The following is a 57,671-nucleotide window of genomic DNA, read 5'->3' on the forward strand; positions in this document are numbered from 1 at the left end:
GTGGTGCAGGGGTGCTGTGGGTGGGTGGAGACACGGGACGACCGCCGTTGCCGCGGGGGCGGCAGCGTGAGGTGGTCGGTGAGCGGCGGTCGGCTAGTCCGTCGAGCTCTCGTGCCAGTGCAGGACGCGGCGCTCGATCAGCGTGATGAGTGCGAGCAGAAGGACGCCCATGACGGCGAGGACGAAGATCGAGGAGTAGACGACGGCGAGCTGGTTCATCGACGATGCGACGCTGATGACCGTGCCGAGTCCGCCCGTCGAACCGGATGCGGAGAGCTCGGCCACGACGGCGCCGATGATCGAGAGCGGGAAGACGATGCGCAGCGCGGCGAAGATGTACGGCAGCGCGTTGGGCACCCGCAGGTGCACGAGCATCTCCAGCCGGGAGGCGTTCATCGTCTTGTACACCTGCATCACCTGCTGCGGCACGGACCGGAGGCCCACCGCCGTGTTGATCAGGATCGGGAAGAAACAGATCAGGGCCGTGATGATCAGTTTCGGCAGCGGCCCGAAGCCGAACGCGACGACCAGCGCGGGAGCGATGGCGACCAGCGGCGTGACGTTGAGCACGACGGCGATCGGCATGATGGCTCTCCGCGCCACCGGCAGCTCGCTGATGAGCACGGCGACCACGAAGGCGGCGACGAAGCCGATGGCCAGCCCGGCGGTCGCCTCCCCCAGCGTGATCAGCGCGTTGCCGAGGTAGTAGCCGAGGTTGCCCGCCAGCGAGTCGCCGATGGCCTGCAGCGGCGGCAGCAGGTACGGCATGGATGCTGCGCCCCACTGCCAGAGGACGGCGAGGACGGCGAGCATCACCACCAGCGGCAGCCAGACGGCCGGCCGGATCCACGCGATCCGCGACCGGGGATGCTTCAGGCTGAACCGCGAGAGCTCGGCAGGCGGCTCGGCCTCGACGTGCTGCGACACGGGGACCCGATTCGTTGCGACAGTCATCTCGATCTCCCTCACGCCGCATCCGTCGATCGCCACGCGGTGTGCAGGCGATCTCTGATCAGGTCTTCGTATTCGTGGAACCGGCGCTCTTCGAACAGTTTCTGGTTGCGCGGGCGGGGCAGGTCGATGTCGATCACGTCGACGATGCGTCCCGGTCGCGGCGCCATGACGACGACGGTGTCCGACATGCGCACGGCTTCGGAGACGGAGTGGGTCACGAACACCACGGTCGTCTTCAGCTCGTCCCACAGGTCGAGCAGCTGGTCCTGCAGGCTCTCGCGCGTGAACTCGTCGAGCGCGGAGAACGGCTCGTCCATCAGCAGCACATCCGGTTGCAGCCCGAACGCCCGCACGATGGCGACCCGCTGCTGCATCCCGCCGGAGAGCTGGGCGGGGAGCTTGTCGGCGGCCTCGGCGAGTCCGGCGCGGTCGAGCAGTTCGAGCATGTCGGGGGCGCCGCTGCCCTCCTGGCGGGTGGCCAGGTCGCCGATGCGCTCCCGCCGCTTGGCAGCGCCAGGGTTGATCTTCCGCGGCAGCGTCACGTTCTTGAGCACGGACAACCACGGCAGGAGTGCCGGGGTCTGCGGAACCAGCCCGATCAGTTTCGCCGCTCCGGCCTCCGCGGGCGTCACGTCGTGCACCCGCACGTCTCCGCGATCGGCGGTCTCGAGGCCGGCCACGATCCGGAGGAGCGTCGACTTGCCGCATCCACTCGGCCCGATCAGGCTGACGAACTTCCCCGGTTCGATGGACAGCTGAACGTCGTTCAGCGCGATCATCGCCGACGGGCCGTATCCGTAGACCTTGCCGACGGAACTCAGCTCTACCGCTGGTGTAACCATTCGCACCCTCCATACCGTGTACGGACACACATGCCCGTTCCCAGATGGCGGAGAGCGTGCGTAGCGAGTTCGATGTCTGCCACGCGGAGTCCGCTTGTTATGACCCCAACCTATTCAGGCCGTGTTTCGTGCAGCAGCACCGCAAGATTGCGCGCACGTTAACTCTGGCGGGGCAGCGAGGCCACCTCACTGCCGTCGAACACGTAGACCTCGACGCCGAGGTCGGCGGCAGCGACGGCCACCCAGCCGTTCAGCGCCTGGGCGGTCAGCGCGGTGACCACGAGCACGGCGCGCTCCACCTCGGGAACGCTCGACCGCAGCCAGAGGAGCTTGAACATGTCGGCCATCACCTTGTTGCGATACGACGGCTTGTACGCGCCCTGGTTCGCCACGAGCTGCACCACGACGGTGCCGGCCGGATCCATCCCCTCGACTTCGACCCTCGTGCCGCCCGCCAGGGTGAGCGAACGCGGGCGCAAGGCCACACCGACGCGGTGACTGAGTGCGACGAGCATCTCCCGCTCGATCGAACCGTCGGTGAATCGCCGCCACTCCCCAGACCCGCTCGTATTCGACGAGGACATGGCGCAAGCGTAGATGCGCGACGTTTCACGGGTGTTTCCGCCCGATCGCGGCCGCCGCGCTATCGTCGTACCGTGTCAGAGTCCGCTCCCGTCATCGTCGAGTTCACTCACGCCGGTGCGACACTGATCGCCGAAGAACGCGGCGACGGTCGCCCGGTCTTCCTGCTCATCCACGGGATCGGGATGGGCCGCAAAGTCTTCGACGGACTCGTCGACATCCTCGCCACCCACGGCCGCGTTGTCGCCATCGACCAGCCCGGATACGGGGACGCCCCTGAGCCTCCGCGCACCCTGACGATGGAGCGGACGGCCGACCTCCTCGCCGCCTACCTCCGCTCGCGCGACCACGGCCCCGTCGTGGCGATCGGCCATTCGATGGGCACGCAGATCGCCACGGAACTGACCGTGCGGCATCCCGCACTGGTCGAGCGACTGGTGCTGGTCGCGCCGACGGTGGACCCGAGCGCGCGCCGGCTGGCGCCTCAGCTCTGGCGGCTGCTCCGCGACCTCGCCCCGGAGAAGCCGCTCGTCCTCTACCGCGGCGGCCGCGAATACCTGCGCGCCGGCCCGAACCTCCGGCGCAAGCTGCACGCCATGCTGGTGCACCGTCCGGAATTCGCCTACCCACGGGTCGCGGTGCCGACGCTGGTGCTGCGCGGCGCCGACGACCGGGTCTGCCCGCGGCCCTGGTGCACGGAGGTGGCGGAGACCATCCCGGGCGCCCAGTACCTGGAGGTGCCCGGTCACCGGCACGAGACGATGATCCGAGAACCGCGCGAAGCCGCGGTGAGGATCCTGGCGTTCCTGGCGCGTGCGGCCGACGGTGCTGCGTGACTATCGGCGAACGCGCTCGGGCTCGGTGACGGCGACGCCTGCCTGGATGAGCTGACGACGGAGGCCGGCGACGCCCTCGAAGCGGTGGGTTCGTATAGAGAGAGCGTCGGCGCCCACCAGTTTCGAGGCGGAGTCGTCGGTGAAGAACACGTCCTCCGCCCAGACCCCGAGGGCGTCGAGGACGTGCCCGAAGGCACGGATGTCGGGCTTCACGTACCCGATATCGGCCGAGTTGAAGACGGCATCGAACCTGTTGCCGATACCCATCGCGGCGATCTCGGCGTGGATGGTGTCCGTCCCGTTCGTGAGCACGGCCGTCCTCAGCCCCACGGCGCGGATCTCGTCGGAAAGCTCCAGAAGTTCCTCATCGACGACCGGCGATTGAGAACCCCATTCCTCCGCGGCCGCCGCGCTGCCGACCAGGGCGCCGACCCGACGCATCCAGTCGGCTCTGCTGATTCGACCGGTTGTGACGTCGTCGATCAGTGGCTGCGCGAACGCGATGCCTTCGAGCGTTCCCGCCTCAAGCCCGTGTCTCTGTTCGATGTCTGCGGCGTGCGCCGGGTCGAAGTGCCGAATCACGCCGTCGAGGTCGAAGAGCACTACGCGGATCATCCAACGATCCTCTCGCAACCACCCGGATCGGCGAAACGGCTACTGACGATGGGCGCCGCGGCGACGAGACAGGACGAGCGTGAGGAGGGTGCCGAACACGACCAGGGCCGCACCGCCGATCCACCAGACACCGTCAGCGTTGGAGCCGGTGTTCGCGAGTTCGCCTGCGCCGGTTGTCGGGGTGGCAACATCCTGCGGGGTCACTGGGGTTACCGGCGTTCCTGGCGTTCCCGGGGTTCCCGGGGTTCCCACGACGGCCGCAGGGGTGATCGTCGTCGTGTAGATGGCCGACACGTCGGGCGCGACCCCGTTCGTCGCCGTGATCGTGTACGTGCTGCTGCCCGCCCCTGTCGGGGTGCCGGAGATCTCACCGGTCGCCGTGTTCAGCTGAAGCCCGGCCGGGAGGGTGCCTGCGGCCACGGCGAAGGTGGCTGCCGGCGTACCGGATGCGGTCACGTCGAACGAGTAGGGCGTTCCCACGACCCCGTCCGTCGGTGTGCCCGAGGTGATCGCCGGGCTGCCGGTGACGACGGGCGCGGCGGGAGCCGCGCATCCACTGGGCAGCGTGACCGTATTGTCGTCGAGGGTGACGGCCGCGGTCCGAGCGAGCAGGCGTCCGCTGACGGCGGCGCCGGTCGTCGCGGTGATCGACTGGTCGGCCATGATCGTTCCGACGAAGAGAGACGAGCTGCCGAGCGTTGCGGAGCTTCCCACCTTCCAGAACACGTTGCACGACGAGGCTCCGCCGGTGAGCGTGATCGTGCTCGCGGACCCGGTGATCAGGGTGCTCGCCGCCTGGAACACCCAGACCGAGTTCGCGCTCCCGGCGAGGGTGAGGTTGCCGGTGAGAGAGAGCGCGCCGCCCGAGTAGACGCCCGGTGTGAGCGACTTGCCCGTCAGATCGCCGAGCCCCGACGTGGTCGGCGTCAAACCGGCCGCCGAATTGAATGCTGTCGTCAGGTCTGCCTGTGCCTGACCCGCGAATGCGTCCGTCTGGTGCAGGGTGCCCGTGAAGCTGCCAGCGGGAGGCCCGGTGAAACCGGTGACCGATGTGCCGGGGCTGACGCCGACATCCGCGTTGATCACGGAGGGGCCGGTGTTGGTCACCGCGCTCCCGCCGAGAACGCCGAACGACGTGGCGTTCCCCAGATCGATGGGGCCATTGATTGTGGTCGCGGCCTGGGCCGCGCCTCCGGCGACGAGAGCCAGACAGCCGCCGGCCGCGATCGAGAGCACGATCAAACCGGAACGAATACGACGAGAACGATGCATAGTCACACGCAATCCCTCAGTTGGGAAAGGGTTATGAACAGAATGCGATACCGCCCGGTCTGCCTCTACTAACTGATGTCTATCATGTAACGCTCTGGTCGCCTAGCAAAGGAGAGCAACTCTCAGGAACCGTCCGACGACCGCCCGCGAGGATCAGAAGTCGAAGAGGCCCCCGAACGGTTCTTCGTCGTCGCCGGTGTCCCGCGGGTCGAACTGGACGGTCTCGATGGAGATCACGACTTGGCTCCGCGGGGTGATGGGCACGCTCACCGAAACCGGCCGCCGCGGTGAAGAAACCGGGCGGACATCCGTTATCTGATAGCGTGAGCGCGCTGTCGCTCCGCGTGATCGCGTGCCGCATCGGTGCGTCGTGGTCGGCGAGACGCGGCACGCCATGGGGAGCGGTTTCATACCGCCGCGAAGGAGACGTCCCGGTATGAGTATGTTCCGAGCCCTGAAGATCGGCCGCGTTCTCCCGGGAGTGGCGATCGTCGCGACTCTCGCCGTGGCGGCGCAGTTCGCGCTGCTGCCCAGCACGGCGTACGCGGCGGGAACGACGTACACCGTCACCACCACAGCGGACACCGCGGCATCCTCGGGTGCGTGCGGAAACACGGGCATCACGACCCCGCCCAGCCCGCTCAGCCTGCGGGAAGCCACCTGTCTCGCGAACAACGTCGGCGGCGCGGTCACCATCAACCTCCCGGCCGGGACATACAACCTGACGGCCGGCGAGCTCGCCCCCGGCATCGCATCCGGGAGCAACGTCGCTCTCGTCGGTGCCGGTCCGGCAAGCACCATCGTGAACGCGGGCGGCCTCAGCCGGGTCTTCAACCTGGACAAGAACATCGTCGGCGGCATTACCAACTCGTTCTCCGGAATCACCATCACCGGCGGGGCGGACTCCACCTTCGGCGGCGCCGGGATCATCGGCGGCTCGAACTACAGCGCCACGGGCGACTCCCTGACGCTGACGAACGTGGTCGTGACCGGCAACGTCGCCAACGGTGCGGCCCCGAACGTGACGAACAAGCCAGGCGGCGGCGTGCAGTTCTTCGGTGGACAGTTGACGATCACGAATTCCACCTTCAGCAACAACTCGTCCGGTTCGAGCTATGGCTCCGGGCTCGCGTACGGGGCGAACGGGTCCGCGTCGTCCGAGGGGCTGAGCATCACCAATGCAACGTTCAGCGGCAACAGCGTCACCAACTCGCACGGCGACACGGGAACCTCGACCGGTGGCGCCCTTGCGCTCTTCGGCACGACGGGCAGCAACTTCGTCGTGGCCGACAGCCGCTTCGTGAACAACACGGTCACCGCGACCTCCGGATCGGGCCCAGCCGTGGGCGCAGCGATCTGGCAGCAGAGCGGCAACCTGACCGTGACCGGCTCGACCTTCACCGGGAACAGCGTCAGCGGCGGTTCCTCCCTCGACGTCGGCGGGGCGATCGAGGCCACCAGCGGCACCACGACCCTGCACTACAACCGCTTCACCGGCAACAGTGCACCGTCAGGCAGCGCGCTGCACACGGGTGCCACGACCGACGCGGCCTACAACTGGTGGGGGTGCAACGCCGGACCCGGCAGCGCGGGATGCGACACGGTCAGCGGTGCAGCAGCCCTCAGCCCACGCCTGGTGCTGACGGCGACCGCAACACCCGCTACCGTGGTGGGGCCGAACGCCACCTCGACGATCAGCGCTTCCCTGCTCACGGACAGCGCCGGCGGAGCCGTGAGTGCTTCCAATCTGGGCGCCTTCGCCGGGCAACCCGTGACATTCTCCGACCCGCCGGGCGATGCGACCGTCACGACCGCGCCGGGTGCCCACTCCGCGGTGCTCAGCGCCGGAGTGGCGAGCATCGACTACCACTCGGGCGCGACGACCACCGGACCGGATCCGGTCACTGCGACCTTCGACAACGCCACGGTATCGACGACGGTGACGGTCAACCAGGCGCCCGCCATCACCAGCCCGAACAGTGCGAACTTCACGGTCGGCCAGGCAGTGTCCTTCACCGTGACGACCACCGGTTATCCGAAGCCGGCGACCACCGAGAGCGGGACGCTGCCTGCCGGTCTGACCTTCACCGACAACGGCGACGGGTCGGCGACGTTCGCGGGCACTCCGACCGGACCGGGCGGAACTTTCGCGGTCACTCTGACGGCGTCCAACGGCACCTCACCGAATGCGACGCAGGCGTTCACGATGACGGTCGGCCAGTCCCCAGTGTTCACGAGCTCGTCGACCGCGACCTTCCGGGCAGGCTCCGCGGGCAGCTTCACGGTCACGACGAGCGGGCTGCCGACGGTGACGACGATCACAGAGTCCGGATCCCTGCCGGCCGGACTCACCTTCACCGACAACGGGAATGGGACGGCCACCCTCGCGGGCACCCCTTCCGCCGGCACGGGCGGGACATACCCCGTCACACTCGGGGCCACCAACGGCGTCTCCCCGAACGGATCGCAAACCCTGACGATCCAGGTGAACCAGGCCCCGGCCATCACCGCCAATCCGGCCGACCAGACCGTGAACCCCGGCACATCGACGAGCTTCATCGCCGCCGCCAGCGGCGTGCCGGCTCCGACCGTTCAGTGGCAGCGTTCGACGAACGGCGGAGTGTCGTACGCGAACATCGCCGGAGCCACGAGCACCACATACACATTCACCGCTACCAGCACCGATGACGGCAACATGTACCGCGCCGTCTTCACCAACCTGGTCTCCTCCGCCACGACCACCGCCGCAACGCTGCTGGTCGGGACGGCCCCCGCCTTCACCAGCGCGAACACGACGACCTTCTCGGCCGGTGCCGCCGGAAACTTCGGGGTCACCACCAGCGGCAGCCCGACCGCCACGCTGTCGAGGTCGGGCGCGCAATTCCCCGCCTGGCTCACGCTGACCGACAACGGCGACGGGACCGGCTCACTCGCGGGCACTCCACCTGCCGGATCGGGCGGAACATACTCCTTCACGCTTCGAGCCGCGAACGGGTTCACCCCGAGCGCATCGCAGACCTTCACACTCACCGTGGACCAGTCTCCGACGATCACCAGCGCCGACCACGCGACGTTCTCGGTCGGCTCGGCAGGTGCGTTCACCGTGACCACGACCGGTGGCTTCCCGACGAGCACGGCACTCACCGAGACGGGCGCCCTGCCGTCAGGCGTCACGTTCGTCGACTCCGGGGACGGGACGGCCGCGCTGTCCGGCACACCCGCGGCCGGAACGGCCGGCACCTATGACGTGACGGTGCACGCGGCAGCGACGGGGGGAACGACCGCACCGGCGGTGCAGAGCTTCCGGCTGACCGTCACCGGGTCACCTCAGATCACCAGCACCGACCACGCGACATTCGCCACGGGTCAGGCCGGCTCGTTCACCATCACGACGTCCCCGGGCTTCCCCGTTGCGACGCAGCTGACGGAGCAGGGGTCCCTGCCGGCCGGTCTGACGTTCGCCGATCAGGGCGACGGCACCGCGACCATTGCCGGCACCCCTGCCTTCAACACCGGCGGCGTCTACACACTGACGCTCACGGCGGCCAACGGGGCGGCGGCGGATGCCACACAGACCTTCACCCTGACGGTCACGCAGCCGCCGACCATCACCAGCGCGGACCACGCGACCTTCAGCTCCGGGGCCGCGGCCGACTTCACGGTGACCACTGCTGCCGGGCAGCCGAGCGCGACGGTCATCACCACGACGGGCACCTTGCCCGCCGGCGTGACGTTCACCGACAACGGCGACGGCACCGCCGACGTGGCCGGGACGCCGACCGCCGACGGGGTCTTCCCGGTCACGATCACCGCGAGCAACGGGGTGGCGCCGGATTCGGTCCAGAGCTTCACCCTCACCGTGAACGCAGCGCCCGCCATCACCAGCGCCGACCACACCACATTCGCGGTCGGAGCTGCGGGAAGCTTCGCGGTCACCACCACCCCTGGCACGCCGACGGCCACCGCGATCGCCGCCGCCGGAGCGCTCCCCGGCGGAATCTCGTTCGTCGACAACGGCGACGGGACGGCGAGCGTCGCCGGCACACCCGCCACCGGCTCGGGCGGCAGCTACCCGCTGACCCTGACCGCATCGAACGGTCCGGTCTCCAGCACGACGCAATCGTTCACGTTGACGATCACCGAGCTTCCCGCGGTAACCACGCCGAGCACAGAGGCCTTCACGGTCGGCACCGCGAGGACGTTCACGATCGGCACGACAGCGGGCTTCCCGTCCGCCACCGCGCTGACCGAGACGGGGACGCTGCCGGCCGGAGTGGCCTTCGCCGACGCCGGTGACGGCTCGGCGACCCTCTCGGGCACACCCGCCGCCGGAACAGGTGGAACCTATCCGTTGACCATCACCGCGACGAACTCCGCCGGGCACACCGACCAGGCGTTCACGCTCGTGGTCAACGAGTCCGGCACCATCACGAGCGACGATCACGTGACATTCACTGCCGGCTCGGCCGGAAGCTTCACCGTCACGACGGCAGGCGGCCACCCGACGCCGCCGACCCTGACCGCGACCGGGTCGCTGCCGTCCGGCGTGACGTTCGTCGACAACGGCGATGGAACCGCCATCCTGTCCGGCACCCCCGACGCCCCGGGTACGTACTCGCTGACGATCACCGAGTCCAACGGTGCAGCGGCCGACACGGTGCAGAACCTCGTCCTGACCGTCGTCGGGCCGCCCAGAATCACCAGTGACCCGACGGCCGCTTTCACCGCAGGGGTTCGCGGCTCGTTCACGGTCACCACCGACGCCGGGCTCCCGTCCACTCCGACGATCCTGACCGTCGGCGGCGCTGTGCCCGGCGGCCTCACCTTCACCGACAACGGCGATGGGACCGGCACCCTGTCCGGGACGACGAGCGTCGCGCCCGGCACGTATCCGCTGACCGTCACGGCCTCCAACGGTGTGAATCCGGATGCGGTGCAGTCGCTCGCCGTGCAGGTCACGCCGCCGAGGGCCAGCATCCTCCCGCAGGTCCTCCCCACCAGCACCGGGACACTACACGGCGCCCCTGCCCGCGCAACGGCCGGACAGACCCTGCACCTCAGCGGGGGCGGCTTCGCCGCGGGCGCGCCGATCACCATCGGCATCTACTCGGTCCCCGTCGTCCTCGGACACGCGACCGCCGAAGCCGACGGAACGTTCGTCGCGACCATCCAGGTGCCGAAGCTTCTCGGCCATCACACCTTCGTCGCCGCCGGCATCAGAACCGACGGCACGACCGGCTACCTGGAAGCGGCGTCGACCATCGCGGCAGCACCTCAGCCGGGCGCCGGCGGAGGGGACGGCGCGGGCGGAGGCGCCGGGGGCGGCGCAGACGCAGGCGCAGCGCCCGGTGGCCCGCTCGCATCCACCGGCCAGGACGCCCCCAGCTGGCTCGCCGGACCGACCCTGGGCCTGATCCTCATCGGTCTGGCCCTGATCATGATCGCCCGCCGCCGGAAGGACGCGCGGAACTGAGCCCGGCGGGCGCTCTGGTGCCCCTCGCCACCGCTGCCTTCTGCCACGCTCCCGGTCTCTCCCCTGTCGCCTGACGGAAGAACACCGAGAAGTTCGACGCGTCCGTGAAGCCGAGCACGGCGGCGCACGCGGTCGCCGTCAGTTCCTCATGGGCGAGCAACCGCTTCGCCTCGAGCACGATCCGCTCGACCAGCCACGCCTTCGCTGTCGACCCCGTCGCCCGCGAAACAGCTCGCGAAAGGGTGCGAGGGGCGTACCCCAGGGCACGCGCGTAGTGCTCGGCGTCGTGGTGTTCCCGGAAGTCCGCCTCCACGCGCTCCCTGAACGCCACGAACAGCCGGTTCTCCACATCTGTGACCGCCAGGGTTGGTCGGAGCCGGGCGAGGAGCGCCGAGAGCAGGATCGCCGGCAGCTCCGCCGAAGCGCCCGGCGCTGGATTCTCCGTCTCCAGCACGAGGTGTTCGACTGCCGCAGCGACGAATCGTCGCTCTTCGGCCGGGATGCGCCATACGGGTTGAACGCTCGGAGTCGCGACGAGCGCGCGGGTCGCCTCCGTGACCGGCGCGGTCGGAATGAACAGGATCAGCCGGCCGGCGAGGTCGGCGACCTCGCCCCATCGGTGCACAGCGCCTGCTGTGACCCACACGACGGAACCCGGGGAAAGAGCGTGATCGGCGAAGTCCACCGTGATCGAGCCCGAACCTTCGTCGACCAGCGCAAGAACATGGAAGTCGGCACGCTGAGTGCCTCCGTCGTTCATCGAGCGCAGCCGGTCGAAGGTGAGGGTCTCGACCTGCTGGGCTACGAGGTTGGGGGTCCGATAACGCATCTGCGTGATCGACGGCATGAGTCCATTTTGCACCATGACACGTCCGGTCCTCCCGATGACCCTGCATCATGCTCGCGCTTGCATAGGAGAAGCCAATCGAACCCGACTGAGGAGAATCGTGACCGAAACGCACCACATCGATCGCCCGGCCTTCGACCACAGCAGCGGCACCGGCCCGACGCTCGTGTTCCTGCACTACTGGGGCGGCTCCGCCCGCACGTGGGATCGCGTACGGGATCGGCTCGACGGACGCGACACCATCGCTATCGACCAGCGGGGCTGGGGGCGCTCCGGCAGCCTCCCCGGCCCGTACACACTGCAACAGCTCGCTGACGATGCACTCGCGTCGACCTCCGTCGCCGGCATCGACGATTACGTGCTGGTCGGCCACTCCATGGGCGGCAAGGTGGCCCAGCTGGCCGCCGCCACGCGGCCGGATGGCCTGCGCGGGATCGTGCTCGTCGGCTCCGGGCCCGCAAAGCCTGCAGCGATGATCACTCCGGAGTACCAGGCGGGCCTCTCCCACGCCTACGACTCGGCGGAGTCCGTCGCCGGGGCACGCGACCACGTGCTGACCGCTACGACGCTGCCCACGACCTTGGCCGACCAGGTCATCGCGGACTCCCTGGCCAGCGGGAGCGACGATGCGCGCACCGAGTGGCCCCTGCACGGGATCGCGGAGGACATCAGCGACCGCACCCGCCGGATCGACGTGCCCGCCCTCGTGGTCGCGGGCGAGCACGACCAGGTCGAACCGGTCGAAGTCCTGCGCGACAATCTGGTGCCCTATCTCGCAGACGCGGAGTTCGCCGTGTTGCCGGGCACGGGCCACCTCATGCCGCTCGAGCTCCCGGAAGCGCTCAGCGACGCCATCACTCGATTCGTCGCAGCTCTCTAACGCCGCAGGTAGCCCCGGCGAGGTCGTCCTCCACGAACGCCGGCCTGGCCAGAGTGAGAGCGGGGATGGTTGCCAGGCGGGCCACGATGAGTCGGGATGGCCGCGCCGAACGTCACGGCGGAGGGCGTGGGATTCGAACTCTAGCGCGGTCCCAGCTCACCTCAGACACCTAGCGGACATCCGCGGAATATCGGGCAGGTGAGACGTTCCTCGCTATCACGCGATGCTCCTCGGTTTCACCCGAGTGTTGTCAAAATGTTGTCACGAACGCTGATCCGTGAGCTGCCAACGGCGAACGCACTCAAATGGTGGTGCAACACGCGCATGGGGCTCACGAGTCTCACTCCCCTGCCGATGAATCACATTCATCCAGCAGTCGTGCCTCAGACGCCGACGCTATGGTGGAAGGAACTAGTTCCGGCACGGGCTCAAGGACCTCGCGCCAGCGCCCGCGACATCAGTTCCGCTCTCGCCGACCCGTTCGAGAACTGGAGCCATTTCCGCACGCGAATCTGACGCCGCTTTCGTCCATGCCTCCCGCCCTTCCGCAACGGTCAAACCAGGAACGACGGTTGTCCGGTGAGATGGTTCTAAGCGGTCGGCCGACGTCTACACCTCGCGAGAAGCCACGAAGGGAGCCGGGATTAGGGCGACGTTGCCTTCATCGCCTAGTCGCCGGCCTGTATAGCGTCGACACCGCAGCACGAACCGTCTAGGCCCGTAGTTACGACGGGGAGACCGGCGCAATCGGGGCACGCTCGCAGCACCGAGCTCGACCTGCGACCGTCCACGACCTGCGCCGCGCAGCAGCCAGCGTCGACGTGAGCGCGGGAGCCGACGTCGGCCACCGGATCGACGTCTCTTGTTTGGCGCGGCGCGTGGGATTCGACGTCGAGGGCGGAGGCGCCGCCGCCTTCCGTGGATGCGGCGCGGCGCAGGTCGTGGATTGCGCCCCTGGACCATCTTCGCAATCGCGGAACAACGCGCGAAGTGGATCGAGGGGATGCGGGGCCAGGGTCTCCGGCAGCGGCCGTCGACCACAGCCTCGGCATCGAGAGCAGCGATGAACGGTACTCGATCGGACATCAGCTGATCGTGATGGCAACGAGGCCACCGATTCCGATGATGTAAAGCAATAGGACGATGAGGGAATCGAGACCCATCCCGGCGACATGTCTGCGGGGCCGGAACACCAGTCCGATCGCATAGACGACGGTCAGGAGCGCCGCGAGCGCTGTCAGGTAGATGTCGCTCGAGTGGGCTTGCGGAAGAACCGCTTTGCCACTGATGAGCGAGGCGACGAGAAAGAGGACGGGCAGGAACGCGTTCCCGCCGAAGATGTCGCTGATGGCGAGGTTGTCGTCGCCCTGTTTTACGGCTTGCAAACCCGTGGAGATCTCGGGAAGGCTCGTGGCCAGCGCGAGCCAAGTCGCCCCGAACAGCACACCAGAGAGACCGATTCTGCTCGCGGCTGCATCGCCGGCCTGTTCGAGCGCGACTCCGGCGATAAGGGTTGCGACGGCCGACACGCCGAAGATCACGGCCGCGCGTGCCGTGCTCATCTGTGTCGAGTTCTTCCTCGTTCGAGTGCGGTGTCCGCTCGGATGCGGCGTGGTCGTGTCCGGCGCGGCGCCGTTTTGGTGCCATGGCAGGCCCTTCCCTGCCCGGTGCACGAGGAACAGTCCGATGACCCAGATCGCCGCGATCAACAACACGTCAGGTGTGACGCGAGCAAAGAGCAGGCCGGGCGGAAGCTGACTACCCGCGATGACAACAGCGAGGACGGCGATCACTACGACCGCTTCCAGAACGAGGCCGAGCGAAGCCGCGCGATAGGTGATCGGTTTCACGTCTTTACCGCGCTTGCCGAAGGTGTCGAGGACGACGATCACCACCGTCTGGATCGCGATGCCGCCGAGGATGTTCCCCACCGCGACATCGATCGAGCCGGAGAGCGCGGCGCTGACCGTGATCGCGATTTCCGGAAGGTTCGTAGCGACCGCCAGCACGATCAAGCCACCGAGCGCGTCTCCGAGATGCAGCCGGGTGTCCAGTACGTCGGTGGTCTTGGACAGCTGAATCCCGGCGACCCAGATCACTGCTGCTCCACCGACGAAGATCAGGACAAGGAGCCACAGCGGAAGAGCTCCCATGCCTGCACCGTCCTCTCTGGCGCGCGAACCTATGCGCGCGTCTCACTCGTCGAGCATACCCGCGTAAGGGCAACTATTGCATTTGCGCAAGTATGTGGTTGCATGGATCGCAGTTCTGACGAAAGGTGTCGCAATGGATATGTACGAGAACTCCGCGGTAGTCCCCGGCGGCATCCTCCGTGGCGTCGCACGCGTCACGCATGGCAGTGCCGACCGGTGAATGGATCACGTATCGAGGACCACGCGATTATCGGCGACCTCCACACCGCCGCGCTGGTGGCCGCTGACGGCTCGATCGATTGGCTCTGCCTGCCGCGTTTCGACTCTCCGGCGTGTTTCGCAGCCCTGCTGGATGAGGAATCTGCTGGACGCTGGATCGTGACACCCGCTGGCTCATCTCGCTGCACGCGCCGTAGCTACCGCGGCGATACGCTCATTCTCGACACAGAATGGGAGACCAGCGATGGTCATGTGAGAGTAACCGATTTCATGCCCCTCCGAGGCGAGAGCGCTGAATTGGTGCGGATCGTCGAAGGCCTCTCCGGCTCCGTGCCGATGCAGCTGGAACTCGTACTGCGCTTCGACTACGGCCATGTGGTTCCTTGGGTGACGCGCACCGACCGGGGAATCCTCGCCGTCGCAGGACCTGACTCCGTCCAGATCACCTCCGACATTCCGCTCACCGGTCGCGATATGCGCACGGCAGCAGAATTCACCGTGAGCGCCGGCGACCGAGTACGCTTCTCGCTTACGTGGACTCCTAGCCACCTGCCTCGACCTCAACCCGCCGACCCTGACGCTGCGCTCGCAGCGACCGAGGGGTATTGGAGAACGTGGAGCGCGCAGAGCACCGCCTCCGGACCGAACAGAGACGCTATCCAACGGTCCCTCATCACCCTGAAAGCGCTCACGTATGCACCCACCGGCGGTATCGTCGCCGCGGCGACCACGTCATTGCCAGAACAACTCGGTGGGCCACGCAACTGGGACTACCGATTCTGCTGGTTGCGCGACGCCACATTCACTCTTCAGGCGCTGCTCACCGCCGGATACACGGACGAAGCCCGCTCCTGGCGAGATTGGCTTCTCCGGGCAGTTGCCGGGGACCCTGCGGAGTTGCAGATCATGTACGGGCTGGATGGTCGCCGCCGATTCCCGGAGGAGAGACTGGACTGGCTGACCGGTTTCGCCGATTCGGCGCCAGTACGCATCGGAAATGCGGCCGCCGATCAGTTCCAACTCGATGTCTGGGGAGAGGTACTGGGCGGCCTCGCGCTTGCTCGAACGTCGATCGGCGCGGACGAAAAGGACGCATGGGACCTTCAATGCGCGCTCCTCGAACACGTGGCGGGTACCTGGCGCGACCCGGACAACGGTCTGTGGGAGATGCGCGGTCCGCGGCAGCACTTCACATACTCGAAGGTCATGAGCTGGGTGGCCGCCGACAGGATGATCCACGGCGCCCGCCGATTCGATCTGCCTGGCCCTGTTCGACAGTGGGAGCAGATGCGAGCCGAGATTCGGCGTGACATTCTCGAGCACGGTTTCGACCGATCACGCAACACGTTCGTGCAGGCATACGGAAGCAATGAACTCGATGCATCCCTGTTACTCATCCCGCGGGTCGGGTTCCTGCCGGGCGACGACCCTCGGGTGGTCGGAACGATCGACGCTATTCGGAAAGACCTGACCGAAGACGGACTCGTCCTGCGATACCGCCCCGAACAAAGCGACGATGGGCTGCCCGGCACGGAGGGCGTCTTCATCGCGTGCTCATTCTGGCTTGTCGACGCTTTGAACGGCGCCGGTCGTTCTGCCGAGGCGGCCAAACTCTTCGGTCGTCTCCTCGAGCTTCGCAACGACGTCGGGCTATTGAGCGAGGAGTGGGACCCGCACTCGCACCGTCAACTGGGCAACACGCCGCAGGCGTACAGTCACACCGCTCTCGTGCGGAGCGCGTTCCATCTGTTGGCCGGCGGTGCGAGCACCACAGAGGATCGCATTCCCATCAACCGCGATGATGGGCGCGTTGGTCAGGCTGATCCGCGTCATCGCCGGGGTATGTGATCCGTTCCCCGTCGACGCGAGCGAAGGAGGTGAGCCCGTGCGGTTTCGCATTGGTTCTGGAGAAGATGTCGATGATGTCGAAGCGGCGGATGAGCAGCGCATCCGCGATCAGTGAGCGGTGACACCGCCAAGGAACCGCCTCGGCGCACATTATCGCGACGACTGTGTCGGCGGCGATGGAGATGAGTTCGTCCAGGCCTGCCGAGAAGGCAGGCGATTGCATGTAGTCGGCGTACGCCCGGAACGATGCGTTGCGCCACCCGCCGTTCAGGTCCGTGCGATTGCCATGGCGGAGACCACCGAGTTTCTCAATGAGATGGTATCCGAGGTCGGTCGCGGCGAGCTCCTGGGGCAGCACGCTGATTCCGTACTGTGGGTTGTGTCGCGATTTCGGGATGCTCCGCACATCAACGATCGTCTCCACGCCGTGCGCTCTCACCATCCCCACGAAATCCAGAAGCGGGTGCGTGGAGTGGCCGATCGTGAAGATCCGGGTGCCGCTCACTGCGCTCCCCCAGGCGTCGTCGCGGCTTCCGGGCCGTCCGACTCGACCGTGTCCACCTCGCCCGACCCGCGCGCCCCGAGCGACGCTCCGAGCTGAAAGTACTGCCGAAAGCTGAAGATGATCGGATTCCACTGCTGCGGGTCGATCCGATCGGTGCCGTCGACGAGAAGGCGCGGGTCGGCGTGAACGCGCACGACCTCCGCCTCGACGATGACGTAGCCGGGTTCGATACCGGTGGTCAGCCGCCGGGCCCGCGCTTCGAGCTGGAGAGCGCATTCGGCAACGCGCGGTGGCACGACGAGGTCCGAGGCTTCTGGATGCAGGCCGGCGAGAGCGAACTTGTCGCGCACATACCGGTAGCGGTCCGCTTTCGCATCGGGGACGACGTTGCGCCCTGTGACCTCAGCCAGCACCTCCACGGCAGACCAGAGTTCCGGTGATGCGAAATTGACGGTAAGGTCTGCGCGGCGCGTCAGGTTCTCGATCGTCTGACCGTCGCTCTCGATCCCGAGGACCATCATCTGACCGAGTGCCCAATAGGAGGATGCGGGCGCGAGATTGAACGTGCCCTCATCGTTCTCGGTCGCGACGAGGAATACGGGCGTACCCGTGTACAGCACCTTCGGTCGCACGGCCACATGCGTCACGCCGTTCGCCGGAGACAAGCGCTCCTCGGCCAGAGGCCGGACGGCCTTCATGCCGCTCCGTGGTTCCGTGGCGCGTCGACGTCCAGCAGTCCGACGACCCGATCGGGCGCAACTGCGCCTTCGGCGAGCTTGTAATTGGCGCCGACCACGGCGAGCTCGCCTGCGCCCACAGCAGCCTGGATCACGGTGGAACGTTCGATGATCTCGGTGACGGTGTCGCGGAGGTGCTCTCGTCCGACCTCGGCGGGATCGATGTCGACGGTCGACGCGGCGACCCTGCGCACAGCGCTGCCGATCGGAGCAATCAGCGTCCTGATGTGGTCAGGCAGAAGCGGCGGGTGGGCGGACTGGGCGTCGATAGCCGCAGCGACCGCTCCGCAGGAGTCGTGACCGAGGACGACGACGAGAGGGACGTGCAGGACTGCGACCGCGTATTCCAGCGAACCGAGAACCGATTCGGAGACGACCTGTCCTGCGTTGCGGATCACGAACGCGTCGCCGAGCCCGAGGTCGAAGATGATCTCTGCGGCGAGACGTGAATCCGAACACCCGAAGATCGCGACAATCGGCGCCTGCGATGCCGACAGGTGCGCACGCCGGTCGACGTCCTGATGCGGATGCAGTGGCGTACCGGCCACGAATCGGGCGTTGCCGACAAGCAGTTCTCGAAGGACGGTTGCAGATTGGGTCACAGTCTCTCCTCGGCGGGACGATTGGAAACAATTCGGCCTGAGCGGTGGCGGATCTCCCCTGGGTCCCGTGCACCCGAGCCTCTTCCACAGTAGCGCCAGAACGCGCAAGGTTTGCGTGTCCGCAACGATTGGAGCAATACTTAAAGCATGACGAGTTCGAGACCGGCGGCTATACGCGCCGTAGACGCAGCGCTGTCGGCAGCGAATGTCATGATGCGCGTTGCCGCGCGATCCGTCTTCGAGGTCGAGGACCGGGTCACGACGCCGCAGCTTCGCGTGCTGATGATGATCGCCGCAACGGGCCCGCAGAACCTCGGCGCCGTCGCATCCGAGTTGGGTGTCCATCCTTCGAATGCGACGCGAGCGTGCGAGAAATTGGTGCAAGCCGGATACATCACTCGCTCAGACCACCCGAGCGATCGCCGCTACATCCGGCTCGAATTGACCGACGCCGGCTCTGATCTGGTGAACCACGTTCTGGATCAGCGCCGCACTGCCATGACCCAGGTGCTGGAGAGCCTTCCAGATGAGGAACAGAAGCGAGTGGCCGCCGCGTTCGAAGTCTTCGCCAGTGCGGCGGGCGGCGAGCCTATCCACGACGGCCGTTTCGCCTTTTCGCTGCAATCGTAGGCGACGAGCGCCGGCCCTCTTCGTCGAGGGTCATGACCAGCTGGTCGACGAGATAAGGCTCGCTGTCTGACCTGCGCAGGGTGAGACCGTGGCCCGGCGAACTCGCGTCGGGTACGAGGTCTCCATCGGTCAACGCCGGACGCCCGTCGAAGAAGAGCGATTCGATGTGCGCGTGATCGTGAAAATACTCGACATGCACGACATTGGAGAGGGCAGCGCCGAGGGTTGCGTGAATGGACGGCGCCGTGTGCGCGCTGATCGGGACACCAGCGGCTTGCGCGATGGCAGCTGCTCGGGTGAATCCCGTGATTCCGCCGCACCGGGTTGCGTCGGCCTGGATCGTGTCGACGGCGCCGGCGTTGAGCATGCGAAGGAAGTAGGCCGGGGTGTACCCGTACTCCCCCGCAGCGATCTGCATTCCCGCGGGACCTCGGTCGCGGAGAAAACGGAGTCCCGCCAGATCGTCGCTGGACACGGGTTCTTCGAACCAGGTGACGTCCTGCTCGTGGAATCGTTCCGAGAACCCGAGCGCTTGTTTGCGATCGTATGCGCCGTTCGCGTCGACGAACAGGGCGACTCGCGTTCCGATCGCTGCCCGCGCCGCGGCCACGCGTTGCACATCGTCGGCCGGGGACGATCCGACCTTCATCTTCACGGCGCGAAAGCCGTGATCTGCCCAGGCGCTGAACTGCCCGTGAAGCTGAGCGGGAGAGTAACTGGTGAATCCGCCGCTTCCGTACGCCATGACCTTCGATCTGGCACGACCGAGGAGGCGGACCAGAGCGGTGTCGAGTCGCTTGGCTCGGAGGTCATGGATCGCGATGTCGACGGCGGAGATCGCGCTTGCGCACACTCCTTCCCAGCCGAGGTTGCGCATGGTTTCAGCCATCGACCAGAACGTCGATTCGATGTCCATCGTGTTCGAACCGAGCACGATCGGTGCGAGCTGATCTCGAACGACGCGGACCGCCGCCGAGGACGTGTATGCGTACCCCAGGCCGACCAACCCGTCCGACGCCGCCTCGACGACGAGCACGCCGGTCGAGTCCCACACGGCGGTGCCGTCCGATTCCTGTTGGGGGACGCCAGCCGTCGTCGTCGGCACGGTGTACGCGCTGACCGTGAGCTGGTCGATCCAGTCGGCCGAGCGCATCTATTCGCTCTTCTCGTCAGTTGTGTCACCGAGGTGCAGTCGGTCTTTGACACGCTCGACCCCTTCGGCGAACAGTGCCGCTGCGGAGTCGCGGATCACCGCCATATCGCTCGGGTCGCCTTTCAGCAACGCTGTCGCGGTATTCTTCGCGTATTCGGCAGTGATGTGCGGGGGCAGAGGTGGCACGTTCTTGCTGGTGTGTGCGTCGATGAGCGTCACACCCCGGTGGGCGAACGCGTCGTCCCAGGCTGCAACGACCTGGTCGTCATCGGTGACCGTGATGCTGCGGAATCCGAGCAGTTCCGCCCAGCCGGCGTAGTCGACGCTCTCGACCACCTGGGCGGTGTTCCACACGGGGTTCGCGTCTTCAGTCCGCATTTCCCAGGACACCTGGGTGAGGTCGTTGTTGTGCAGGACAAGGACGATTAGTTGCGGGTTGTCCCACCGGTCAATGTACTTCTTCACCGTGATGAGCTCGTTCATGCCGAGCATCTGGAACGCACCGTCACCGATGGTGCAGATGACAGTCCTGTCCGAGTATGCGAACTTTGCAGCGACCGCGTACGGCATCGCGGCGAGCATCGTCGCGAGCCGACCGGAGAGGTCGCCGAGCATCCCGCGACGCAGCCGGATGTGGTGTCCGTACCAGTCGGCTGTTGTCCCGGCGTCGGCGGTGACGATGGCCTGCGGCGGCAGGCGTTTGTTGAGCTCGTGATACACACGTCGCGGGTTCACACCGTCGTCATAGTGCAACAGCGCCTGCGCTTCCATCTCCGACTCCCACTCGACCATCTCGTCGGCGACCTTCTGTTGCCAGTCGAGGTCGGTCGTTTCGTCAAGGAGCGGGATGAGCTCTGCCAGCGTGGCCTTCACGTCACCCCAGAGGTTCAGCTCGGTGGGATAGCGCAAACCCAGCTGTTCAGGCTTGAGATCGACCTGAATGGCCCGCGCCTGCCCGGTAGCGGGCAGGAATTGACCGTACGGGTAGTCGGTGCCGAGCATCACCAGCGTGTCGCAGTCCTTGATCTGGTGCAGGCTGGGCAGCGACCCGAGCAGTCCGAGCTGCTGTGAGTGATAGGGAATCTCGGCCGGGATCACCTGCTTGCCGCGTAGAGCCGTGATGATTCCGGCGCCGGAGAGCCGTGCCGCTTCGAGGACCTCGTCGGTCGCCCCATTGGCGCCGTGCCCGACAAGGAAGGTGACTTTACGCCCGGCGTTGATGATCGCGGCCGCCTTCACGAGTTCGCTGCGCGGCGGGACGACAGAGGTGGACGGGGCGACAGCGCTCGACCGTGACACCCACATCTCAGGCGAGGGAGGCGTCATCTTCATCCCTTGAACGTCGTGAGGCAAGATGACGACCGCGGGTTGCAGACGCACCCGGGCGGTGCGGAACGCGGTGTCGATCACGGCCTGCGCCTGTTCGGGCGAGACGATGGTCTGCACGTAGCAGGCGACATCGGCGAACACCCGTTCGAGGTTGTTCTCCTGCTGATTGAAGGTTCCGAGGGAGTTCAAGCCCTGCTGGCCGACGATCGCGACGACGGGCTGGTTGTCCATCCTCGCGTCGTAGAGGCCGTTGATCAGGTGGAACGCTCCCGGGCTCGAGGTCGCGGTGCACACGCCGGTTTCGCCGGTGAATTTGGCGTGCGCTGTCGCCATCAGTGCGCAGACCTCTTCGTGGGTGGGTCGGATGTATTCGACGCCGACACCGTCCCGTTCGGCCTTCCCGAGTGCACCGTCGAACTCGCCGATGCCGTCGCCGGGGAACCCGAACACCCGAGTGACTCCCCACGCTTTAATACGCTCGATCACAAACTCGCTGACCGTTGTCATGTGATTCCTCTTTCGATTCTGTTCGGGTGTTTCAGCAGTCGGTCGGCTGCGCGGGCGGCGATCGCCATGATGGTCAGGGCCGGATTGGCGCTGCCCTGGGTCGGTAGGACACTGCCGTCGGTGATGAGCAGGTTGGGAACGGCGAAGCTGCGGCAGTCAGCGTCCACCACGCCGTCTTCCTCACGCGCGGCCATTCTGGCCCCGCCGACGAGGTGTGCGTAGCGTTGGATGGTGATGGTCTCGCGGGCGCCGGCTGCGGTGAGGATTCGCTCCATCACCTTTTGCGCCGCATGGGCCAGCGCTCGGTCGTTGTCGCATTGGGTGTAGGAGAAGTGGGCGATCGGCAGCCCGTACCGGTCCTTCTCCGCGCTGAGGGTGACCCGGTTATCGGGTTGGGGCAGGAACTCGCAGAGCGCTCCGAAGCAGGCCCAGTGCACGTAGTCGGACATGTAGTTGCGCAGGTCCGCTCCCCAGCGGCCTTCTGCCATGACGTGTTCCGCCCAGGTGATCGGTAGCGGGGAGACGGTCTGGATGGAGAAGCCGCGCTTGTACGGTTTGGTCGGGTCGGTTTCGTAGAACTGTTCGGTGCTGACTTCCGGTGGCGGTCCTTTCCACATTCGGATCTCTGCGTCGAATCGTCCGGCGGTTTGCGGTGCGCCCTGCACCATCAGGAAGCGGCCGACCTGGTCGAAGTCGTTGCAGAGCCCATTCGGGAAGCGGGCGGAGGTCGAGTTCAGCAGCAGGCGGGGTGTCTCGATGGAGTATCCGGCGATCGCGACCATTCGTGCGTGCTGGAACCGTGGCCGGCCGTCTTTCACGTAGTGCACGCCGTTTGCTAGCCCGGTGCGCTGGTCGATGCCGATGGAGGTCACCATGCTGTCCGCGCGTACTTCTGCGCCGTGCGCGAGCGCGTCCGGGATGTGGGTGATCAGCGGTGACGCCTTCGCGTTGACCTTGCAGCCCTGCAGGCAGAAGCCGCGGTAGATGCAGTGCGGCCGGTTGCCGAACCGGCCGTTCGCGATCGCGACCGGTCCTACCTTCGCCGTGATCCCGCACGCCAGGGCACCGCGTTGGAACACCTCCCCGTTCCCGGAGACGGGATGCGGGCGGTGCGGGTACGAGTGCGGGTCGCCCCACGGCCAGTCCTCCCCCGCCACCGGCAGTTCGCCCTCGATGGCGGAGTAATAGGGACGGAGGTCGTCGTAAGCGATCGGCCAGTCAGCGCCGACACCATCCGCCGTCCGGGTGTGGAAGTCACTGGGGTGGAACCGGGGGGTGTATCCGGCGTAGTGCACCATCGACCCGCCGACTCCGCGGCCGGAGTTGTTGGATCCGAGCGGGACGGGGTCGCCGCCGCCGATCTGGCGTGGTTCTGTCCAATACAGCTGATGGGAGCCGGCTTCGTCGCTGACCCAGTCGGTTTCGGGGTTCCAGAACGGGCCGGCGTCCAAGGCGACGACCGTCCAGCCGGATCGCGCAGCCCGTTGCAGGAGCGTCGATCCGCCTGCACCACACCCGACGATGACCAGGTCCACGTCGTCGTTGTCGTCGAAGCGGCGCATGTCGTCGCGGAGGCGGTGTTCTGGCGCGGCGCCGTTCGGCGTGAGCAGCCATGCGGACTCGTTGCGTTCCCGCACCTTATCGGGCATCGGATGTCCTGGTGGGGTCGTCGTCGGGGTTCGCGTCGGCGACTTCGAACGGTTCACGCCGGTCGATGCCGAGGTTCTTGTAGCCGCGCGGGTAGGCGGGGCCGGCGAAGCCGATCTCGTTCCACGCCGACGGGTGTGAATAGAACGCGGTGCACGCGTACCGGGTCCACAACCCCCACACGGCCGACGCTGGCATGCCATGCCAGTCGGCGGATCCGAGGCGCTGAATGTCGGCTAGTAGTGCATGCTGGTCGTTCCAGGCGCAGTCAGCAAACACGGCACCATACGTGGCGTTCGCGTCGTCGTCGAGGGCGGCCAACGAACGCCGCCAGGCGTCCGGGTCGGCCGGCATCGAGTCGTAGTGCCACCCGTCGGTCTCCTTCTCCGCCAGCCGGGAGTCCACCATCCGGGTGACGGGCACCCGGGGTTCATCGCGCTGATCGAGGAGCTGGTCGAAGAGTGCGGTGGCGCACGCTTCCTCGACGACGTCGAAGAATCGCATCTGCGGCAGCAGCCCGAGCCGTGACTCGACGACGGCCTCGGTGGCCGCATCCCAGTGCTCACGTTGGCTGAGGACATCGAAGCCGGGGAAACGGTCGCCGCCGTTGCTTGGCGAGAGCGGCAGGGTTGTCATTTCTCGCGCCTCAGGATCGCGGCGAGCAGTCCCATCCCGCCGACCATCGTCACCAACAGAGGCGCCAGGAGCGGGGGGCCCATTTCGAGGTTGTAGCGCAGGTTTTGCCACCCGCCAGGTTTCTGGGCGACGCCGCGGGCGTGCAGGTAGGTGCCCTGGAGCCCATTCGCGATGATCGTCGCCGACGCTACGGGCAAGACGGTTTTCGCCATTCGATGACTGAGCAGGCCAGCGATGCCGGCTGCCGCGCCGACCGGTCCGAGGACCACCGGCACCCACATCCATTTGTTGCCGAAACTGGCTTTGTCGTGCTCGAAGAAGATCTCGCCCGCGGTGACGAGCGCACCGACGGCTGTCAGCGTGGACAGGGATCGTTCGAAGCGTCCGGTTTCCACGTTCTTCACCATGCGATCGATGCCGCGCACCGCTGTGCGTGCGGATTTTCGGCTGGCACGACGTGTCATCGGTGGCCTTTCGTCGGGCGGGCGTCGGAAGTGGACCTCGTTGTCACTGGTACTCCGGTTGGCTGATGGGGTGAAGGGGGATGTACGCCATCGCAGAACGCACGGTCAGTGGGTGCGAGCGATGATCGCGTCGACGTGTCCGTGGCCGGGTGCGACGTGTTCGAGGATGCGTTGCCAGGCGCTGGCGATGAGGTCGCGGCCGCCGCGCTCGGACACGAAAGTCTGCGACAGCGGAAGTTGCTTGCTGAACCAGCGCCCGTCTACGGGGGTGGCGTAGTCGTCTCGTTTGCCGATCGCGATCAGAGTGTCGGCAGAGACCCGTTCGAGCGATGGCGGGTCGGCCTCAAAGCAGGCCACGTCGGTGTCGACGCCGACGCTGCCCTGCAGCCGAGCGTCGGCGAGCATCCGGTTCACACGCCGCTCGTACGAACTCGTGTCCCGTTCGGAGAACCGCGGGATCAGTCGGTTCGGATCGAACCATGATTCCGCGTCAGATTCGCGGGCGTCCGCCAGCGTCGGCCAAGCCGGGCAGCCGACCAGCGCCAAACGGTCGACGAGGTCTGGGTGACGGGCGGCGAGGGTCGCAGCGAACAGGCCGCCCTCTCGCCATCCGATGACGCCGATGCGCCCGAAATCGGTGTGCGCGACGGACGACGCGGTGGCTTCGGCCCGGGTGAAATAGTGGGCCACGTCATCTGCCCATGCCGCCGCGGACGGAGTTGTGCCGTCCGGATAGGGATCGGATGAGCCGTACCCCGGACGGTCGAAGGACACCAGATGCACACCCCAGGTGGAGGTCAGAACCGGGTCAGGATCGAATCCGGCCGCACCCGCGGTGGGATGGCACAGCAGGACCAACCGGTTCGCCATCGGATCGCCGAGGCCGGACATGCCGACCGTGCGATCGTTGAGGAACCGGAATTGGCGTCCTGCCACGTCAGTGCTCCGCCTTCGGGTAGTTGCCGTGACGCTTCTCCGTGCTCGTCACCTCTGGTGCTTCACCGTGGTGGGAGGCGCCGGTGTACTCTCCCTCGACGTGCGGGTCGGGTGCCTCCGCCTCGGTCTCGGTGTATTGACCGTGCACCGTGCGTGGCGCGGTGTCCCCGTGCTGGGTGTACTGCCCCTCTAGAGAATCCCGTTCGGTTGCGAACTCGTCTCTTGCTTTGTCCATCCTTCTCACCTCGATTAGTTGCTACAGCGCAATTATTGCACCAACGCCAGCCTTAGTGAAGATGCTGCTAACGATGAATTGCCCGGGAATCGACCCGAGCTCGTGGGCCCGCGACCGGAGAGTCCTACCACTTCCCTGATTGGATATCGAGGTCATTCGCAATGATTGCGGCATCGCAATTGCTTGCTTACAATTGCGGACAATCCATCCCGAGGGGAGAACGCATGCAATTAGATGGCAAGACCATCGTGGTCACCGGCGGTAACAGCGGCATCGGTGCCGCCATCGCGATCGCAGCAGCAGCGGAGGGTGCACGCGTCGTGATCGACTACGTCGCCCATCCCGACGACACCGCCGACCTCGTGCAACAGATCGTTTCCACCGGAGGCGAAGCAATCGGCGTCGAGGCAGATGTTTCCCAACCCGACGGCATCCAGAAGCTGATCCGAGCCGCGGTCGACGAGTTTGGACGGCTGGACGTGTTCGTGAACAACGCCGGAATCGAAAAACGCATGTCCCTGCTCGAGATCGACGAGGACACCTTCGACGAAGTTATCGCGGTGAACGTTCGCAGTGCGTTCTTCGGAACGAAACTCGCGGCCGAGCAATTCATCCAGCAAGGCCCCGAGGGAGGTGTGGTCGTGAACATGTCCTCGGTTCATGAGGACTGGCCGATGCCCGGCAATATCGCCTACTGCGTCTCCAAAGGTGCCATGCGGATGCTCACCCGAACGGCCGGGGTCGAGCTCGGCCCGCACGGGGTGCGCGTCGTCAACGTGGCCCCCGGAGCGGTGAACACTCCGATCAATGCGGCGACGATGACCGACCCGGACAGTCGCCGAAAACTCGAGCAAAGCATCCCGCTCCGAACGGTCGCCGATCCGTCGGCGATCGCCGACACGGTGATCTTCGTGGCGTCCAACCAGGGCCGTTACCTGACAGCGACCACCGTTTTCGTCGACGGTGGGATCATGCAGGGAAGCGTCGGGCTGTGACCGCGGCGCCGCACATCCTCATTCTCGGTGGCGGGTATGCAGGCTTCCACGCTGCTCGAGGACTTCGCCGCGCCGCACTGTCCGGACGCGTGCGCGTGACGGTGGTCGAACCGCGACCGTACATGACATACAAACCCCTGCTGCCCGAAGTCGCTGGGGGCCACACCCAACCTCGTGATGTCACCGTCGACCTTTCCCGGCCGCTCTCCTTCGCCACCGTCGTCGGCGGGACGATCGAATCCGTCGACTGCCGGTCGAAGACCGCCGTGATACGCACCCTCGACGGAACCGAACGAGCGACCCGATACGACCACGTTGTCTTCGCCCTCGGCGCCGTCACGAAAGCAGCGCCAATATCCGGTCTGGCCGAACATGCCGTCGGATTCGAATCACTTGAGGAGGCCGTGTTCCTCCGCAACCATGTCCTGGACCGCATCCAATCTGCGGCGAGCACGACAGACGCCGCCGTTCGCAACCGCGCCCTCTCCTTCGTCTTCGTCGGCGGCGGTTACACCGGGGTTGAAGCGATGGCCGAGCTCCAGGATCTCGCCAGCCGCGCCCATGCAAGCTACCCCACTTTGGACCAGGCAGCGCAGCACTGGATTCTTGTGGAAGCAGCTGGTCGGATCGCTACGGAGCTACCCCCTTCGCTCTCCGACTGGACCCTCCGCCTCCTCCGGCGGCGCGGGATCACCGTGAAAACGAACACGGAAATGCGCTCCTGCGAGAACGGTATCGTCCACCTCACGGACGGCACCCAGCTCGGCGCGGACACGATCGTGTGGGCGGCCGGCGTCACCCCCAACCCGGAGCTGGACCGGACGAACGCTCCCCGAGGTAGCAAAGGTCACGTTCAAGCCAACGCGCGCCTCCAAGTGATCGACAACGACGGCACACCACTACCTGGTGCGTGGGCGATCGGCGACAACGCCGAAATCCCCAACCTCACCGCGCCCTCACAACCCGCATTCTGCCCGCCAACTGCCCAACACGCTCTCCGACAAGCCCAACTCGTCGCAGACAACATCCTCCGCGTCCTGGATGGCACCGAACCGTTCGCGTACCGGCACACGTCGCTCGGCACCCTCGCGAGCTTCGGCGCACGGCGCGGCGCCGGCGTCGTCAAGGGCGTGCCGGTTCGAGGCCAGCTCGCCTGGGTCATCGACAAGGCCTACCACGGTGCAGCTCTTCCCAGCATGTCCAGACGGATACGACTCGCGGCGAACTGGGCCGCAAACGTCCTCGCAATCCGGGACCTGACATCCACGTCCGCCGTCCAACATCCGCGCAGGACTTTCGAGCGGGCGATCGCCGGGCAGACGGAGGAGAAGAATCACGCGCCGTAGTTCCACCGCCAGGCCCTACTTGTGCGGTTGACGAGCTGAGCCAGGCGGGGCGATCGTTCGGAAGCTCGTCTTCTCGTTCACGCGACGATGAGTACCGAGCAGAGCAGCAATACGGACACGCCTTGTATGACGGCGCGCAGCGTGATGATCGATTCCCATCGATCCTGCAGCTCCCGCGCATTTTCCGGCACCTCACCCGCCAATGCGGCGGCGCTGAGTCGCGCATTGATCGGCTTCGAGATTCGCGTGAAGAGAACCAGCCAGGTAAGCAGCAGCAGTAGTGCCGCTCCCGCGAGGAAACCGGGCGCTGGCATCCGCCCGATGAAGGCGATGATCGCCGTGGCCGCGGTGAACACGACGCCAAGGATGCCGGCGATCGGGAGGCGACGGTCTCCAAAATGGTGACCGCGCCCGACGGCCTGCACGAGCGTGCGCGCATCCACACCGGCGTAGACCGGGCGGAGTACGACCGCGGCGAGCACGTCGGCGCCGAAAATCACGGCTACTCCAAGGATGGCGACTGTGGTGGTGATCGAAACGATGACGTCCATGCGGGGTCCCTTCTAGGCTGGGTCTGTCTACGGCTGGGGCGTGAGTTGGGGATAGCCGAACTGCTTACGAGTCAGCGCGTCGAATGTGCGGTCCGGAAGGATGGTGGCGAGGGCGACGGCGATGTTTGCGCCAGGGCCGATCCGGTAGCGAGTTCGCGGCCGTCGGGTCAATGCCGCTTTAGCGATAATGGCCGCCACTGCATCGGGGCTTGAGAATTGCCTGGTGAGCGCTGGGTTGGCGAAATAGGTGCGCATCGCGGAGGCCATCGCCGAGTATGGTCCGCGCGCGGAAGCCCGCTCCACGCGTTCCATCGCGTTGTCGTGCCAGTCCGTTGCAACGTAGCTCGGCTGAACAACTGTGACGTCGATTCCGAACTGCGCGACTTCGCCGCGGAGCGAATCCGACAACGCCTCAAGTGCGAACTTGGAGGCGTGATACCAACCTCCCATTGGGGCAGCGAACTCCCCAGCCAGCGAGGACACGTTGACGATCCTTCCCCGACGTGCGGCTCGCATCCCTGGCAGGACGGCTTGTATCAGCCCGATCGCCCCTAGGACGTTGACCTCGAGTTGCCGGCGGGCGTCGGCGAGCAGCGTTTCTTCGACGCTGCCGAATTCTCCGTATCCGGCGCAGTTGATGAGCACATCCACACTGCCTGCGAGACGGTTTACCGTGTCCACCGCCGCCAGGATCGATTCCTCGTGGGTGAGGTCGAGAGCGACAGGGGTGACGCCTGGGATCTCGGCGATCGCCCCCGTCGTGCGGGCAGCGCCAAAGACTGTCGCTCCGCCCGAGGCGAGCAGGCGAGCTGTGCGAGCGCCGATGCCCGCGGACGCGCCAGTGATCAGAATCGTAGTCATGAACAGCTCCTATCTGTGAATGTGATTCACAGATAGGGACGCTACAGTGAACGCCATGCACAGTCAAGAGGATCGCGCGATTCGGCAACTCTGGGGTCTCGGCGCCCCTGCGGGTCGAGGCCCGAAGTCGCGGTGGAGTGCGGCCGAACTCGCGGGAGCGTCCGTCGATCTCGCGGACGAAGTCGGTCTTGGTGGCATCTCGCTCGGGAAAGTCGCCGAACGGCTCGGCATGACAACCACGGCCATCTACCGCTACGTCGACTCAAAGGCAGAGCTTGTCGAGTTGATGGTGGATGCCGCAATCGGCGACCCCCCTCCGATCCAGGGCGATGACTGGCAGCAACGGTGCCGGGCGTGGGCGTCGCAGCTCGCCGACCGCTACGCCGAACACACCTGGCTGTGCGAAGTCACGCCGACGAGGATGCCGACGCAGCCGCGCGCGTACGCCTGGATCGACGCCCTCGTCGGCGCGATCACAGATCAGACCGACGTCGACGCGCTGCGGCTAGCGCTTCTCTTGGACAGCCTCGTCCGCACCTACGCCTCACTCGAGATGAGCCTGCGTCGCGCAACCCCGACGCCGTGGCTCGCCGACATTGTCTCTGCCCGCTATCCGCGGCTGGCGATTGCAGCCGACCAGGACGTCTCGGACGCTCGCCTCGAGCTCGAATTTGCTGTGGATACCGTACTCCGCGGCGTGCGATGACGCGCATCTCGGTCGAGGGCTGCACGAGCGTGAACGGACTACGCGCCGACGGTCCCTTGCCTACTCTGGACGACAGTGCGGCGAAACGTCAGCCCTGCCCGGCAGCAGGGGCAGTGTTCTGCCTGGTTCCCCGTTCCTGCAGAGGAAGCGTGGCCAGCATCTGATAGTAGCGACTCATTGCTGGGACGTACTCCTCCCACCTCGGCAGAGCCGTCCGGTCGTGCACCGCGACGAGCCGGTCGAGGTAATAGTCCCAGCGTGCCCCTTCCGAACTGTCCGTCAGCACACCAAGGCGACGGCCGAACGTGAGCGTGGTGTGGCCACCGGATTGGACGACATGCCAGTAGACCCGCCACGAGTCTCCCGCGCGCCCAATGTCGGCAGCGAACCGATGTGGCGCCTCACACTCGAGTACTGACACATCCTCCCAGGCGGCGTCGTCCCCGTTCAGCCGGAAGCGGAGCGCCCCGGTTGCCGGCGACCCGGTGAATTCTCCCACCCAGCTGGCCAGTCGCGGGGACCGGCTCAGATAGGACCACACCTCTTCGATCGGGGCGTGGAAGATGCGGTCGAGGACGACATAGACACCGTCGTCTCTCCGAATCAGGCGACCAGTTGGCGCGGCCATGAAGACCTCCTCGCATCCAGGAGAGCACGAGTTCGTGCTCCTTCGCAACCGTTGCGATTTCGCAATCAATACTACTACGATGAGATGGGTTGGCGGTGGGGATACTGCCGCCGGCCCACCATCTTGACGACCATCGGGCTACGCGCCCAATCCCCCCGAAAGTAGACGCCCCCTTTGCTCCCCGCCGACTCCGGATTCACCGGGCCGTCCATCAACGACTTCTTCCCACCCGCCCTGTTGTTCGTTGGGACCCCGTTCGAAGTCAACAGGGTCACCATCATTCGCCTCATCGCCACGCTCGCGATCGTTCTCGTCTTCGGGCTGGGAACGAGACGACTGAAGGTCGTGCCGGGTCGCTGGCAGAGCGTTATCGAACTCGGCTTGGACTTCGTCCGCGTCAACATCGCTGAGGACCTGTTAGGAAAGCGGGACGGCAGACGGTTCCTGCCGCTCTTGACGACGATCTTCTTCATGGTGCTGTTCTTCAACCTCACCAGCATCATCCCCGGCCTGAACATGGCGGGATCTGCGGTAATCGGAGTGCCGTTAGTGCTCGCCATCGTCACCTACGGCACGTTCGTCTACGCTGGCATCCGACACTCACCGGGCGGCTTCTTCCGCAACGCGTTGTTCCCACCGGGCGTGCCGTGGCCGCTGTACATCATCGTCACCCCGATCGAGCTGATCTCGACGTTCCTGGTGCGACCGGTGACGCTCATTCTGCGGTTGATGATGAACATGGTCGTCGGACATCTGCTGCTGGTGCTGTTCTTCTCCGGGACCGAATGGTTCATCTTCGAAGCACCCGGGTTGTTCAAACTGTTCGGTGTCGGCACGCTGGTGTTCGCATTCGCGTTCACGCTGATGGAGATCCTCGTCGGGCTGCTGCAGGCATACATCTTCACCTTGCTGACGGGGGTTTACATCCAGCTCGCTGTCGCCGACACCCACTGAGCCACCGTTCAGCCGGGCGGTCGGTGTTGCGCGCGAAAGTAGTCCTCCAGGTGGTCGTCGCCGAAAGGGGAAGCAACCATGTTTTCCGTCAGCACCGCGCATAGAAACTGAGCAGGTCCGTACACCGGCTCTGGGGTGACGGCGGACGCCGCCGCGATTGCCGCTCGCGCGAGACGACGCGGAACGTGGACGATCCGCGGCCGCCGGTCGGCGACGTAGAACGCGAGCTTGGCCACATCCTCGTAGGAGTACACGTCCGGGCCGCCCACCGCCCGCTCGGCGACACCGACGGCGGCCGCTTCGAGACAGGCTGTGGCGAGGTCCGGGCCGGAGATGGGGTTGATGAAATTGCGGCCGTCACCGATCAGGAATGCCCGACCGTGTTGCGCCATGCGCGGGAACTCTCCCATGTCGAAGAAGAACCCGGCCGGGCGGATCACGGTCGGCCGTAGCGGCGACGCTGTCAGCTCGTCGACGAATCGTTCCTTCGCCGCGACCAGGCGAACGCGGCGGCGCAAGGTCTCCCCGTGCAGCACCGACACGTACACGAAGCGACTCGCCCCGGCCGCTTCCGCCTCCCGCAGCAGCGCGAGGTTCCCGGCGTAGTCGACCTGCTCATACCCGACACCGTCCCGCTGCCGGGTAACGCCGATTGTGGAGATGACCGTGTCGACATCGTCGGCTACATGGCGCAGCGAGCGTGGGTCAGTGACCTGCCCGACGAAGACGTCATCAGCGGACACGGTTGTCCGTTGCTCCTCCCGCCTAACGAGAGCCCGCGTGCACACCCGACCGCGGCGGAGTTCCGCCATGATGCAGCTGCCGAGGTGTCCGGTCGCACCAGCGACGAGGACCCGGCCGAGGGCTTCGCTTGTCATGTCAGCGTGCTGGTGCGAGAACCTGGGAGTGAACGTGTCCTCGCACCAGTCGCCGCCACTCGCCGCTCACATTCCACGAGTGTGCCTCTATCTGCCGCCCGTCTCCGGCGTGTCCGGTCCCGGAGGCCGTCCAGCGCGTGCCCCGTACCCATCAGCCTCCAATGTGTCGGGCCCGGGAGGCCGACCGTCTGTGGTCACGCGCTCCGCCCGGTGACCACCCCGGTCTACCGCGAGCCGCATCTTGCGGGCGTTCAGCACGTCACCGATGAACAGGTCGTAAACGAGGACGCCGACGATGCCGCCGATCAACGGACCCAAGGTCGGCACCCACATGTAGCCGCTGAACCAGTCGCCGTCCCCCGGCACGGCGAGGTTCCCCCATCCAGCCGCCCAGGCCAGCAGCCGCGGCCCAAGGTCACGGGCCGGGTTGATGGCGTACCCGGCGTTCGCGCCGAACGAGATCCCGATCGCCGCCACGGCGAAACCGATGATCAGCGGACCAAGATTCGACTGCACCGCCGTGTTCCGCAGATCGATCACCGCGACCACAATCAGCACCAGGAACATGGTGCCAACGATCTGATCGATCAGCGGCCACCACATGTTCCCGTGGAAATACGGCGCGGGGAAAGTGGCGAAGATCGAGAACGACGCCAACGTGTGCCCATTGACCTTCGTTCCCTTGCTCGCCGCGTCGAACGCATTGATCGCACTGATATACACGAGAAGCACCAGGGCGGCTCCGACGAACGCTCCCACTAGCTGGGACAGCATGTACGGGAGGACTTTCACCCAGGCGAATTTGCGTCTGATCGCGAACGCCAGCGTGATCGCCGGGTTGAGGTGCGCACCGCTGACCCCGCCGGCGATGTAGACGCCGAAGACGACAGCGAACGCCCAGCCCCAGGTGATGAGTAGCCAGTCGCCGGCACCGAGGAAGAACGTAGTCGGACCCTCCGTGCGCCCCGAGCCTGGCAGCGCAGCAACGGCCATCGCGACCACCCCGTCACCGAAGCTGATCAGCACGAACGTGCCAAGAAACTCGGCCAAGCACTCGCCCCAGAGGCCACCTCGTCGTTTCAGTCCGGAACCTCGGAACAGGACCGGGATCGATTCGTCAGTCATGCCGCACCTCCACCATCGAACAGGTACGGGCACGCACCACCAGCGTGTCCTTTGCAATCGAATGCTAGGACGCCCTTCAGAAAAATACAAGGTCCAGCGCAACCTTTGCGGAAACGCAAGAACAAGGTATCGTCATCCCATGACAGAAGCGCCCACCACACCCTCAAGAACAAGGAAGGCGACAACGTCGAACAACGCCCCCGGCGGGAACCCCACCAGGGCTGCCCCGGAACAGAGCGATCGGTCCACGGATCGCCCGGGAGCAGGAGGGAAGCGCCAACACCGAGGCGCTTCCCTCGCCGCCCCATTCGAAGAGTCAGTGGATGACGTCGGCGATCCGTCCTGCTGGTTGCATCGACTGTGCAACGAGTGCGGTGCAGTACTTGGCAATCGCGACACGCTATGCCCTCGATGCGGGACCCATCGTTCAGGAATCGCAGGCTGAACCGCGTCAGACGCGGAAATTAGCCTCTACGCCCTGACGACCACCCATCCGATAGAAGCACGTGGGTGAGACATGCCATGCGCCCACTCACTGTCCTCGTGCTACAGAAACGAGCGAATGGTGGTCACGCTCCCGCTGCTCAATCGCACAATCGGTCAACGGCTCCGAACCGCCCAACAACGGTCAGGCAGCCATCGCGAGAACTACTTGAACAAGTACATATGGAGACGTGCCCATCGCAACCACCCACGGGCTGAGATCGGGGCTTGTTTAGCAGAGCGGAGGGCGCGGGATCCGAACTCTAGCCGGACGTCAGTGACGGCAACGACGATGGGCGACATCCGCGGGAATTCAACGATTCTCGGCGTAGCCCGATAACGGCCACTGATCCTCGATTTCACTCAAATGTTGTCAAACGGTTGTCACGCAATAGCCATGCGGGCCAATCGCAGGCTAAACGGCAGTTGAGCAAAGGGCCGAGCACGTTCGCCCTCGCCGCGGTCCTGACTCGGCAACCATTGGTTGTAAGAGCAGGTGAACAAACCGTTTGGGCGAGGTCTACGCAGGCGGGACCTCCGTCCCGCGTCAGCGCCCGCAAAACCGACTTATGCCAAACCTAGGAGCGCGCACTCGTCACCTGGTTCCGCCGGGCACGTAGCGATTCGTTGCTGCCAGCCATGAGTCGAACGATCGAACGCTGGTCCGGTCGGCCGCCTTGGCGCTCGCATCCCGCCATGCACGAAGCGAGTCCACGACCACGTCAAAGTAATCCATGGCGTTCGTTGTCCATTCGCCGTTGTAATCAGCCAGGTCATCGGCGTCGTTCTGGGATCGTGGCCAGGAGTCCGTTAGCGACAGCGACGTGGCTTCGCCAATGGCAGATCGCACGCTTCGCTTGACATGACGAAAGCCATCCGGAAGTCGATATCGCGCGTCATCCAGTGCCTCATAAAGGCTCTCAATCGCATCTCGCCAGTCTGCGACGTCGCGGAATTGCTGCGCCTCCCTCAATAGTGCCCTGACGGCGAGCAGTCGATCGATGATCATGCTCGCGGTCGTGCGCCTCTGTTTTGCTTCGCCAGCCTGCGCACGTTGTCGACCTCCAAAGCGAGCGCTGAAGAATGCGCCGACTGATGCAGCTAACGTGCTGCCAATCAGTGTTAGAGCGGAATCCAAGAAGTCGGTGGCCACACATGGAGTATCGCGTGGAGGTCGGTGAACCTCCATCAACTCGGCCCAATATCACGCAAGTGATTCACGGGCCGGCTTCTCGGTGACGCGCGCAGCGCGCTGTCTCCTTGTGCCTCGCCGAATGGGGAAAATGGAGGCCGGAGGCATCGAGGCACTGCGTCGTGTCCCCGACGGCGATCGACGCCAGCAAGTCGAAGCTGAAACGGAGTGGGGGGCTGGATGAGTATGAGACAGCCGAGTCGCGTGCAACGGGGCGACATCGGAGAACGGGCTGCTGAAGTGTTCTTCTTGGAACTTCAGTGGGGCCCACTTCCAACCGGTGTACAAGATCTCGGCACCGACCTCTTCATCCAACTTCGCGACGAGTCCGGAGTCGACCTTCGGCTCATGTTGGGTGCCCAAGTCAAAACTGGAGACAGTTGGTTTGACAGTCCTGGCACATTAGACGGTAAGCCGGGGTGGTGGTACAAAGAGCCGGATAAGAGTCACGCAGAATATTGGGCCAACCACCACGTCCCACACATCCTTGTGTTGCAGTCCGAAGATCGGCGTAGGCGTGTCTGGGCAGTGCTCAGTAAGGACACCATCGTCGACACGGGTGCGGGCTTCAAGGTCTTCGTTCCCGCTGAACAGCGGCTTGATCCCTCCTGGCGTGAGACCTGGGTACGGTACGCATCGGAATCGAGAGTGGCCCCTCCGCTCGAAGGCAGCCGGTGGAACTTCTCCATCAACGAACTTCCTCGCGACGAGTGGGCACGATTTGCCCTATTGGCTCCTAGACTCGTCGCTCCACATCCCAACAAGGGCTATGGCACAGCCATCAACTGGGCGGAAGCGACCGCCATTTGCCTCCAGGCAGAAAGCGAGCGATGGGATGGCTTCGCCGCCAACCTGTCGGCCGTGCCTTCTTCGGAGGATGCCCAGTCCGCCGATGAGGCCGGCTGGCGCTTTGCCGCCGCGGTTCGGCAGTGGATTGACGAGGGTTCGATCGAACTCTTGGAAGCCTTTGATGCCGAGGCGAACGTCGCATTGCGAGTGGCAAAGAACGTTTGTCTTTCGGTCGCCTACTTTGACCGCCAAGAATTTGCGCTGGCCGCGACCACGATCGACGCTGAGATCACCGATGAGTTGTCCGTAGATCACGTATGGCTCGCCGTGCACCGTAGCCGGATTCTGGCGGAAACGGGTAATGCCGATGCCGCCCTCGAACAACTCGCTAAGGCCAACGTCGAGGTTGCGAGCGTTGCTGGTGATGTCACAGTATCCGCGCTTCGGTCGTCGATCTTGTGGAGCCTTTACGAACTAAGTGACCGCGAGTCGTTAGATCTGTCCGCCGTTGCACCCGGCATGGACACCACGACGTCCTGGTGGCGCACGCAGTCGGTTGCTTCCGGTCTGGAATCTTGGACGACGCGAGTCTTTCGGGGCTGGGGCCGCGACCGGGCGAAGCGTTTCGGGGGCTCAAATGCAGCCCACAACGAGCTGTTTTCTGCCGCACTGATCGCCCGACTCGCGGGCGACAGTTCGGGCTATCGATCGGCGACAACGTACATGGCGATGGTGGACCTTGCAGTGCCAGCCGAAGTCAATCCACCAGTGAGCGCGAGTCTCGATTCGCTCCGCGAATGCGGAAGCGAGGAAGAACTCAAGCTCGCGATCGGTCGCATCAAGGATGAAGGGCCCTTGGCGGATCTCCGCCGATCCGTCGCCGCAATCACGCCTCAAACGATCACCCACACGAGCTGGAGAGCTGACCTCGTGGCGCTCTCGGAGGCCGGGGGCTTTTACCCGCCCGAGTCAGCCGGTCCTCTAATCACGTTCTTGCTGACTGTGCTGAACGATCCGAAGCCGTTCGAAGACAGCTATGCCGTTCACGTTTCCGTGAATGGGCTCCTCCAAGCCATCGCGGGGCTCAGCCCGCACCTCGAAGAACAAGACAGCGAGCGGGTGGTTCGATACGCGTTAGGACTCGACGCAAACGCTTCTCAAATACAGGAGAATTCGCTTGCGGCGCTTCTCCGGACCCTTGACCAGTCAGTACTCGAGCGCCACGAATCTGAGTTTCGATTAAAGGCTGACGATGCTTCCCTTCCGGCCTGGCTACGGACAATTCATGCGGAATACGTCACCACGAGCCGCGATACGATACGCCCGCTTCTGTTGAATGGCGATGTCCGAGCTCTCAGTGCGGTTCGAGAATTCACAAACCTAAACGCCGACGAAGCTCAAGCAATGCTGAAGGTAGCGACGGAATCGCTATTGGGCCTGCGCTACGGGGCGACAGGATTTGGTATTGGCGGCCCGGACATGGCACAGCTTGCGTTGCAAATTGGCGTGTTCTGCTCATTGCCGGCCGGAATCCAGACTGCAATTTCCTTCGTGGCAGATCCAGACGCCCTGAGGACGCCCAAACGAAACGCATGCAAGTGGCTCGCCAGGCAGCCTGATCTCATTGATGAGCAATGGCGAGCAACGTTGCGGGAGTGCCTTCCCGGGGTCATCGCCGAATCGCGTTCCGACCCCCTTGCAAGCTGGTTGGATGAATTCGGTGGCGCTGCCCACCTTCTGCTGCTGGCACTATTACCGGAAGACGATGGGGCGCGCGCCGAACTCGAAGCTGAGTTGGTCACCGGGGACGAACAGATGAGGTTCGACGCATGCGACTATTTCGCACGGATCTCAGGATCGGAGCCACTGCTCTTAGCCCTAGCCCGCGACTCGAACTACCGCGTTAGTCATCGGGCGATTCTGGCGCTTAGCCATCTGGTTGCGAACTCTCCTAGTCCTCAGCCAGCGTACCTTCGCGCTCTCGCGAGCTTCGCCACTGCCGACGGGGAAGCCAATGCGCTCTTCATTCTCGGAGGTCTCGAGTCCAGTCCGCTATCGCGGCCCGTCCGAGACATAGTGCAATCGCTAACCGAGCACCAAAGCGCGGAAGTGAGATCTCGCGCGGCAAAGACTCTTCACGACGCCAAGGCAATCACCTAGAAACTAAAGAACGGAGATATCCACTCTGCAGAAATTCCCGATCAGTTGACCACAGGTCAGCAACCTGAGCCACAGCCGTTCGCCGGGTCGCGCCCTGCGTACCACCGAGCCTTCTGTTCGGATGGAGCAACGATTGAACCGTCCGCTGCCGTCACTGATACGAAGAAGTTCGGCAATTCCAAGGCTCAGCGCGCATACACCGTACTGTCGAACGATGACATGCCTACGCGTCGCACGTGAGCCGATCGAGAATCCGCCATGCGCTCAGTCGGAGTCCGTCGGGAATCGCCGGCCCTCAGCTGGCAGATGGGTATCGAGTCGCCAGAGCAGACCTTGACTAGTCGCTAGCTCAAGCCCGTGAGCGTCGCCTTCTAGCCGGGCAAGCACCCAGGCCGCGAGGCAGCAAGACGTCGCCAGCGTGTGGAACACGTCAATGTCATGGACATCGGACGGGGCACTCGCAACGGCAACAATGCCGTCGTCTTCAACGAAGTAGTCAGTCACCACTTGATCCGTGACATGGCCAGCCCTCGACAGTATGGTGTACGCGCGCTGTAGGTAGCCCGTGGCATCAAGCGCCTTGAGGACGCTGTCCTTCCCGGTGAACTTCGGCATGCCGCGGCGTGTCGAACCATTGACGCTTCGTGGAACCTGCGCCTCCAAACGGACGATCAGCTCGTCCCACTCCGGGTCGTCGACGTCGCGCGATCCCTTCGCGTAGTCCACGCGTGCCTGGAGCATCCGGACTTCTAGCCGGTCGACTCCGTCTGGAGTCAGGAACGCCCACTGCGCCGTAACCGCATGTTCGAGCGCGCTGCGGACCAGGGGCCGCGCTTCGGCCTCAAAACCCCGCTTTTCGAGTAGGAGATATGCTCGAGCCGCCCGCCGGACTCGTTCGATCAATCCCCCGAGGATACGAAAGTCCCAGCCGTATTCATCCAAAACACGGATGCCGTCGGCGTGCTCTCTGTCCTGAATGAACCGCAGCATCCAGGGGAGTAGATCCTCTCTGCTAGGCGGCACAAGCCCCAGAATAGCTTCGACACGAGCTGCACTTCTGGCATGGACCGTCTCGCGCGTTACCCGCAAGGCCCCTGAGCCCTAGTTCTCCTCAGACGGAATCGGGAGCGGCGCTCTGCCTGCTGGGTTGTCCGTCTGCCTGGCCGTCGATCGTAGTTCGCTCCCGCGGGCTGCGTGCCGGGCTTTCGCGGCATATCCTCACTCGCTGCGCTCACTCCGGTATTCCACGACCCGGCACTCCGCTCGCTCCCTCTCACCCTCGATCCCCTTGCCAGACAGGCGAACAAGAACAGTTGAAGGGAAACAGCGAAATGAGCGACACCACCCCGGTTGCGGGCACTATCGAACACCTCGACCCCCACACCCTGATCATCGAAACCAACGTCCGACCCAGCGCACCCATCACTCCGGCCTTCGTGCAGAGCATCAAGGAGAACGGGGTTCTCACCCCTGTCCTCGCCCACCGAGGCGACGACGGCCAGGTGATCGTCCGTGCTGGACAACGCAGGGTGTTCGCTTCCCGTGAAGCCGGTCTCGCCACCATCCCCGTCTACCTGGTGGAGGCAGACGAGGTGACGGCGGAGCGGATCGTCCAGCAGATGGTTGAAAACGACCAGCGGGAGGCCCTCAGCGACGGCGACCGTGCCGCCGCGTTCCAGCAACTCGCGTTCGAAGGGCTCAGCGTCACCGCAATCGCTCGACGAACCGGTATGAAGCCGAAGGAGGTCAAGACCGCGTTGACCGTCGTCGAGAACCAGGCTGCGGCGAGCGCAATCCAGGAGCACCAGCTGACCCTGGATCAGGCGGCGGTGTTGATCGAGTTCGACGGCGACGACGAGATACGCGCTGACCTCATCCAGGTCGCGACCACCGACCCCACCCAGTTCGCGCACGCGGCCCAGCGGGCACGAGACGAGAAAGCCCGAGCCACGACCAAGACGGACACCGAAGCCGACCTGGCCGGTCGCGGCTACATGATCCTCGACACCGACCCCGGCTACTACGACACCGAGTACACCCGCATCAGCGAGCTCCTCACCGCCGACGACCAACGGGTCACCGTCGAACACATCGAGAACATTGACGGACGCGCCGCCCACGTCCGCGTCTATGCCGACGGTGACGCCAACATCAGCTACTTCATCCAGGACGCGAAGGCCGCCGGGTTCCACCGCTACGGCGGCGGAACGTCCAAGTCCGGCCCGATGACGGATGAAGAAAAGGCCGAGCGGCGCATCCTGATCGCCAACAACAGGGCGTGGGCATCCGCCGAAGTCGTCCGCCGCGAATGGCTCACCACCCTCCTCTCCCGCAAGACCCTCCCCAAGGATGCGGCGGTCGCGATCGCCAGGGGACTCACCGTTCACAGGCAGGCGATCAGCACCGCCACCCGCGAGGGGAACGAGCTCGCCCACCACCTGCTCGGGATGGAGCCGTCCGGCTACTTCGAGAGCGACAAGCTCGCAGCGCTCATCGCACAGACTCCGGCCAAGGCTCAGCATGTGGCTCTCGCGGTCGTGCTCGGAGCGTGCGAATCCGTCACCAGCAAGCAGACCTGGCGCTACCCGTCGCCCACCGACACCGACTACTTCTCGCTTCTCGCCAGCTGGGGATACAGCCTCAGCGACGTCGAACAGGTCGTGATCGCCAACGGGTCCACAGAGGATGAAGGAGAGGCTACGTCGGTCACTACGGAGCCTGACTCAGGAGAGTGATCCTGATCGGCAGGAGCGGGCCCGTACACGGGGCCCGCTCCTCATTTGCGCGTTCAGGAAAGTTCCCGGCTCGTGGCCCCGATCATCGTCGGCCCGACGACCGGACCTCCTCGCTGGGCTACTCGATTGAAGGCCACGAACGGCACACACGCCGTTTCCGCCGTCAGCGCCGCCAGCCGGCCGATCGGCGTGCGCGGATCAGCGGCGACCGCCCACCCATCGACGGCGTACCGACTCACCGTCTCGACACACTCCCGCTTCTCCTCCGCAGACGGGCTCGTCGAGCCGACTACCCCGATCAGTCCGCCTCGCAGTTCCGGACCCATGTTTCTCGTATCGATTACGAATACCCGCATCCTGATCACTCCCCTGGTTGATCGTTTTGTTTGCCTTTCCGGCGGGGAGATCAGTGGCGAGTGGGAGGTGCGGAGTGCCGGGACCGTGGAATACCGGAGGGAGCGCAGCGAGTGAGGATATGCCGCGAAAGCCCGGCACGGAAGTACCGGGAACGAGCTACGATCGGGCGGCGGAAAGACACACAAACCGCAAGGACAGCGCCGCCAACGGCGGCTCGAATCAGGTGTTCATGCTGACGCACCTGAGCAGATCCTGCCGATCTCCGACGCCCGGGACCGACTTATCTGCCACGAGATCGGCTGGCCGGAGCGAACCGCCAGGCTGCAATCGGGCTTCGCAACGGCATTGCACGTGAGCGCCGGCATTCGTCATGGTTCCCGCGCGCGTCGCAAGCGGTGCAGGTCCAAGGGAGCCGACAAGGGATCTTGTTCTTAACTCAGTTGTGCGCGAGCGTGTCCCCAAGAGCGGTCTGCGACTGCGCGTGCGTCCCGAGTCCGTGCGCGGCCAAAAAGTGCTCGGCATCGAGCGCTGCCGCGCATCCCGTTCCGGCCGCGGTGATCGCTTGCCGGTAGCGACGGTCGACGAGGTCACCGCAGGCGAACACGCCGGGCAGGTTCGTCTCGGTCGTCGGGTGCTTGACCTTCACATAGCCGTCCGGGTCGAGGTCGATCTGCCCGGCGACCAACGCGCTGCGCGGATCGTGACCGATGGCGACGAACAAGCCAGTCGCGTCCAACGTGCCCGGTTCACCCGTGACCGTGTCGCGGAGGCTCAGCCCTCTCAACTTCTCGTCTCCGTGGGCTTCGGCGATTTGCGTGTTCCAGCGCAAATTGATTTTGGGGTTCTCCCGCGCCCTGTCCTGCATGATCTTCGACGCGCGGAGCTCGTCACGGCGGTGGATGAGCGTGACGGAGTTGGCGAACCGGGTGAGGAACATCGCCTCTTCTAGGGCCGAGTCGCCGCCCCCCGCCACTGCGATGTCCTGGTTCTTGAAGAATGCACCGTCGCAGGTGGCGCACCACGAGATGCCGTAACCGGATAAGCGATCCTCGCCCTCGATTCCCAGCTTGCGATGGGCGGACCCCATCGCCAGGACGACGACGTGTGTCAGATACTCGGCACCGCTTCCCGTGGTGATCGTCTTCACGTCGCCGGTGAGGTCGACGGCGGTGGCGTCGTCATAGACGAGGCGCGCGCCGAAGCGTTCGGCCTGTTGGCGCAGGTTCTCCATCAGGTCGGGGCCTTGGATGCCGTCGATGAAGCCAGGGAAGTTCTCGACCTCCGTGGTGTTCATCAGGGCGCCGCCGATCTCGACGGAACTGGTCAGCACGATCGGGTCCAGACCGGCCCGGGCCAGGTAGATGGCGGCGGTGTATCCGGCAGGGCCGGAGCCGATGACGACGACGTTCTCGACGCTCACGCGGGCGTCACCTCCAGACTCTTCAGCAGCTCGCGCACGTGCTGCTCCACCTCGGCACGGATCTCCCGCACCGTTTCGATCGGCTGCCTCTGCGGATCGCGCAGCTCCCAGTCCTGATATCGCTTGCCTGGGTAGATCGGGCATGCGTCGCCGCACCCCATCGTGACGACCACGTCCGCCGCCTGCACGACGTCGTCGGTCAGCGGCTTCGGAAACTCGCGGCTCATGTCCAGCCCGATCTCGGTCATCACCTCGACGACAGCCGGGTTCAACTCATTGGCTGGCATCGACCCGGCGGAGCGGACGTGGACGCGGCCGCCGGAGAGAGCCTCAGTAAGGACGGCGGCCATCTGGGAGCGGCCAGAGTTCTGCTCGCAGACAAACAGCACCTCGGGCCAGATCACCGGCAGCGCACCCTTGGCCTGGGCAAGCGCGGTCAGCCGTTCGGTCGCGAAGTGGATGGTGCGGGTCGCCAGGTGCGCCTTCACGGTCGCGGTGCGCAGCAGGGCGGTGTAGGACTCCAACACATAGCGTTCAATCGTTTCCCGGTTGAAGATGCCCTCGAACTTGACCGCCAGCTCGTCCGACAGCCGCCGCAGATACTGCTCTGGATACGCGAGTTCCGGTTGTGCTCGGCGCCCCGTTGCGTCGATGGTCATGAGTCTCACACCGCCGCGGGGAGAAGCTCGGCGAGAAGGTTCGCCACGCGCTGCTTGATGTCGTCGCGGATCGGACGGACCTCGTCCACCGGACGGCCGGCCGGGTCGGTGAGCTCCCAGTCCTCGTAGCGCTTGCCCGGGAAGATCGGGCAGGTGTCGCCGCAGCCCATCGTGATCACCACGTCGGACTCCTTCACAGCCTCGGTGGTGAGAATCTTCGGCTGCTCGTTCGCGATGTCGATGCCCTCTTCGGCCATCACCTGCACGGCGACCGGGTTGATCTGATCCTTCGGCTCGGACCCGGCGGAGAGGACCTCGACGCGGCCCCCGGAGAGGTCGCGCATGAAGCCAGCGGCCATCTGAGAGCGGCCGGCGTTATGGATGCAGACGAACAGGACAGTGGGCTTCTCGGACATGGTTCTCCTCGGTTCTCGACGACTACGTCAAGCATAGATATAGATCAATGCTTTTTCCAGTCGCAGACTCTTAGTTCTCGACTCGTTCACCTTCGAGCTGTTCGAGCAAGCCACGAACCCGCCTCTCGATGTCATCCCGGATCTCTCGCACGCGTACCACCGGCTGTCCAACCGGGTCAGGGACGTCCCAGTCCAGGTACTCCCGACCAGGAAAGACCGGGCACGCGTCGCCGCAGCCCATCGTGATCACATAGTCCGCCGCCCGCACCGCCTCGTCCGTCAGTGGCTTGGGGAACTCGCCGCCGAGGGGCATGCCGATCTCATCGAGCACGGTCACGATCGTCGACCGGACCGCGTCGGCCGGCTCAGAGCCAGCGGTCCGGACGATGACTCGATCACCGGCGAGCTGGCGGAGGATCGCCGACGCGAGCTGAGAGCGGCCCGCGTTCTGCACACACACGAAGAGCACCTCCGGGACGGCGTGCGAGGATTCGCTGGCGCGGAGAATCGCGTCGAGACGGTCGATCGTGAAGCTGCTGGTCTGCGATGCACGATTGGGATGTGACCCGTCGCGTTCCCCGAGGATCTGATAGCTGTCCTCGACAAACTCACGGACCGTCTCCGGCGCGAGTACGCCACGATACCGAGTCGTCAGGTCGGCGACGATCCGCTGCAACGCGGCTGTGTCGTCGGTCGCCTGGCCATCGCTGACCAGGTCGGAGACCCGGTCGAGCTGAGAAGGCGTGATCGAATACCAGGCAGTCCGTCCAGCCTGTTCCCGCTCGACCAGACCTTCGTTCTTCAGCATCCGCAGATGGTGAGACACGGTCGGCTGCGTGAGACCCAGGGCCTCTGCCATGCGAGTCACTGATCCCCTGCCCTCCTCGGAATCCAGAATGATCCGGAGGAGGGCAGCGCGGGTGGGATCGCTGATTCGCTTGAGGCTCTGCAGTCCCGGGGCGTTCGCGACACTCATAGACGCGAGTCTATGCTCCCCGCGAGAAGTCAGGAGCAGCAGGACCCGGAACTTCCTCCCGTGGAGCAGACTCCGGTCGCCGGCAGTACGAGCTGCACGTTACGCGCGGCCGCGATATCGCCGGCGAGGTATGCGGTGATCGAGCGGACCTGCTCGTAGCCGGTGGCGAGCAGGAAGGTCGGTGCGCGGCCGTAGGACTTCATGCCCGCCAGGAAGAAGTTCGGCTCCGGCTGCTGCAACTCGGCGAACCCGTGCGGCTCGACCGTGCCGCACGAGTGGATGTTCGGATCGATCAGCGGCGCCAGTCGGACAGGTGCCTCCACGATCTCGTCCAGGTCAAGGCGGATCTCACGCAGCATGTCGAGGTTGGGCCGGAACCCGGTCGCATTGACCACGACATCGGTGTCATGCTCGACGAGTTCACCGGCGCGCTGGCCGATCAGCTTGACACCGTCCGCTGTCGGAGCGAGCCGGAGGATCTCGAACCGGTCGAGCTGCTCGATGGCACCGGTGTCGATGAGGCGGTCAACGCGCTTGCCGATTGCTGCGCGCTCGATCAGCTGGTCATCATCCGACGTTGAGACACGGACAGCGCTGACGTTACGGATCAGCCAGGTAATCTGCGTGTCCGGGACCTCGCGCTTGAGCGCCGCGAGGTTGAGAAGCGTGTTGGCGGCCGAGTGCCCGGCACCGACGACCGTCACGCGCTTACCAGCGAAACGGGCGCGTTCCCTCCCGACCACATCGGGGAGGGCGTGTGAGACGTACTCCGCAACCGCCGGCAGACCGAGCGGGTCGAGGCCAGACGAGGCGAGGCTGTTCGGGGTGAGGTAGGTTCCCGACGCGTCGATGACAGCGCGTGCAGTGACCTCCCGCACCTCGCCGGCATCGTGGATACGGAGCAGGAACGGGGTGTCAGCGCGGCCAGTGCTGCGGGTGCGGTCCATGCCTTCGCGGCTGACGTCGCTCACCGTCACGCCGTAGTGAATGTGCGGGCGGATCGAATCGAGCGCCGCGAGCGGTGCCAGATACTCGTCGAGGAACTTACCGCCGGTGGGAAGTACCTTCTCGTCCGGCGCCGCCCATCCAGTATCCGCCAGGAGACGGGCGGCCGCCCGATCGATGAGCATCTTCCACGGCGAGAAGAATCGGATGTGCGCCCACTGGGCAACGCTGTGGCCCGACGCATCTCCGGTCTCGTAAATCTCGAACGGGATGCTCCGTTCGACCAGATGCGCTGCCGCGGCGAGCCCGATCGGGCCGGCGCCGATGATCGCCACCGGGAGCCCGTCCAGGCGACTGCTGCGTACCACGGGGGCAGTGAGGTCAACGAGAGTCATCCGTCATTCTCCATTCATCGAAGGTTTTCGATTTACAGTGTGCCCGCTTCATCGAAGTCTGTCAATGTACGGGTACACTAACAGCATGGCCGTCCTCGAAGCACTCCCGATCACCCCCGTGAATGCCTGCTGCACCCCGGTGACCAGCGAGATACTGTCACTCGACGAGGCCGAGTCGATGGCAACGGCCTTCAAGGCACTCGGGGACCCGACCAGGCTGCGCCTGCTCTCGATCGTGGCTAACTCCGAAGGCCAGGAGGCCTGCGTCTGCGATCTGACGGAGCCGGTCGGACTCAGTCAGCCGACCGTGTCCCACCACCTCAAACTCCTGATGGACGCGGGCTATATCACCCGGTCGAAGCGCGGCACCTGGTCGTACTACAAGCTGGTCCCGGGAAGTCTCGAGCGAGTCTCGAAGGTCCTCACCACGGCGCTGTGACCGAGGTCACCGAATCGGCGATCCCAACCAGACAGCCATCGCGCTGGAGCCTCGCCGCGCTATCGGCCGGCCAGATCCTGAACTGGGGAATCCTTTACTACGCACCGATCGTGGCCGCGCCCGCGATCAGCGCGGACACCGGCTGGCCCCTCACAGCCATCACCGGCGTACTCGCCGCGGGGCTGGTGGTCTCCGCCCTCACTGGCCTGCTCGTAGGGCGCCTACTCGATGCGTGGAGCCCCAGGATCGTCCTGACAGCCGGAACGATCGTCGGCGCCATAGGCATCGCCGCTGCATCGACGGCGACCAGCCCCGGCCTGTTCTTGCTGTGCTGGATCCTGGTCGGCGCGGCGCAAGCCGCCGTGCTGTATCAGGCAGCTTTCGCCATCATCACGCGCCGCTATGGCGGGCATCGACAGGGTGCACTTACCATCCTCACGCTCGCCGGCGGTCTGGCCTCCACCGTCTTCGCTCCCATCACTGCCGTCCTGCTCGGAGCCTCGAATTGGAGGACCGCCCTCCTGCTGCTTGCCGGACTACTGCTCGTCATCGGGGTTCCACTGCACTGGTTGTCAGTGGAGAAGCGATGGGCGCCGCAGGCCCCTCCGTCCGGCGAGCATCGGGTGGCGACTGTAATTCGAACCCGAAGGTTCTGGGTACTGGTGGGCACGATGTCATTGATTACCGCGAGCCTGTATGCGGTGACCTTGGCGATCATTCCGCTCTTCACGGAGAAGGGCGTGAGCTACGGGGTCGCCGCGCTGGCCCTGGGGTTTGTCGGCGCCGGTCAGGTGGTCGGCCGTTTGCTCTTCTACATCACACCCCGACGCTCGAAGCCGTGGCTACCGATCGCGATCATCGCATTGGGCTCGACAGTGGGGCTGCTCGCGCTGGCTCTGATTCCCGGCCCGGTGTGGCTCCTGATTCTCGTCGCGATCCTGGTCGGAGCGATACGTGGCGCTCATACGCTGGTGCAGGCGTCCGCCGCCGCCGACCGTTGGGGAGTCCGCAACTACGGGTCGATCAATGGTGCGTTCGCTGCACCGATCACCGTGCTGACGGCGCTCGCACCGGCGCTCGGGCCTCTCATCGCCAACAGCGTCGGCAGCTACGCAGGGATGGCTACGCTCATGGCCGGTGTGGCCTTGGCCGCGCTGGCTCTCGCACGGGCGACTTAGGTCGGCGTCAGGTGGGCGGCGAGGGAGTCGACCCTGCGTGCGATCTCCGCGAAGGCCGACTCGAATGCGCGAGCGCTGCCATCGGGCACCGGGTCGGGAATCGACCAGTGTGCGGCCGCCACCCCCAGCTCCTCGTGTGCGCGGTCACAGACGGTCACCACATAATCGCCTGTGGCGATGACGTCCGTGTAGAGCTTCGGTCGACCCATCAACGTCACGCCGTGCTGCGCCGCCACCTGAACGGCACCCTCTGCGACCCGTGCCGCCGGATGCGTGCCTGCGGAGACGGCCGGGACCGTGCTCGTACGCTCCCAGAGTGCTTCCGCCAGTTGCGAGCGTGCCGAGTTCGCACTGCAGACGAAGACGACGCGTTGCGCTGCTGCGTCGGCCGAGGGCCCAAGTGCCGAAAGCGCGGCCGGCCGCAGCCGCACGTACGTCCTCCGGCGATCTCCCTCGGAGCGCCCTCGCACGATGATCCCTTCACGCTCCAGGACACCGAGGTGGTGTGCGAGCAAATTCGTCGACACCCCGAGCTCTGCGACGAGCTCTCCCGGCGTCAAGTCGCCGAGAACGAGGAGGTCCAGGATTCGTAGGCGCAACGGATCGGCAAGCGCCGCGTGCACTGCAGCCCGCTCCTCCAAGGGATTTCGCCTACTGTTCATTACCTCAATCTTGACTGAGGTAATTCGCACCGGTCAAGATGTACGCGATGAATACGCGCCTCCTCCCCCGACTGCTCGCTGAATTCCTGGGAACCGGACTCCTGGTCACGGTCGTCGTCGGCTCCGGCATCGCCGCCAGCCGCCTTTCCCACGACACTGGCCTGCAGCTGCTCGAGAACAGCATCGCCACCGCCTTCGGCCTCGCCGTGCTGATCGTCCTGTTCGGCTCCGTCTCCGGAGCCCACTTCAACCCGGTCGTCTCACTCGTCGACTGGATCGTCGGCCGATCCGCCCGCAACGGACTGACCCTGACGGAAGCAGCGTCGTACATCCTCGCCCAGGTCTTCGGCGCCATCGGCGGAGCACTGCTCGCGAACGCGATGTTCGAGCTGCCCACCCGCGTCGCCACCACGGAGCGGGTCACCGCCGGGACGCTACTCGGCGAAGTCGTCGCCACGGCAGGACTCATCATGCTGATCCTGGCCCTGGCTCGAACGGGACGCAGCGCAGCAGCCGCCCCCGCGATCGGCGCGTACATCGGTGCCGCCTACTGGTTCACCAGCTCCACCTCTTTCGCGAACCCCGCCGTCACCATCGGCCAGATCTTCTCCGACTCCTTCGCTGGGATCGCCCCCGCGTCCGTTCTGCCCTTCATCGCCGCACAACTCGTCGGCGCCGCGATCGGCGTCGCACTCACCTTGGCATTGTTCCGCTCCGAAAAGGTGTTGGCCCAGGCCGCGGCGGACGTCGTCATCCCCCAGACCACCGATCGCTGAACGGAAACAGACCCATGCATCTCGTCGCCATCGGCGGCAGCGACGCCGGCATCTCCGCCGCGCTGCGCGCCCGCGAACTCGACCCGGCGACCGACGTCACTGTCGTCGTTTCCGACGAATACCCGAACTTCTCAATCTGCGGGATCCCCTACTACTTCTCGGGCGACGTGCGCCCGTGGCAGTCTCTTGCCCACCGGACCCACGCGGATCTTGAAGCAACCGGAATGTCTCTGCGGCTGAACACACTCGCCACAAGCATCGACGTTGCGGGCCAGCAACTGAGTATTCGGTCGTCCGACGGAAACGAGTCCGTGATCGCCTACGACGAACTGGTCGTCGGAACCGGTGCCCTTCCCGCTCACGCCGGCATCGCGGGGCTTGACCAGCTCACCCCCTCAGACGGACTGCACGTCATCCACTCGATGGGCGACACTTTCGCCTTGGACCGGTACCTCGAAGCCCGCGACCCGCGCACCGCGATCATCATCGGCGCCGGCTACGTCGGACTCGAGATGGCTGAAGGATTCACCGCACGCGGAATCGACGTCACCGTCCTGCAACGAGGGCCGGAAGTCCTTTCCACCCTCGACCCTGAACTCGGATCCTCCGTTCGTGAGGAACTGACCAACCACGGGGTTCGCGTGCGCACCAGTACCGTCGTTCGCGCGGTGGAGAAGGACACCGAAGGTCTTGTCGTGCACGCAGACAGCCATGGCGAGCCCGTACGTCTCAGAGCCGACGTCGTGCTCGCCGTCGTCGGAGTCCGCCCGAACACACAGCTTCTTGAATCCGCCGGGGCCACCCTCGGCGCCGGACGCGCGGTCGTCGTCGACGAACTCATGTGCACCGGACTCCCTCACATTTACGCCGCCGGCGACGGCGTCGTCACTCACCACCGGTTGCTCGGCGTCACTTACCTCCCGCTCGGGACGACCGCCCACAAGCAGGGACGCGTCGCGGGTGAGAACGCTGTCGGCGGCGAAGCCCGTTTCGCCGGCTCCGTCGGAACACAAGTCGTGAAAGTGTTCGACCTTGTTGCCGCCCGAACGGGCCTGCGTGACCGCGAGGCACACGCCGCCGGCTTCCAAACCGTCACCACCCAAACCGCTGCCGACGATCACAAGCGCTACTACCCGGGCGCTCAGCCCATCAGCATCCGAATCACCGGAGACTCCGAAGACGGACGTCTCCTCGGCGCGCAACTCATCGGCCGCCTTGGCACGGAAACCGCGAAACGCGTCGACACCTACGCCACCGCTCTCTTCGCTGGCCTTTCCGTCCAGCAGGTCAGCGACCTCGACCTCTCCTACACGCCACCACTCGGCTCGCCGTGGGATGCCGTCCAAGCAGCGACTCAGGCCTGGACCCGAGCCACCATCGAAACCATGGTCACCGCATGAATACCGCCCCCGTCGTCCTCTTCCTCTGCACCCACAACGCCGGACGGTCCCAACTCGGATCCCACCTCTTCCGCCACGTCGCCGGCGATCGCGCCCGCGCCACTAGTGCCGGCACGTCCCCCGCCGATGCGCCCAGCGAGCCCGTTGTGCTGGCCCTGGCCGAACTCGGCATCGACAGCTCCAATGCGCAGCCCCGAGCCGTGACGGTCGACGACTTGGTGACCGCCGATGTCGTCGTCGCCATGAAGCCAGGGCTTGAGCTCCCCGGCCCCGTTGCAGGACGGTTCGTCCAGTGGGAGTTCCCCGACCCCGTGAATTGGGACCTCGACGGCGTGCGTGAACTCCGGGACTCGATCCTGCTGCAGGTCGAGGAGCTGGTGGAGTGGGTGGCGCCCGCACAAGGATGATCCAATGACCATTCCGGAAAGCCCGTGTGCCGAATGATCATCCGCGCGCTTATACTCGCGGATTGGCCCGAAGTCGAAAGAATCTACGCCGAGGGGATCGCGACCGGCAACGCCACGTTCGAGTCCGCGCCTCCATCGTGGGAGAACTTCAACGCGAGCAGACTGCCGGTCGGGCGGCTGGTTGCGGTCGACGAGGCCGGAGTCGCGGGTTGGGCAGCTGTATCGCCGGTTTCCTCACGCAGCGTGTACCGAGGCGTGGTGGAGCACTCCATCTACGTCGCCGACCGCACCCGCGGTAATGGGCTCGGTCGGCAACTGCTCGACGAACTGATCAGCGCCTGCGACAACGCAGACATCTGGACCATCCAGTCGAGCATCTTCCGCGAGAACACTGCCAGCCTCCGATTGCACCAGCGGGCCGGCTTTCGAGTGGTAGGCCACCGCGAACGCATCGCCCTGATGACCTACGGTCCCTGGGCCGGGCAGTGGCGGGACACCATCCTCATCGAGCGGCGACGGGAAAGCAATCTGTAACTCCATCGTGCCCGCCAGTGCCATCGAGGGCTAGCTCAGAGATCAAAGCCACCTGGAGCCGACTACGTCGGCGCAGCCCTATTGGTCTTCTCACCGCTCCGGCCTCCGATCGTAACGGCCTCCGGCTGCTCCGTTCCCGACCCTCGCTATTTGCAGACTCCGTCGCTGCGCTCCTCCACTTAGCAACCGCTTCTGCCGGTCGCTGCTCCGCCTCCGCCCGTTCTTGATCTTCGTGCCGGGACGGCGAGAAAGACGAGTGGACAAAGGAGCAAACAAATCATGGGAAACACGACCATCACCCGAAGCGCGGAGGACCGACAAGCAGAGGCGGAGGCACTGCACGCGTCGATCGTGGAGCAAGTCCAACAGCTCGCCGACAGCGGCCAGTGGCGGGCGTTCCTGGAGTTCGCCCGCTCCTTCCACAGCTACAGCCTGAACAACCTTCTGTTGATCCTCGCGCAGAACCCGACTGCGACTATGGTCGCCGGGTTTCGACAGTGGCAGACAAAGGGTCGGCAGGTGCGTAAAGGCGAGAAGTCAATCAAGATCTTCGGGTATCGAGAGAAGAAGACTGAGACCGCCGCCGACACCGATGACGCGGCCGAGGACGCAGCTCGCGTGATCCGATACTTCCCGACTCTGTCCGTCTTCGACATCGCACAGACCGACCCGATCGAGGGAGCCGACCCGCTCCCGCGGGATCCCACCCAACGACTCATCGGCGACGACGACCACGGCGTCATCGCTCCACTGACCACCCACCTCGAGTCCCAGGGATGGAAGATCAGCAACGAACCTCTCACCCATGCCAGCGGTTACACCGACCCCCAGACGCAGCGCGTGGTCCTCGCGGAATGCCTCAGCGTCGAGCAGTCAGCGAAGACCCTGCTTCACGAGACCGCGCACATCGAGCTCCACCACATCGACAGCGTCGAGGAGTATCGGCAGCATCGCGGACGCATGGAAGTGGAAGCCGAATCGGTCGCCTACGTGGTCGGCGGCCTGTGCGGATTCGACACCAGCGCGTACAGCATCGGCTACATCGCCGGATGGAGCGACGAAGATGTCGCCGTGATTCGCGACTCGGCTACCCGCGTCCTCGCCGCGGCACACAACATCGTCGGGATGCTTGACAAGTAATCACCGATCTCACGTAAGAACCCCGACCCGCCTACCTGGGTCGGGGTTCTTTTCTGCTCCACAGCCCTTATTCAGAAGGGTCAGAGCACGGGTGGCAAATGCTGAGCGCAGGAGACACGCGCGACAAGAGAAGGACACGAAAAGAGGGAGGAGAACCAACAAAGGAAGCGACAGAGAGAAAACACCAACGGGAGAACAAGAGCAGGAGCCAGAGATCGAAGAAGGAGGACGGACTGACGACAAAGAGCGAATGCACGTAGGCACTCTTTGAGATGAGCTTGCGATTTGCGCGCCAAAAGGAGCGCGCAACCGGAACGTGTAAGTGTGAGAGGTGGAGTGGCGCGCTGGAAACGCGGGCAAGCGGCCCAAGGGGTCAAGCAAGCGGTGCACTACGCCTTCGGCGGCGTTTGCGACGCGACCCTGACGGCTAAGACTGCCGACGGTGCGTTAGCTGCGGCCGGGTACGCGGATGCGGTGATGACCCGGTACATCGTGGAGAACGGCGCCACCCGCGACGATCTCCTCACCCGCACCCAGCTGAGGGATTGGGTCGACGGCATTGACCCGCTTACCGGTGAACGCCGTGGCCGAGACCTGGAGTCGCCGGTCGCTGATCTGATTCTGGATGCGACGATCAACGCACCGAAGTCGTTCTCGATCGCGGCGATGCTGGACACGGAGTTGGCGGCCGCGTACGAGGATCTGCAGGACCGCCTGCGGGACCGAATCATCAAGCTGTGGCAGACCGAACTGAACGCCCGCCGCGGGAAGCAAGGAGCCATCCGAGAGGATCTCACTCGGATCGAGGTCGTCGAGTTGCGGCACGAACGATCGCGTTCGTTGGACCCGCACAAGCACCGCCACCTGTGGCTGAACGTCAAGGTCCAGGGCGTCGACGGGAAGTGGTCGAATGTCGACACCCGGGTCGCGTTGCGGTTCCAGAACGTCGTCAACGCGGAGGGCGATCTCGCTTCCCGGACCGACCCTGCGTGGATCGCCACGCTGGCGGAGAAGGGCTTCACGCTTGACGCGGGTGGGGAGATAGCGCAGCTGGAGCATCTTGTGCGGCCCCTGTCGAAGCGGTCTGCGCAGATCGAAGCGAACAAGGCAGCCCACCTCCACGCCTGGAAAGAGCAACACCCGAACGAGGAGCCCTCATCCACCGTACTGACTCAGATCGATCAGTGGGCGTGGGCGGCCGGCCGGCCGAACAAGCCCGGGTGGCTGAACGAGAAGGATTGGGCATCCATCGTGATGTCAGAACTCCTGCATGCCGATCCAGAACTCGTCGAGCCGCGGAGTGCGACGGTAGCGCGGTCGGTCGCCATCGAGGACCTGGACGTCGAACTCCTCGCGGCGAAGGCGATCGTCGATGCGGACGCCCGGTCAACCGGGACGGGAGGCCGATTCAGCGACATGGATGTCCGAGCGGGAGCCATCCGAGCGATCGCCGCGTCTGGCGTGGTCGCAGATCGCACTTTACTTGCCGAGATCGTGGATGAAGTGACTTCCCACGCGACTCGGACGCACACGGTGACGCTCTTGTCGGAGCCGGACATTCCTGCACACATCAAGCGGCGTATGGCGACTTCGACCGCAACCCTCAAGACAACCCTCGCACAGCGGACCGACTCGCTCACCGCCCCGGGCGAGGTGCTGCCGTCTGGCGAGATTGCCGCTGTTGCGAATGCGATCGACCCGGAACGAAGGCTGGACCAGGGGCAAGCTCGCGGCGCCTCGTCGATTGCGGGATCGGACCGGATTGTCGCGGTATCGGGCGCCGCCGGGACTGGCAAGACGACGATGCTAAAAGTGGCTGGCGTTGCTCTCCGCAGGCGAGGTCGGAACATGATCATCGTGGCTCCGACGAAGAAGGCATCCGCCGTCGCGGGCCGCGAAGCAGAGAGCGCGTCATCGTCTCTCCACCAGTTGCTCCACGACTACGGATGGCGATGGACCAGCAACCGAGCCGGCGCTACTGAGTGGTCGCGCTTGCGCTCTGGCGATATAGACCCGGCAACCGGGGTCCAGTATGCGGGGCCCCGGATTGGTATCAGTGCGGGCGATCGCATCGTCGTGGACGAAGCCGGCATGCTCGACCTCGAAGCCGCGAACGCGCTTCTCGACATCATCGGTCGAACAGGAGCAGGTGTCGCCCTAGTCGGCGACCAGCATCAAGCTCTCCCCGTCGGCCATTCGGGCGCGATGGCGCTCTTCTGGCGTCGCGCAACTCGCCAGGTCGAACTCGACACGATTCACCGTTTCACGGATCCCGCCTGGGCAGAATTGAGCCTCAGGTTCCGCAACCCGGACAGCCGCGAGGCTGCTGAAGTTGCGGACGAACTTATTCGAACCGGCCACGTCGTCCTCGTGGACAACGAGGTCGAAGCGCGCAGCGCGATGATCGCGGCATGGTTCGAGGCAACCCGGGCGCGGCAGAGCATTGCCCTTGTGACTGCGACGCACGCTGAGGCGCAATCGGTTAGTGAGGACATCCAAGCTCGCCGAATTGCTGACGGGTCAGTCGATACGAAGACTGGTACATCGGGGCAAGCGGGGCAGGCCATATTCGTCGGAGACGTCGTCCAGACGCGGCGGAATGACAGCACGACTGACGTGCAAAATCGTCAGAACTGGGTCGTCAAGCGTGTCGCAGCCGACCATGTGATGCTCGCGTCCGACCGGGACTCGACCGATCTGCGAAAGATCACCCACGAGTACGCAGCGTCGCATCTCCACCTGGCATATGCGACGACTGTTTACGGCGTTCAGGGCGAGACAACAGACCTCTCGTTTGTCGGCCCAGGCGTCGACGCTGCGGGACTCTATGTCGGACTCACGCGAGGCAAGCAGAACAACATCGCAGCGGTCGTCGCTGCAAACCGGGCATCGGCCGCTTCTGAGCTCGTTGAGACGATGCAACGGCGCCCCGTCGAAGAGACTGTCGAAATGTCGCGAGCAGCGGCACGGACAGAGCTTCATCGCGCTGCACAGCCTCAAAGCGATCCCATTCACGTGGCCGGGTCGGACCAAACCGCATATCCGGCGTTGCGCTGAACCGCGCCGTTAGTTGACGGCTAACCCGCTCACTCGTAGTTGTCGGCCAACGCGGTTCGCACCATCGAGGTTGCCTCCCTGCGCATCGAACCGGAGAAGCGCCAAGCCGACAGCGTCTGCCCGGTCTTGAGCCTCCGGGAGCACACCGCCAGACAAGAAGACTAATGGGCACCGCCCGTCGCCGGCAGCGATGGCCGCGGCCCTTTCAACCACGTCAAGGCCAAGGTTCGCGCGCCGATTATCCACCCAAGCCAGGAATCGACTGCTGTAGAGGTCGCAAACTTGTGCAGCGGGCTCAGAGGCTGCAACAACGTCTAACGCGCCGAGGTAGACCATCCACTCTCGGCATAGGTCAACGGCCTCCTCGTCTGAGGCTCGCCACGCCAGCGGTTTCGGCTGCTCGACTTGCATACGAACAGTTTCCACCCCACCTCCGAGCGTTCAGTCAAGAAGTGATCGGAGATCTTCTTGACTGAGTCGATCCGGACGGCCGTCAGTCCGGCAGAAGCACAGCCCAGGCGATTATTAGTGCCGTCGGCTGATCCTGAGGCCGTGACCCTCCGTCCTCCATGAGCTAACAGTTCCGAGACCCCTTAGTCGCTCCAAGAGTTCCACCAATCCTGGCGTCTCCGGCAACCATGGCTTGTCGCGCCCTCTTTCGGCCAGCATCGACCACCTGGTCGGCAGGTTACGCAAGACCTCTAGAAGCGCTTGGTCAGAGAGCGAGTAAATCGAGAGCAACCGAGCCATAATTGCGGCCGAGCACTTTCCTTCAGCGAGCTCGGCCAGGAAGCCCGCCGGGAGGTTCGGTCGCCGAAGCGTGAGGTCGCGTGCTATTGCGTCAGCAGATCCGGCCGACATCTCGACGCTACCGTCGGATATGCCCGCAATGAGAGCGTTCTTGATACTCGCCGGAATTGTGGTCTCCCCGAAGATTCGGGCTAATTCGCCGATCGGATAGTCGATCTGTGCCGCGTAACTTGCGAACGAACGTGAGCTTCGCATGTATGCGAGTCTTGCCGCCCATCCCTTTTGTCGAACAGCTTCAAAGACCGTCGGTGAATCGCTGATCAGTCGCGCGCGAAGAAGGTAACCAAAGATGTCACCCTCGACCTTCGGCAGACTTGCTACATCCAACGCCGGGCTCAACTTCAATCGGCCGACGAATCGGACACGTTTAGTCGGTGCGATGCTGCGCGCAGCCAAGACTGCATGAGCGACCTCCAGTCGCAAAGGCTGGTCAAGGTCGTCCACCTTCGTGACCTCTTGTTTGCGCGAAATCCTCGCAGCAAGCACATCGTCGATGCCGTGCGCCTTTATGTACTCGAACACGGTCTTGGCCGATTCTGTCATTGTGCGGTTTGCGAGGAAGGCTGGCCAAAGGATTGACGCGACGCCTTCAAGATTCATGTCACGAATCGATTTTGTTGCCCGCGCCAAGAGCGGGTGCATTGCCGACTCGTTCTCTGGGCCGAGCGCATGTAGCAGGTAGTTGAGGACCGGTGCAGCCTGTGACGGATTAGAGAACGGGTGTTGCCCCGTTGGCAGCGCGTTCAAATACGCCGGTATGTCATCGACAACTCGGAGGAGCGTGGCTTTTCCGAA

Annotated in this window: 51 protein-coding genes (1 of these 51 running past the window's edge); 19 read left to right on the plus strand and 32 right to left on the minus strand. The window is 65.1% G+C overall.

Translation table 11 applies throughout. The annotated features are described in order from the left end of the window. Nucleotides 1–93: 93 nt before the first annotated feature. From B7438_RS10710 to B7438_RS10720, 3 genes are all read right to left on the minus strand, one after another. Complete coding sequence (locus tag B7438_RS10710) at nt 94–954, minus strand: ABC transporter permease (RefSeq protein ID WP_085369706.1); 861 nt, start codon at nt 952–954, stop codon at nt 94–96. Nucleotides 955–965: 11 nt separating this feature from the next. Beyond that, a complete protein-coding gene (locus B7438_RS10715; RefSeq protein WP_085369546.1) occupies nt 966–1,796 on the minus strand; it encodes an ABC transporter ATP-binding protein in 831 nt (276 codons plus the stop codon). A gap of 158 nt (nt 1,797–1,954) precedes the next feature. Continuing rightward, nucleotides 1,955–2,380, minus strand: a complete 426-nt coding sequence (locus tag B7438_RS10720) for a hypothetical protein (RefSeq protein WP_085369547.1) — start codon at nt 2,378–2,380, stop codon at nt 1,955–1,957. 72 nt (nt 2,381–2,452) lie between these two features. On the opposite strand from B7438_RS10720, the gene B7438_RS10725 reads away from it, so the two are divergent. Beyond that, on the plus strand, nt 2,453–3,214 hold the full coding sequence (locus B7438_RS10725) for an alpha/beta fold hydrolase (protein WP_085369548.1): 762 nt from the start codon (nt 2,453–2,455) through the stop codon (nt 3,212–3,214). Here the strand turns inward: B7438_RS10725 and B7438_RS10730 are convergent, their stop codons facing one another. Then, nucleotides 3,215–3,829 carry an HAD family hydrolase gene (locus B7438_RS10730; protein ID WP_085369549.1) on the minus strand — a complete coding sequence of 205 codons (615 nt, stop codon included), beginning with the start codon at nt 3,827–3,829 and terminating at the stop codon, nt 3,215–3,217. A 39-nt stretch (nt 3,830–3,868) separates the two neighbouring features. Continuing rightward, entirely contained in the window at nt 3,869–5,065 is a 1,197-nt protein-coding gene (locus B7438_RS10735) for an ice-binding family protein (RefSeq protein ID WP_179150788.1), read from the minus strand. Nucleotides 5,066–5,537: 472 nt separating this feature from the next. On the opposite strand from B7438_RS10735, the gene B7438_RS10740 reads away from it, so the two are divergent. After that, on the plus strand, nt 5,538–10,574 hold the full coding sequence (locus B7438_RS10740; RefSeq protein WP_143465791.1) for a putative Ig domain-containing protein: 5,037 nt from the start codon (nt 5,538–5,540) through the stop codon (nt 10,572–10,574). Here the strand turns inward: B7438_RS10740 and B7438_RS10745 are convergent. Next, the gene (locus B7438_RS10745; RefSeq protein WP_085369552.1) at nt 10,537–11,421 is read right to left on the minus strand and encodes an AraC family transcriptional regulator; all 885 of its coding nucleotides are present in this window, start codon (nt 11,419–11,421) and stop codon (nt 10,537–10,539) included. The genes B7438_RS10740 and B7438_RS10745 overlap by 38 nt on opposite strands. Before the next feature lie 100 nt (nt 11,422–11,521). Here B7438_RS10745 and B7438_RS10750 point away from each other — a divergent pair, with 100 nt between their 5' ends. Further along, on the plus strand, nt 11,522–12,301 hold the full coding sequence (locus B7438_RS10750) for an alpha/beta fold hydrolase (protein WP_218775160.1): 780 nt from the start codon (nt 11,522–11,524) through the stop codon (nt 12,299–12,301). Between the two features lie 1,085 nt (nt 12,302–13,386). Here B7438_RS10750 and B7438_RS10755 read toward each other — a convergent pair. After that, on the minus strand, nt 13,387–14,454 hold the full coding sequence (locus B7438_RS10755) for a sodium:calcium antiporter (protein WP_085369554.1): 1,068 nt from the start codon (nt 14,452–14,454) through the stop codon (nt 13,387–13,389). A gap of 216 nt (nt 14,455–14,670) precedes the next feature. Between B7438_RS10755 and B7438_RS10760 the strand changes: the two genes are divergently transcribed. Continuing rightward, complete coding sequence (locus tag B7438_RS10760) at nt 14,671–16,521, plus strand: glycoside hydrolase family 15 protein (RefSeq protein WP_256921978.1); 1,851 nt, start codon at nt 14,671–14,673, stop codon at nt 16,519–16,521. On the opposite strand, the gene B7438_RS10765 is transcribed toward B7438_RS10760, so the two are convergent. Genes B7438_RS10765 through B7438_RS10775 form a run of 3 tightly spaced genes read right to left on the minus strand, consistent with a single transcriptional unit; the run spans nt 16,463 to nt 18,365 of the window. Further along, nucleotides 16,463–17,026, minus strand: coding sequence for a DUF488 family protein (locus tag B7438_RS10765; RefSeq protein ID WP_247597300.1), 564 nt, complete (start codon nt 17,024–17,026; stop codon nt 16,463–16,465). The genes B7438_RS10760 and B7438_RS10765 overlap by 59 nt on opposite strands. Beyond that, nucleotides 17,023–17,724 carry a flavin reductase family protein gene (locus B7438_RS10770; protein ID WP_085369556.1) on the minus strand — a complete coding sequence of 234 codons (702 nt, stop codon included), beginning with the start codon at nt 17,722–17,724 and terminating at the stop codon, nt 17,023–17,025. The genes B7438_RS10765 and B7438_RS10770 overlap by 4 nt, the downstream gene beginning before the upstream one ends. Continuing rightward, nucleotides 17,721–18,365 carry a carbonic anhydrase gene (locus B7438_RS10775; protein ID WP_085369557.1) on the minus strand — a complete coding sequence of 215 codons (645 nt, stop codon included), beginning with the start codon at nt 18,363–18,365 and terminating at the stop codon, nt 17,721–17,723. The genes B7438_RS10770 and B7438_RS10775 overlap by 4 nt, the downstream gene beginning before the upstream one ends. Nucleotides 18,366–18,512: 147 nt before the next feature. Here B7438_RS10775 and B7438_RS10780 point away from each other — a divergent pair, with 147 nt between their 5' ends. Continuing rightward, nucleotides 18,513–18,995, plus strand: coding sequence for a MarR family winged helix-turn-helix transcriptional regulator (locus B7438_RS10780; RefSeq protein WP_085369558.1), 483 nt, complete (start codon nt 18,513–18,515; stop codon nt 18,993–18,995). Here B7438_RS10780 and B7438_RS10785 read toward each other — a convergent pair. The 7 genes from B7438_RS10785 to B7438_RS10815 all read right to left on the minus strand — a co-directional run bounded on the left by B7438_RS10785 (nt 18,955) and on the right by B7438_RS10815 (nt 25,902). Then, on the minus strand, nt 18,955–20,148 hold the full coding sequence (locus B7438_RS10785; protein ID WP_085369559.1) for an enolase C-terminal domain-like protein: 1,194 nt from the start codon (nt 20,146–20,148) through the stop codon (nt 18,955–18,957). The genes B7438_RS10780 and B7438_RS10785 overlap by 41 nt on opposite strands. Continuing rightward, nucleotides 20,149–21,984 carry a thiamine pyrophosphate-requiring protein gene (locus tag B7438_RS10790; RefSeq protein WP_085369560.1) on the minus strand — a complete coding sequence of 612 codons (1,836 nt, stop codon included), beginning with the start codon at nt 21,982–21,984 and terminating at the stop codon, nt 20,149–20,151. Continuing rightward, entirely contained in the window at nt 21,981–23,633 is a 1,653-nt protein-coding gene (locus tag B7438_RS10795) for a GMC family oxidoreductase (protein WP_085369561.1), read from the minus strand. Before B7438_RS10795 ends, B7438_RS10790 begins: the two co-directional genes overlap by 4 nt. Beyond that, nucleotides 23,623–24,267, minus strand: a complete 645-nt coding sequence (locus B7438_RS10800) for a gluconate 2-dehydrogenase subunit 3 family protein (RefSeq protein ID WP_085369562.1) — start codon at nt 24,265–24,267, stop codon at nt 23,623–23,625. Before B7438_RS10800 ends, B7438_RS10795 begins: the two co-directional genes overlap by 11 nt. Then, nucleotides 24,264–24,731, minus strand: a complete 468-nt coding sequence (locus tag B7438_RS10805) for a hypothetical protein (RefSeq protein ID WP_085369563.1) — start codon at nt 24,729–24,731, stop codon at nt 24,264–24,266. The genes B7438_RS10800 and B7438_RS10805 overlap by 4 nt, the downstream gene beginning before the upstream one ends. A gap of 105 nt (nt 24,732–24,836) precedes the next feature. Continuing rightward, nucleotides 24,837–25,622, minus strand: a complete 786-nt coding sequence (locus B7438_RS10810) for an alpha/beta fold hydrolase (RefSeq protein ID WP_143465795.1) — start codon at nt 25,620–25,622, stop codon at nt 24,837–24,839. Between the two features lie 46 nt (nt 25,623–25,668). Continuing rightward, entirely contained in the window at nt 25,669–25,902 is a 234-nt protein-coding gene (locus B7438_RS10815) for a hypothetical protein (protein ID WP_085369565.1), read from the minus strand. Nucleotides 25,903–26,063: 161 nt separating this feature from the next. Between B7438_RS10815 and B7438_RS10820 the strand changes: the two genes are divergently transcribed. Together B7438_RS10820 and B7438_RS10825 are read left to right on the plus strand one after the other, a co-directional pair. After that, on the plus strand, nt 26,064–26,897 hold the full coding sequence (locus B7438_RS10820) for a glucose 1-dehydrogenase (RefSeq protein ID WP_256921979.1): 834 nt from the start codon (nt 26,064–26,066) through the stop codon (nt 26,895–26,897). Further along, nucleotides 26,894–28,243 (plus strand): NAD(P)/FAD-dependent oxidoreductase, encoded by a 1,350-nt coding sequence (locus B7438_RS10825; RefSeq protein ID WP_085369567.1) that lies wholly within the window; start codon nt 26,894–26,896, stop codon nt 28,241–28,243. Before B7438_RS10820 ends, B7438_RS10825 begins: the two co-directional genes overlap by 4 nt. Nucleotides 28,244–28,320: 77 nt before the next feature. Here the strand turns inward: B7438_RS10825 and B7438_RS10830 are convergent, their stop codons facing one another. Beyond that, complete coding sequence (locus B7438_RS10830) at nt 28,321–28,794, minus strand: DUF1772 domain-containing protein (protein ID WP_085369568.1); 474 nt, start codon at nt 28,792–28,794, stop codon at nt 28,321–28,323. A gap of 27 nt (nt 28,795–28,821) precedes the next feature. Next, nucleotides 28,822–29,655: an oxidoreductase gene (locus tag B7438_RS10835; RefSeq protein ID WP_085369569.1), complete on the minus strand. Its 834-nt coding sequence runs from the start codon at nt 29,653–29,655 to the stop codon at nt 28,822–28,824. A gap of 55 nt (nt 29,656–29,710) precedes the next feature. Here B7438_RS10835 and B7438_RS10840 point away from each other — a divergent pair, with 55 nt between their 5' ends. Next, on the plus strand, nt 29,711–30,361 hold the full coding sequence (locus tag B7438_RS10840) for a TetR/AcrR family transcriptional regulator (protein ID WP_085369570.1): 651 nt from the start codon (nt 29,711–29,713) through the stop codon (nt 30,359–30,361). Between the two features lie 88 nt (nt 30,362–30,449). Here the strand turns inward: B7438_RS10840 and B7438_RS10845 are convergent, their stop codons facing one another. After that, nucleotides 30,450–30,989 carry an SRPBCC domain-containing protein gene (locus tag B7438_RS10845; protein WP_085369571.1) on the minus strand — a complete coding sequence of 180 codons (540 nt, stop codon included), beginning with the start codon at nt 30,987–30,989 and terminating at the stop codon, nt 30,450–30,452. 174 nt (nt 30,990–31,163) lie between these two features. Between B7438_RS10845 and atpB the strand changes: the two genes are divergently transcribed. Then, complete coding sequence (gene atpB, locus B7438_RS10850; protein ID WP_256921980.1) at nt 31,164–31,943, plus strand: F0F1 ATP synthase subunit A; 780 nt, start codon at nt 31,164–31,166, stop codon at nt 31,941–31,943. 8 nt (nt 31,944–31,951) lie between these two features. Here the strand turns inward: atpB and B7438_RS10855 are convergent, their stop codons facing one another. From B7438_RS10855 to B7438_RS20255, 3 genes are all read right to left on the minus strand, one after another. Beyond that, nucleotides 31,952–32,821: an NAD(P)H-binding protein gene (locus tag B7438_RS10855; RefSeq protein WP_085369572.1), complete on the minus strand. Its 870-nt coding sequence runs from the start codon at nt 32,819–32,821 to the stop codon at nt 31,952–31,954. Between the two features lie 87 nt (nt 32,822–32,908). Beyond that, nucleotides 32,909–33,946, minus strand: coding sequence for an MIP/aquaporin family protein (locus B7438_RS10860; protein ID WP_085369573.1), 1,038 nt, complete (start codon nt 33,944–33,946; stop codon nt 32,909–32,911). A gap of 1,078 nt (nt 33,947–35,024) precedes the next feature. Beyond that, nucleotides 35,025–35,582, minus strand: a complete 558-nt coding sequence (locus B7438_RS20255) for a hypothetical protein (RefSeq protein ID WP_143465799.1) — start codon at nt 35,580–35,582, stop codon at nt 35,025–35,027. A gap of 225 nt (nt 35,583–35,807) precedes the next feature. Between B7438_RS20255 and B7438_RS10865 the strand changes: the two genes are divergently transcribed. After that, nucleotides 35,808–38,570, plus strand: coding sequence for a DUF4365 domain-containing protein (locus tag B7438_RS10865; protein WP_256921990.1), 2,763 nt, complete (start codon nt 35,808–35,810; stop codon nt 38,568–38,570). Nucleotides 38,571–38,834: 264 nt separating this feature from the next. Here B7438_RS10865 and B7438_RS10870 read toward each other — a convergent pair whose 3' ends face one another. Then, a complete protein-coding gene (locus B7438_RS10870; RefSeq protein WP_085369575.1) occupies nt 38,835–39,560 on the minus strand; it encodes a DUF5677 domain-containing protein in 726 nt (241 codons plus the stop codon). A 341-nt stretch (nt 39,561–39,901) separates the two neighbouring features. On the opposite strand from B7438_RS10870, the gene B7438_RS10875 reads away from it, so the two are divergent. Then, on the plus strand, nt 39,902–41,305 hold the full coding sequence (locus B7438_RS10875) for a ParB/RepB/Spo0J family partition protein (RefSeq protein WP_085369576.1): 1,404 nt from the start codon (nt 39,902–39,904) through the stop codon (nt 41,303–41,305). A 53-nt stretch (nt 41,306–41,358) separates the two neighbouring features. On the opposite strand, the gene B7438_RS10880 is transcribed toward B7438_RS10875, so the two are convergent. From B7438_RS10880 to B7438_RS10905, 6 genes are all read right to left on the minus strand, one after another. Further along, nucleotides 41,359–41,631: a hypothetical protein gene (locus tag B7438_RS10880; protein WP_143465801.1), complete on the minus strand. Its 273-nt coding sequence runs from the start codon at nt 41,629–41,631 to the stop codon at nt 41,359–41,361. A 467-nt stretch (nt 41,632–42,098) separates the two neighbouring features. Continuing rightward, complete coding sequence (gene trxB, locus B7438_RS10885) at nt 42,099–43,082, minus strand: thioredoxin-disulfide reductase (RefSeq protein WP_256921981.1); 984 nt, start codon at nt 43,080–43,082, stop codon at nt 42,099–42,101. Then, nucleotides 43,079–43,741, minus strand: a complete 663-nt coding sequence (locus B7438_RS10890; RefSeq protein ID WP_085369579.1) for a phosphatase — start codon at nt 43,739–43,741, stop codon at nt 43,079–43,081. Before B7438_RS10890 ends, trxB begins: the two co-directional genes overlap by 4 nt. Before the next feature lie 5 nt (nt 43,742–43,746). Beyond that, a complete protein-coding gene (locus B7438_RS10895; RefSeq protein ID WP_085369580.1) occupies nt 43,747–44,157 on the minus strand; it encodes an arsenate reductase ArsC in 411 nt (136 codons plus the stop codon). A gap of 70 nt (nt 44,158–44,227) precedes the next feature. After that, complete coding sequence (locus B7438_RS10900) at nt 44,228–45,133, minus strand: metalloregulator ArsR/SmtB family transcription factor (RefSeq protein ID WP_085369581.1); 906 nt, start codon at nt 45,131–45,133, stop codon at nt 44,228–44,230. Nucleotides 45,134–45,162: 29 nt separating this feature from the next. After that, entirely contained in the window at nt 45,163–46,413 is a 1,251-nt protein-coding gene (locus B7438_RS10905) for an NAD(P)-binding domain-containing protein (protein ID WP_256921982.1), read from the minus strand. A gap of 145 nt (nt 46,414–46,558) precedes the next feature. Here B7438_RS10905 and B7438_RS10910 point away from each other — a divergent pair, with 145 nt between their 5' ends. Beyond that, on the plus strand, nt 46,559–46,912 hold the full coding sequence (locus B7438_RS10910) for a helix-turn-helix transcriptional regulator (protein ID WP_085369583.1): 354 nt from the start codon (nt 46,559–46,561) through the stop codon (nt 46,910–46,912). Continuing rightward, the gene (locus B7438_RS10915) at nt 46,909–48,090 is read left to right on the plus strand and encodes an MFS transporter (RefSeq protein ID WP_179150789.1); all 1,182 of its coding nucleotides are present in this window, start codon (nt 46,909–46,911) and stop codon (nt 48,088–48,090) included. Before B7438_RS10910 ends, B7438_RS10915 begins: the two co-directional genes overlap by 4 nt. Here B7438_RS10915 and B7438_RS10920 read toward each other — a convergent pair. Then, nucleotides 48,087–48,713, minus strand: a complete 627-nt coding sequence (locus B7438_RS10920) for an ArsR family transcriptional regulator (RefSeq protein ID WP_306293893.1) — start codon at nt 48,711–48,713, stop codon at nt 48,087–48,089. The genes B7438_RS10915 and B7438_RS10920 overlap by 4 nt on opposite strands. A gap of 77 nt (nt 48,714–48,790) precedes the next feature. On the opposite strand from B7438_RS10920, the gene B7438_RS10925 reads away from it, so the two are divergent. The 6 genes from B7438_RS10925 to B7438_RS10950 all read left to right on the plus strand — a co-directional run bounded on the left by B7438_RS10925 (nt 48,791) and on the right by B7438_RS10950 (nt 56,066). Beyond that, nucleotides 48,791–49,528, plus strand: coding sequence for an MIP/aquaporin family protein (locus B7438_RS10925; protein WP_085369586.1), 738 nt, complete (start codon nt 48,791–48,793; stop codon nt 49,526–49,528). 14 nt (nt 49,529–49,542) lie between these two features. Next, nucleotides 49,543–50,928, plus strand: a complete 1,386-nt coding sequence (locus B7438_RS10930) for an FAD-dependent oxidoreductase (protein ID WP_085369587.1) — start codon at nt 49,543–49,545, stop codon at nt 50,926–50,928. Then, nucleotides 50,925–51,335 (plus strand): low molecular weight phosphatase family protein, encoded by a 411-nt coding sequence (locus B7438_RS10935; RefSeq protein WP_085369588.1) that lies wholly within the window; start codon nt 50,925–50,927, stop codon nt 51,333–51,335. The genes B7438_RS10930 and B7438_RS10935 overlap by 4 nt, the downstream gene beginning before the upstream one ends. A 33-nt stretch (nt 51,336–51,368) precedes the next feature. After that, nucleotides 51,369–51,869 carry a GNAT family N-acetyltransferase gene (locus B7438_RS10940; RefSeq protein WP_085369589.1) on the plus strand — a complete coding sequence of 167 codons (501 nt, stop codon included), beginning with the start codon at nt 51,369–51,371 and terminating at the stop codon, nt 51,867–51,869. Between the two features lie 279 nt (nt 51,870–52,148). After that, nucleotides 52,149–53,009 carry an ArdC-like ssDNA-binding domain-containing protein gene (locus B7438_RS10945; RefSeq protein WP_085369590.1) on the plus strand — a complete coding sequence of 287 codons (861 nt, stop codon included), beginning with the start codon at nt 52,149–52,151 and terminating at the stop codon, nt 53,007–53,009. A 336-nt stretch (nt 53,010–53,345) separates the two neighbouring features. Then, complete coding sequence (locus B7438_RS10950; RefSeq protein WP_256921983.1) at nt 53,346–56,066, plus strand: AAA family ATPase; 2,721 nt, start codon at nt 53,346–53,348, stop codon at nt 56,064–56,066. Nucleotides 56,067–56,591: 525 nt separating this feature from the next. Here B7438_RS10950 and B7438_RS10955 read toward each other — a convergent pair. Further along, nucleotides 56,592–57,671: the 3' portion of an ATP-binding protein gene (locus B7438_RS10955; protein ID WP_143465805.1), read on the minus strand. It continues 2,484 nt past the right edge of the window; 1,080 of the gene's 3,564 nt are visible here — the last part of the coding sequence; the start codon falls outside the window, past its right edge; the stop codon is at nt 56,592–56,594.

It is taken from the genome of Leifsonia sp. NCR5 (assembly GCF_002105485.1).
GTDB lineage: Bacteria > Actinomycetota > Actinomycetes > Actinomycetales > Microbacteriaceae > Leifsonia.

What these genes read in the sequence shown, in the direction of transcription:
- B7438_RS10710 (WP_085369706.1), bottom strand. Translation starts at nt 954, where the DNA reads ATGACTGTCGCAACGAATCGGGTCCCCGTGTCGCAGCACGTCGAGGCC.
- B7438_RS10715 (WP_085369546.1), bottom strand. Translation starts at nt 1,796, where the DNA reads ATGGTTACACCAGCGGTAGAGCTGAGTTCCGTCGGCAAGGTCTACGGA.
- B7438_RS10720 (WP_085369547.1), bottom strand. Translation starts at nt 2,380, where the DNA reads ATGTCCTCGTCGAATACGAGCGGGTCTGGGGAGTGGCGGCGATTCACC.
- B7438_RS10730 (WP_085369549.1), bottom strand. Translation starts at nt 3,829, where the DNA reads ATGATCCGCGTAGTGCTCTTCGACCTCGACGGCGTGATTCGGCACTTC.
- B7438_RS10740 (WP_143465791.1), top strand. Translation starts at nt 5,538, where the DNA reads ATGAGTATGTTCCGAGCCCTGAAGATCGGCCGCGTTCTCCCGGGAGTG.
- B7438_RS10745 (WP_085369552.1), bottom strand. Translation starts at nt 11,421, where the DNA reads ATGCCGTCGATCACGCAGATGCGTTATCGGACCCCCAACCTCGTAGCC.
- B7438_RS10755 (WP_085369554.1), bottom strand. Translation starts at nt 14,454, where the DNA reads ATGGGAGCTCTTCCGCTGTGGCTCCTTGTCCTGATCTTCGTCGGTGGA.
- B7438_RS10770 (WP_085369556.1), bottom strand. Translation starts at nt 17,724, where the DNA reads ATGAAGGCCGTCCGGCCTCTGGCCGAGGAGCGCTTGTCTCCGGCGAAC.
- B7438_RS10780 (WP_085369558.1), top strand. Translation starts at nt 18,513, where the DNA reads ATGACGAGTTCGAGACCGGCGGCTATACGCGCCGTAGACGCAGCGCTG.
- B7438_RS10785 (WP_085369559.1), bottom strand. Translation starts at nt 20,148, where the DNA reads ATGCGCTCGGCCGACTGGATCGACCAGCTCACGGTCAGCGCGTACACC.
- B7438_RS10790 (WP_085369560.1), bottom strand. Translation starts at nt 21,984, where the DNA reads ATGACAACGGTCAGCGAGTTTGTGATCGAGCGTATTAAAGCGTGGGGA.
- B7438_RS10795 (WP_085369561.1), bottom strand. Translation starts at nt 23,633, where the DNA reads ATGCCCGATAAGGTGCGGGAACGCAACGAGTCCGCATGGCTGCTCACG.
- B7438_RS10800 (WP_085369562.1), bottom strand. Translation starts at nt 24,267, where the DNA reads ATGACAACCCTGCCGCTCTCGCCAAGCAACGGCGGCGACCGTTTCCCC.
- B7438_RS10805 (WP_085369563.1), bottom strand. Translation starts at nt 24,731, where the DNA reads ATGACACGTCGTGCCAGCCGAAAATCCGCACGCACAGCGGTGCGCGGC.
- B7438_RS10810 (WP_143465795.1), bottom strand. Translation starts at nt 25,622, where the DNA reads ATGTCCGGCCTCGGCGATCCGATGGCGAACCGGTTGGTCCTGCTGTGC.
- B7438_RS10815 (WP_085369565.1), bottom strand. Translation starts at nt 25,902, where the DNA reads ATGGACAAAGCAAGAGACGAGTTCGCAACCGAACGGGATTCTCTAGAG.
- B7438_RS10820 (WP_256921979.1), top strand. Translation starts at nt 26,064, where the DNA reads ATGATTGCGGCATCGCAATTGCTTGCTTACAATTGCGGACAATCCATC.
- B7438_RS10830 (WP_085369568.1), bottom strand. Translation starts at nt 28,794, where the DNA reads ATGGACGTCATCGTTTCGATCACCACCACAGTCGCCATCCTTGGAGTA.
- B7438_RS10835 (WP_085369569.1), bottom strand. Translation starts at nt 29,655, where the DNA reads ATGACTACGATTCTGATCACTGGCGCGTCCGCGGGCATCGGCGCTCGC.
- B7438_RS10840 (WP_085369570.1), top strand. Translation starts at nt 29,711, where the DNA reads ATGCACAGTCAAGAGGATCGCGCGATTCGGCAACTCTGGGGTCTCGGC.
- B7438_RS10845 (WP_085369571.1), bottom strand. Translation starts at nt 30,989, where the DNA reads ATGGCCGCGCCAACTGGTCGCCTGATTCGGAGAGACGACGGTGTCTAT.
- B7438_RS10855 (WP_085369572.1), bottom strand. Translation starts at nt 32,821, where the DNA reads ATGACAAGCGAAGCCCTCGGCCGGGTCCTCGTCGCTGGTGCGACCGGA.
- B7438_RS10860 (WP_085369573.1), bottom strand. Translation starts at nt 33,946, where the DNA reads ATGACTGACGAATCGATCCCGGTCCTGTTCCGAGGTTCCGGACTGAAA.
- B7438_RS10865 (WP_256921990.1), top strand. Translation starts at nt 35,808, where the DNA reads ATGAGACAGCCGAGTCGCGTGCAACGGGGCGACATCGGAGAACGGGCT.
- B7438_RS10870 (WP_085369575.1), bottom strand. Translation starts at nt 39,560, where the DNA reads ATGCTGCGGTTCATTCAGGACAGAGAGCACGCCGACGGCATCCGTGTT.
- B7438_RS10875 (WP_085369576.1), top strand. Translation starts at nt 39,902, where the DNA reads ATGAGCGACACCACCCCGGTTGCGGGCACTATCGAACACCTCGACCCC.
- B7438_RS10880 (WP_143465801.1), bottom strand. Translation starts at nt 41,631, where the DNA reads ATGGGTCCGGAACTGCGAGGCGGACTGATCGGGGTAGTCGGCTCGACG.
- B7438_RS10890 (WP_085369579.1), bottom strand. Translation starts at nt 43,741, where the DNA reads ATGACCATCGACGCAACGGGGCGCCGAGCACAACCGGAACTCGCGTAT.
- B7438_RS10895 (WP_085369580.1), bottom strand. Translation starts at nt 44,157, where the DNA reads ATGTCCGAGAAGCCCACTGTCCTGTTCGTCTGCATCCATAACGCCGGC.
- B7438_RS10900 (WP_085369581.1), bottom strand. Translation starts at nt 45,133, where the DNA reads ATGAGTGTCGCGAACGCCCCGGGACTGCAGAGCCTCAAGCGAATCAGC.
- B7438_RS10910 (WP_085369583.1), top strand. Translation starts at nt 46,559, where the DNA reads ATGGCCGTCCTCGAAGCACTCCCGATCACCCCCGTGAATGCCTGCTGC.
- B7438_RS10925 (WP_085369586.1), top strand. Translation starts at nt 48,791, where the DNA reads ATGTACGCGATGAATACGCGCCTCCTCCCCCGACTGCTCGCTGAATTC.
- B7438_RS10930 (WP_085369587.1), top strand. Translation starts at nt 49,543, where the DNA reads ATGCATCTCGTCGCCATCGGCGGCAGCGACGCCGGCATCTCCGCCGCG.
- B7438_RS10935 (WP_085369588.1), top strand. Translation starts at nt 50,925, where the DNA reads ATGAATACCGCCCCCGTCGTCCTCTTCCTCTGCACCCACAACGCCGGA.
- B7438_RS10940 (WP_085369589.1), top strand. Translation starts at nt 51,369, where the DNA reads ATGATCATCCGCGCGCTTATACTCGCGGATTGGCCCGAAGTCGAAAGA.
- B7438_RS10945 (WP_085369590.1), top strand. Translation starts at nt 52,149, where the DNA reads ATGGGAAACACGACCATCACCCGAAGCGCGGAGGACCGACAAGCAGAG.